This is a genomic window from Anaerotignum sp. (genome assembly GCF_017483025.1).
Lineage (GTDB): Bacteria > Bacillota > Clostridia > Lachnospirales > Anaerotignaceae > Anaerotignum_A.
Genome location: NZ_JAFUMA010000010.1, coordinates 57,672 through 115,342, shown reverse-complemented (window position 1 = coordinate 115,342; position 57,671 = coordinate 57,672). Strand labels below are relative to the sequence as shown.

At 46.7% G+C, this 57,671-nt stretch carries 53 protein-coding genes (2 of these 53 cut by a window edge); 15 read left to right on the top strand and 38 right to left on the bottom strand.

Going from position 1 to position 57,671, the window contains the following annotated elements; translation table 11 throughout:
• Positions 1-166, bottom strand: partial view of a diaminopimelate decarboxylase gene (locus IJ369_RS00975; RefSeq protein ID WP_290714945.1) — the 5' portion only. 1,091 nt of this gene lie to the left of the window's left edge; only the first 166 of its 1,257 coding nucleotides appear in the window; the start codon lies at positions 164-166; the stop codon falls past the left edge of the window.
• A gap of 206 nt (positions 167-372) precedes the next feature.
• On the opposite strand from IJ369_RS00975, the gene IJ369_RS00970 reads away from it, so the two are divergent.
• A complete protein-coding gene (locus tag IJ369_RS00970; protein WP_290714941.1) occupies positions 373-1,929 on the top strand; it encodes a sensor histidine kinase in 1,557 nt (518 codons plus the stop codon).
• A complete protein-coding gene (locus tag IJ369_RS00965) occupies positions 1,922-2,623 on the top strand; it encodes a response regulator (protein WP_290714939.1) in 702 nt (233 codons plus the stop codon). The genes IJ369_RS00970 and IJ369_RS00965 overlap by 8 nt, the downstream gene beginning before the upstream one ends.
• A gap of 60 nt (positions 2,624-2,683) precedes the next feature.
• On the opposite strand, the gene gap (IJ369_RS00960) is transcribed toward IJ369_RS00965, so the two are convergent.
• A complete protein-coding gene (gene gap / locus IJ369_RS00960; RefSeq protein WP_290714937.1) occupies positions 2,684-3,703 on the bottom strand; it encodes a type I glyceraldehyde-3-phosphate dehydrogenase in 1,020 nt (339 codons plus the stop codon).
• A gap of 322 nt (positions 3,704-4,025) precedes the next feature.
• Positions 4,026-5,033 carry a type I glyceraldehyde-3-phosphate dehydrogenase gene (gene gap / locus IJ369_RS00955; RefSeq protein WP_330612873.1) on the bottom strand — a complete coding sequence of 336 codons (1,008 nt, stop codon included), beginning with the start codon at positions 5,031-5,033 and terminating at the stop codon, positions 4,026-4,028.
• 476 nt (positions 5,034-5,509) lie between these two features.
• On the opposite strand from gap (IJ369_RS00955), the gene IJ369_RS00950 reads away from it, so the two are divergent.
• On the top strand, positions 5,510-5,881 hold the full coding sequence (locus IJ369_RS00950) for a zinc ribbon domain-containing protein (RefSeq protein WP_290714935.1): 372 nt from the start codon (positions 5,510-5,512) through the stop codon (positions 5,879-5,881).
• Positions 5,882-5,922: 41 nt separating this feature from the next.
• On the opposite strand, the gene IJ369_RS00945 is transcribed toward IJ369_RS00950, so the two are convergent.
• From IJ369_RS00945 to IJ369_RS00935, 3 genes are read right to left on the bottom strand one after another with little or no spacing between them, the layout of a single operon-like run.
• Complete coding sequence (locus IJ369_RS00945) at positions 5,923-6,636, bottom strand: SigB/SigF/SigG family RNA polymerase sigma factor (RefSeq protein WP_290714932.1); 714 nt, start codon at positions 6,634-6,636, stop codon at positions 5,923-5,925.
• Between the two features lie 4 nt (positions 6,637-6,640).
• Positions 6,641-7,069 carry an anti-sigma F factor gene (spoIIAB, locus tag IJ369_RS00940; RefSeq protein ID WP_290714930.1) on the bottom strand — a complete coding sequence of 143 codons (429 nt, stop codon included), beginning with the start codon at positions 7,067-7,069 and terminating at the stop codon, positions 6,641-6,643.
• A complete protein-coding gene (locus IJ369_RS00935; protein ID WP_290714928.1) occupies positions 7,059-7,418 on the bottom strand; it encodes an STAS domain-containing protein in 360 nt (119 codons plus the stop codon). The genes spoIIAB and IJ369_RS00935 overlap by 11 nt, the downstream gene beginning before the upstream one ends.
• Before the next feature lie 184 nt (positions 7,419-7,602).
• On the opposite strand from IJ369_RS00935, the gene sigK reads away from it, so the two are divergent.
• Positions 7,603-8,283 carry an RNA polymerase sporulation sigma factor SigK gene (gene sigK / locus IJ369_RS00930; protein ID WP_290714925.1) on the top strand — a complete coding sequence of 227 codons (681 nt, stop codon included), beginning with the start codon at positions 7,603-7,605 and terminating at the stop codon, positions 8,281-8,283.
• A gap of 80 nt (positions 8,284-8,363) precedes the next feature.
• On the opposite strand, the gene IJ369_RS00925 is transcribed toward sigK, so the two are convergent.
• The 4 genes from IJ369_RS00925 to mltG all read right to left on the bottom strand — a co-directional run bounded on the left by IJ369_RS00925 (position 8,364) and on the right by mltG (position 12,234).
• The gene (locus IJ369_RS00925; RefSeq protein WP_290714922.1) at positions 8,364-8,789 is read right to left on the bottom strand and encodes a MarR family winged helix-turn-helix transcriptional regulator; all 426 of its coding nucleotides are present in this window, start codon (positions 8,787-8,789) and stop codon (positions 8,364-8,366) included.
• 69 nt (positions 8,790-8,858) lie between these two features.
• Positions 8,859-10,109, bottom strand: a complete 1,251-nt coding sequence (locus IJ369_RS00920; protein WP_290714919.1) for a peptidase U32 family protein — start codon at positions 10,107-10,109, stop codon at positions 8,859-8,861.
• The gene (locus IJ369_RS00915; protein ID WP_290714916.1) at positions 10,099-10,800 is read right to left on the bottom strand and encodes an O-methyltransferase; all 702 of its coding nucleotides are present in this window, start codon (positions 10,798-10,800) and stop codon (positions 10,099-10,101) included. The genes IJ369_RS00920 and IJ369_RS00915 overlap by 11 nt, the downstream gene beginning before the upstream one ends.
• A gap of 18 nt (positions 10,801-10,818) precedes the next feature.
• Entirely contained in the window at positions 10,819-12,234 is a 1,416-nt protein-coding gene (mltG, locus tag IJ369_RS00910) for an endolytic transglycosylase MltG (protein ID WP_290714914.1), read from the bottom strand.
• 200 nt (positions 12,235-12,434) lie between these two features.
• On the opposite strand from mltG, the gene IJ369_RS00905 reads away from it, so the two are divergent.
• From IJ369_RS00905 to IJ369_RS00895, 3 genes are read left to right on the top strand one after another with little or no spacing between them, the layout of a single operon-like run.
• On the top strand, positions 12,435-13,733 hold the full coding sequence (locus IJ369_RS00905; protein WP_290714911.1) for a bifunctional folylpolyglutamate synthase/dihydrofolate synthase: 1,299 nt from the start codon (positions 12,435-12,437) through the stop codon (positions 13,731-13,733).
• A 16-nt stretch (positions 13,734-13,749) separates the two neighbouring features.
• Positions 13,750-13,902: a hypothetical protein gene (locus tag IJ369_RS00900; RefSeq protein ID WP_290714908.1), complete on the top strand. Its 153-nt coding sequence runs from the start codon at positions 13,750-13,752 to the stop codon at positions 13,900-13,902.
• A gap of 18 nt (positions 13,903-13,920) precedes the next feature.
• Positions 13,921-15,318, top strand: coding sequence for a tetratricopeptide repeat protein (locus IJ369_RS00895; RefSeq protein WP_290714906.1), 1,398 nt, complete (start codon positions 13,921-13,923; stop codon positions 15,316-15,318).
• An 82-nt stretch (positions 15,319-15,400) separates the two neighbouring features.
• Here the strand turns inward: IJ369_RS00895 and IJ369_RS00890 are convergent, their stop codons facing one another.
• Positions 15,401-16,141 (bottom strand): peptidylprolyl isomerase, encoded by a 741-nt coding sequence (locus tag IJ369_RS00890; RefSeq protein ID WP_290714904.1) that lies wholly within the window; start codon positions 16,139-16,141, stop codon positions 15,401-15,403.
• A 28-nt stretch (positions 16,142-16,169) separates the two neighbouring features.
• On the bottom strand, positions 16,170-18,881 hold the full coding sequence (locus tag IJ369_RS00885; protein ID WP_290714901.1) for a transglycosylase domain-containing protein: 2,712 nt from the start codon (positions 18,879-18,881) through the stop codon (positions 16,170-16,172).
• Positions 18,882-19,286: 405 nt separating this feature from the next.
• Here IJ369_RS00885 and IJ369_RS00880 point away from each other — a divergent pair, with 405 nt between their 5' ends.
• Together IJ369_RS00880 and IJ369_RS00875 are read left to right on the top strand one after the other, a co-directional pair.
• Positions 19,287-19,805, top strand: coding sequence for a sporulation protein YunB (locus IJ369_RS00880; RefSeq protein WP_290714898.1), 519 nt, complete (start codon positions 19,287-19,289; stop codon positions 19,803-19,805).
• Between the two features lie 57 nt (positions 19,806-19,862).
• Positions 19,863-20,447, top strand: coding sequence for a hypothetical protein (locus IJ369_RS00875; RefSeq protein WP_290714895.1), 585 nt, complete (start codon positions 19,863-19,865; stop codon positions 20,445-20,447).
• A gap of 44 nt (positions 20,448-20,491) precedes the next feature.
• Here the strand turns inward: IJ369_RS00875 and IJ369_RS00870 are convergent, their stop codons facing one another.
• From IJ369_RS00870 to IJ369_RS00825, 10 genes are all read right to left on the bottom strand, one after another.
• Complete coding sequence (locus IJ369_RS00870) at positions 20,492-21,793, bottom strand: acetyl-CoA hydrolase/transferase family protein (protein ID WP_290714892.1); 1,302 nt, start codon at positions 21,791-21,793, stop codon at positions 20,492-20,494.
• Positions 21,794-21,938: 145 nt separating this feature from the next.
• A complete protein-coding gene (locus IJ369_RS00865) occupies positions 21,939-25,403 on the bottom strand; it encodes a pyruvate carboxylase (RefSeq protein WP_290714890.1) in 3,465 nt (1,154 codons plus the stop codon).
• A 195-nt stretch (positions 25,404-25,598) separates the two neighbouring features.
• Positions 25,599-26,984: a DNA repair protein RadA gene (radA, locus tag IJ369_RS00860; RefSeq protein WP_290714888.1), complete on the bottom strand. Its 1,386-nt coding sequence runs from the start codon at positions 26,982-26,984 to the stop codon at positions 25,599-25,601.
• Positions 26,985-27,044: 60 nt separating this feature from the next.
• Positions 27,045-27,458, bottom strand: a complete 414-nt coding sequence (locus tag IJ369_RS00855; RefSeq protein ID WP_290714886.1) for an endosialidase — start codon at positions 27,456-27,458, stop codon at positions 27,045-27,047.
• Positions 27,459-27,647: 189 nt separating this feature from the next.
• Positions 27,648-30,092, bottom strand: a complete 2,445-nt coding sequence (locus IJ369_RS00850) for an ATP-dependent Clp protease ATP-binding subunit (RefSeq protein ID WP_290714884.1) — start codon at positions 30,090-30,092, stop codon at positions 27,648-27,650.
• Between the two features lie 193 nt (positions 30,093-30,285).
• The gene (locus tag IJ369_RS00845; protein WP_290714880.1) at positions 30,286-30,957 is read right to left on the bottom strand and encodes an RluA family pseudouridine synthase; all 672 of its coding nucleotides are present in this window, start codon (positions 30,955-30,957) and stop codon (positions 30,286-30,288) included.
• Between the two features lie 2 nt (positions 30,958-30,959).
• The gene (locus IJ369_RS00840; RefSeq protein ID WP_290714878.1) at positions 30,960-33,008 is read right to left on the bottom strand and encodes an alpha-glycosidase; all 2,049 of its coding nucleotides are present in this window, start codon (positions 33,006-33,008) and stop codon (positions 30,960-30,962) included.
• 345 nt (positions 33,009-33,353) lie between these two features.
• Positions 33,354-33,896, bottom strand: a complete 543-nt coding sequence (locus IJ369_RS00835; RefSeq protein WP_290714876.1) for a BofC C-terminal domain-containing protein — start codon at positions 33,894-33,896, stop codon at positions 33,354-33,356.
• Positions 33,897-33,993: 97 nt separating this feature from the next.
• Positions 33,994-35,217: a 6-phosphofructokinase gene (locus IJ369_RS00830; RefSeq protein WP_290714873.1), complete on the bottom strand. Its 1,224-nt coding sequence runs from the start codon at positions 35,215-35,217 to the stop codon at positions 33,994-33,996.
• Between the two features lie 117 nt (positions 35,218-35,334).
• Entirely contained in the window at positions 35,335-36,624 is a 1,290-nt protein-coding gene (locus tag IJ369_RS00825; RefSeq protein WP_290715036.1) for an NCS2 family permease, read from the bottom strand.
• Positions 36,625-36,970: 346 nt separating this feature from the next.
• On the opposite strand from IJ369_RS00825, the gene guaA reads away from it, so the two are divergent.
• A complete protein-coding gene (guaA, locus tag IJ369_RS00820; protein ID WP_290714872.1) occupies positions 36,971-38,509 on the top strand; it encodes a glutamine-hydrolyzing GMP synthase in 1,539 nt (512 codons plus the stop codon).
• A gap of 134 nt (positions 38,510-38,643) precedes the next feature.
• On the opposite strand, the gene IJ369_RS00815 is transcribed toward guaA, so the two are convergent.
• Positions 38,644-39,837, bottom strand: a complete 1,194-nt coding sequence (locus IJ369_RS00815; RefSeq protein ID WP_290714869.1) for an ATP-grasp domain-containing protein — start codon at positions 39,835-39,837, stop codon at positions 38,644-38,646.
• A gap of 126 nt (positions 39,838-39,963) precedes the next feature.
• Entirely contained in the window at positions 39,964-40,728 is a 765-nt protein-coding gene (locus IJ369_RS00810) for an alpha/beta hydrolase (protein ID WP_290714866.1), read from the bottom strand.
• Between the two features lie 240 nt (positions 40,729-40,968).
• Between IJ369_RS00810 and IJ369_RS00805 the strand changes: the two genes are divergently transcribed.
• Positions 40,969-41,898 carry a sensor domain-containing diguanylate cyclase gene (locus IJ369_RS00805; protein ID WP_290714863.1) on the top strand — a complete coding sequence of 310 codons (930 nt, stop codon included), beginning with the start codon at positions 40,969-40,971 and terminating at the stop codon, positions 41,896-41,898.
• A gap of 37 nt (positions 41,899-41,935) precedes the next feature.
• On the opposite strand, the gene IJ369_RS00800 is transcribed toward IJ369_RS00805, so the two are convergent.
• Positions 41,936-42,178 carry a hypothetical protein gene (locus IJ369_RS00800; protein ID WP_290714860.1) on the bottom strand — a complete coding sequence of 81 codons (243 nt, stop codon included), beginning with the start codon at positions 42,176-42,178 and terminating at the stop codon, positions 41,936-41,938.
• A gap of 375 nt (positions 42,179-42,553) precedes the next feature.
• On the opposite strand from IJ369_RS00800, the gene IJ369_RS00795 reads away from it, so the two are divergent.
• Genes IJ369_RS00795 through IJ369_RS00785 form a run of 3 tightly spaced genes read left to right on the top strand, consistent with a single transcriptional unit; the run spans position 42,554 to position 46,901 of the window.
• Entirely contained in the window at positions 42,554-43,936 is a 1,383-nt protein-coding gene (locus IJ369_RS00795; RefSeq protein WP_442859654.1) for a 2-isopropylmalate synthase, read from the top strand.
• A gap of 30 nt (positions 43,937-43,966) precedes the next feature.
• Positions 43,967-45,901, top strand: a complete 1,935-nt coding sequence (locus IJ369_RS00790) for an aconitate hydratase (protein ID WP_290714855.1) — start codon at positions 43,967-43,969, stop codon at positions 45,899-45,901.
• A gap of 1 nt (position 45,902) precedes the next feature.
• On the top strand, positions 45,903-46,901 hold the full coding sequence (locus IJ369_RS00785) for an isocitrate/isopropylmalate dehydrogenase family protein (RefSeq protein ID WP_290714852.1): 999 nt from the start codon (positions 45,903-45,905) through the stop codon (positions 46,899-46,901).
• Positions 46,902-46,944: 43 nt separating this feature from the next.
• On the opposite strand, the gene IJ369_RS00780 is transcribed toward IJ369_RS00785, so the two are convergent.
• Positions 46,945-48,144 carry a BTAD domain-containing putative transcriptional regulator gene (locus IJ369_RS00780; RefSeq protein ID WP_290714850.1) on the bottom strand — a complete coding sequence of 400 codons (1,200 nt, stop codon included), beginning with the start codon at positions 48,142-48,144 and terminating at the stop codon, positions 46,945-46,947.
• A gap of 196 nt (positions 48,145-48,340) precedes the next feature.
• On the opposite strand from IJ369_RS00780, the gene IJ369_RS00775 reads away from it, so the two are divergent.
• Complete coding sequence (locus IJ369_RS00775; RefSeq protein WP_290714848.1) at positions 48,341-48,775, top strand: hypothetical protein; 435 nt, start codon at positions 48,341-48,343, stop codon at positions 48,773-48,775.
• A gap of 49 nt (positions 48,776-48,824) precedes the next feature.
• Here the strand turns inward: IJ369_RS00775 and srtB are convergent, their stop codons facing one another.
• The 12 genes from srtB to IJ369_RS00715 form a co-directional block, all read right to left on the bottom strand.
• Positions 48,825-49,589: a class B sortase gene (gene srtB, locus IJ369_RS00770; RefSeq protein ID WP_290714845.1), complete on the bottom strand. Its 765-nt coding sequence runs from the start codon at positions 49,587-49,589 to the stop codon at positions 48,825-48,827.
• Positions 49,590-49,593: 4 nt separating this feature from the next.
• Positions 49,594-50,667: a type IV pilus twitching motility protein PilT gene (locus IJ369_RS00765; protein WP_290714842.1), complete on the bottom strand. Its 1,074-nt coding sequence runs from the start codon at positions 50,665-50,667 to the stop codon at positions 49,594-49,596.
• Between the two features lies 1 nt (position 50,668).
• The gene (locus tag IJ369_RS00760) at positions 50,669-51,103 is read right to left on the bottom strand and encodes a hypothetical protein (RefSeq protein WP_290714839.1); all 435 of its coding nucleotides are present in this window, start codon (positions 51,101-51,103) and stop codon (positions 50,669-50,671) included.
• On the bottom strand, positions 51,096-51,473 hold the full coding sequence (locus IJ369_RS00755; protein WP_290714836.1) for a hypothetical protein: 378 nt from the start codon (positions 51,471-51,473) through the stop codon (positions 51,096-51,098). The genes IJ369_RS00760 and IJ369_RS00755 overlap by 8 nt, the downstream gene beginning before the upstream one ends.
• Positions 51,470-51,952 (bottom strand): DUF4860 domain-containing protein, encoded by a 483-nt coding sequence (locus IJ369_RS00750; protein ID WP_290714833.1) that lies wholly within the window; start codon positions 51,950-51,952, stop codon positions 51,470-51,472. The genes IJ369_RS00755 and IJ369_RS00750 overlap by 4 nt, the downstream gene beginning before the upstream one ends.
• A gap of 10 nt (positions 51,953-51,962) precedes the next feature.
• Entirely contained in the window at positions 51,963-52,283 is a 321-nt protein-coding gene (locus IJ369_RS00745) for a hypothetical protein (RefSeq protein WP_290714831.1), read from the bottom strand.
• A gap of 12 nt (positions 52,284-52,295) precedes the next feature.
• Positions 52,296-53,339: a type II secretion system F family protein gene (locus tag IJ369_RS00740; protein ID WP_290714828.1), complete on the bottom strand. Its 1,044-nt coding sequence runs from the start codon at positions 53,337-53,339 to the stop codon at positions 52,296-52,298.
• Between the two features lie 21 nt (positions 53,340-53,360).
• Positions 53,361-54,323: a transglutaminase-like domain-containing protein gene (locus IJ369_RS00735; RefSeq protein WP_290714825.1), complete on the bottom strand. Its 963-nt coding sequence runs from the start codon at positions 54,321-54,323 to the stop codon at positions 53,361-53,363.
• 116 nt (positions 54,324-54,439) lie between these two features.
• Positions 54,440-55,633, bottom strand: coding sequence for a bifunctional phosphopantothenoylcysteine decarboxylase/phosphopantothenate--cysteine ligase CoaBC (gene coaBC / locus IJ369_RS00730; protein WP_290714823.1), 1,194 nt, complete (start codon positions 55,631-55,633; stop codon positions 54,440-54,442).
• A 126-nt stretch (positions 55,634-55,759) separates the two neighbouring features.
• Positions 55,760-56,566, bottom strand: a complete 807-nt coding sequence (locus tag IJ369_RS00725) for a DUF4397 domain-containing protein (RefSeq protein ID WP_290714821.1) — start codon at positions 56,564-56,566, stop codon at positions 55,760-55,762.
• Between the two features lie 119 nt (positions 56,567-56,685).
• A complete protein-coding gene (locus IJ369_RS00720; protein ID WP_290714818.1) occupies positions 56,686-57,201 on the bottom strand; it encodes a ferritin in 516 nt (171 codons plus the stop codon).
• A gap of 16 nt (positions 57,202-57,217) precedes the next feature.
• On the bottom strand, positions 57,218-57,671 hold the 3' portion of the coding sequence (locus IJ369_RS00715) for a hemolysin family protein (protein WP_290714815.1). The gene runs 464 nt beyond the window's last position; only the last 454 of its 918 coding nucleotides appear in the window; its start codon lies off the right edge, out of view; its stop codon occupies positions 57,218-57,220.

Sequence of the window (57,671 nt, the reverse complement as noted above, 5' to 3'; positions counted from 1 at the left end):
TTGCTTTTACTGCAAAATATTCTCTAAAACCCTTGTTCCAGGAAAATGCTTTATTCACTTTTCTTGCATTTTCGCGGATGCCTTTTTCATCATACAGATGGAAAGGTGTGGGATACTGTTCGATAATTTTTTTTGCCTGTTCTAATGTCACGAAAGGTTTTTTCATTTGCGTATATCTCCTTTTCCTAAAAATATCAATATTGCTTCAATTATAACAAAGGGTCTTCACCTTTGCAATGCGGGAATCTGCCTTTTTCGACACTTTTTCCTTAAGAGTCAGGAAGGATTTCTAATCTTTAGAACTTCTTCATTCCTTTTCTCATAAAGATGTTGTATAATATTAAAATAATATTTATATACTGGAGAATGCACATGAAAAAGAAACTGATAAGAACTCTGAATAATTTTAATATATCTACTTTGTTCATGGATCTCATGAGAACGATGATCGTTTATCTCATCGCGACCTGTGCAGCTTTGTGTCTGAATGAAGCCGCCGTAATGAATGATAATATTTTTGGTGTATATATGCTGGCTGTCGCTATTATCTCTTTTATGACAAGCGGCTATCTTTGGGGCGTTCTTGCTTCCATCGGTGGAGTCGTTGGTGTAAACTTTTTTTTCACCTTCCCCTATTTTGCACTGAATTTCTCTATTACCGGCTATCCTGTGACATTTTCCCTGATGCTGCTGATGTCTATTTTGGCCAGCTTTCTGACTGCAAAGGTAAAAAAAGCAGCTATCCTTTCTGTAGCGGCCAAAAAGCGTGCGGAAACACTGACAGAAATGAGCAAAGCCATCCTGACCGCCAGCGATCAGGATACCATTACAAAAATGTCTGCGGAATACTTTGCAGAAACAAATCAATGTAGTGTAGTCGTATATTTAGGTTCTCCTATAGAGATCCAAAAACAGGCGATGAAAGTACTCACCGATGGTGACGAAAATATCTTTAACAGCATTTTGGAAAGACAGGTCGCGCAAAAAGCATACTTGGAAAATCGTCCGGTTGGGGCAGAAATTGAAAATACGACGCAGAATTGTAAAGGTACATACTTTCCTATCTCTACCGGGGATAAAAAATATGGTGTTGTCGGTCTATTGTTTGATGATAAAAAGCTGATCATGGATGATACATTCAGCTTCATCAATGTTATGATCTCTCAGACGATCCTAGCGTTGCAAAGACAGCAGGCGAATGAAAAAGCTCAGGAAGTTCTTTTGGAAACAGAAAAGGAAAAAATGCGAAGCAATCTGCTGCGGGCTGTTTCCCATGATCTTCGCACCCCTTTGACAGGTATTATCGGTTCTGCCACAACATTGTTGGAAAATGGCTCTGAGATTGGCGAAGAGGCAAGCACAAAAATGCTGACAGATATTCAACAGGATGCTGAATGGTTGATCCATATGGTGGAAAATCTGCTTTCTGTTACCAGGATCACCGGCGGTGCAACAAATCTGAAAAAGCAGGATGAGATCGTGGAAGAGGTCGTTGGCGAAGCAGTTGCCCGTATTTGCAAGCGCTTCCCCCATTCTAAGGTAGAAGTGTCGGTGCCTGATGAGTTGCTGATCATTCCCATGGATGCAACGCTGATCGAACAGGTACTGATCAATCTGATGGAAAATGCAATTCGTCATTCCGGAACGCATCTCCCTATCTGGCTGAGAGTTTCTATAAAGAAAAGCGGTGCAGTCTTTACGATTTCCGATCAGGGGAAGGGCCTTGATCCTGCCCGTATTCCTGATATTTTTGATGGGAAACCCAATAAAGGCTCCAGTGATTCCACCAGAGGGATCGGTATTGGACTTTCGATCTGTAAATCTATTATCACTGCCCATGACGGCAGGATTTTTGCAAAAAATAATACGAACGGCGGCGCAAGCTTCACCTTTGTACTGCCCATGAAAGGAGATTCAGACTATGCCTAATAAAATTAAAGTAATGATCATTGAAGACGAAGATGCAATCAGCAACTTTATTGCAACTACATTAAAAGCAAATTCCTATGCGTCCCTGTTGGCAAGAACAGGCAGCGAGGCACTCTCTATGATTCCTTCCCATTGTCCTGATTTGATCCTGCTGGATTTGGGTCTGCCCGATATGGATGGTATTGATATTTTGAAGAAGATCAGAGAATGGTCTTCTATCCCTGTGATCGTTGTTTCTGCCCGCGGGGAAGAATCCGATAAGGTAGAAGCACTAGATCTGGGCGCAGATGATTATATTTCCAAGCCTTTCGGCACCTCTGAACTGCTGGCGCGTATCCGTACAGCTCTGCGCCACAGTGCCAAAAACAGTAATGGTGTTGCTGCCAGTGATGTTTTCTCCACAAAGGGCCTGACCATAGATTTTGGCAAGCGCCAGGTGACTGTGGATGGCAAGGATGTACATCTGACACAGATCGAATTCAAGATCGTTTCCCTGCTGGCAAAAAGCGCTGGCCGTGTGCTGACATATGATTTCATTATTACAGAACTGTGGGGACCTTATGCCGTGAAGGATAATCAGATCCTTCGTGTAAATATGGCAAATATCCGCAGAAAGCTGGAAAAGAACCCCGCTTCCCCCGAGTATATCTTCACGGAAGTCGGCATCGGCTATCGTATGGTAGATGAACCTTAAATAGAGCAAAATAAAAAAGAGTCCGAATTGGACTCTTTTTTGTGTCTTTATATCTAAAAATTATTTGTTGTCTACTTCGTACATGTGAGCAATCAGGTCAACAACTTTGTTGGAATAACCCCATTCGTTGTCGTACCAAGCAATCAGTTTTACGAAGTTGTCATCCAAGATGATACCTGCTGTTGCGTCAAAGATACATGTATGGTAGTCACCCAGCATATCTGAGGATACTACTTCATCATCAATATAGCTTACGATACCTTTCATGTATGTTTCGGAAGCTTCTTTTACTTTTGCACAGATTTCTTCGTATGTAGCGGGTGTTTTCAGTCTTGCTGTCAGGTCAACTACGGATACGTCATTTGTAGGAACACGGAAGGACATACCTGTCATTTTGCCTTTCAGTTCAGGGATAACACGACCTACAGCCTTTGCTGCACCTGTTGTGGAAGGAATAATGTTGTTGAATACGGAACGGCCTGTTCTCCAGTCACGGCCGGCACGAGCGTCAACTGCTTTCTGTTTTGCTGTTGCAGAGTGGATGGTGCTCATCAGCCCCTGTTCGATGCCGAAGTTATCCTGTACGATCTTAACCAGGGGTGCCAGGCAGTTTGTTGTACAGGATGCGTTGGATACGATATCCATATCCTTTGTGTATGTTTCATGATTTACACCCATAACGAATGTAGGCATGATTTCGTCTTTAGAAGGTGCTGTCAGAACAACTTTCTTTGCACCGCCGACTTTATGCAGAGCTGCTTTTTCCATTGTATTGAATGCGCCTGTGGATTCAACGATGTATTCTGCGCCGCATTCTTTCCAGTTGATCAGGGAAGCATCGCTTTCGCTGAATACGTGGATTTTATGACCATTTACGATAATACAGTTTTCGCCGATTTCGATATCGCCATCAAAACGACCGAAGATGGAGTCATATTTCAGCTGATATACCATATAATCCAGTTCTGCATTTCTCAGGTTGATACCACAAAGTTCAAACTGATCCTGACGCTGCATCAGAACTCTGAATACAACTCTGCCGATACGACCAAAACCATTGATGCCAACTTTAATTGCCATTGGATTCTTCCCCTCTCATATATAAAAATAGGAATGACTAGTTACATTTACTGTATTATTCTAACACTTTTATCATGAAAATTCTTGCAAAATTTGTAAATAATTTTTTTTCAGAAGTCTATACAGGAAAAGATTGGTTAGATGTGATAGGATTTATACAAACTGGTCATTTTTGTGGGACACAAAATGTCCCTTTCGTAAATCTGGACAAAAAAGTGGGACATTTTTTGTCCTATTTTTCTTTCTTACTTTTTCTTGACAAAAAGAAAATGCCCTAAACTCAGAGAGTTTAGGGCTATATTTTTCTTAATACCTACTTTACTTAGGCTTCGTCAACCTTTGCAATATGTTTGATCAGATCCAGTACTTTGTTGGAGTAACCCCATTCATTGTCGTACCAGCAAACCAGTTTTACAAAGTGATCGTTCAGAGCGATACCTGCTTTTGCGTCGAAAATAGATGTGTGAGGGTCAGACAGGAAGTCTGTGGATACTACGTCATCTTCTGTGTAGTCCATGATACCCTTCATTTCATTTTCAACTGCTTTTTTGATAACTTCTTTAATTTCATCATAAGTTGCGGGTTTTTCCAGACGGCATGTCAGGTCAACTACAGATACGTCTACTGTAGGAACACGGAAGGACATACCTGTCAGTTTACCAGCCAGTGCGGGAATAACCTTACCTACAGCCTTTGCAGCACCTGTGCTGGAAGGAATGATATTTGTTGCAGCTGCACGGCCGCCTCTCCAGTCTTTTCTGGAAGGACCGTCTACTGTTTTCTGTGTTGCTGTGATGGAGTGTACTGTTGTCATCAGACCTTCAACGATACCGAAATTATCATTGATAACTTTTGCCAGAGGTGCCAGACAGTTTGTTGTACAGGATGCGTTGGATACGATTGTCATATCCTTTGTATATGTTTCGTGGTTAACGCCCATTACAAACATAGGAGCATCAGCAGAAGGAGCAGAGATGATAACTTTCTTTGCACCACCTTCAAAGTGCTGAGATGCTTTTTCCATTGTTGTGAACAGACCTGTAGATTCCAGAACGTAATCTACGCCAGCATCTTTCCAGGGGATTTCCTTGGGATCCATGCAGTTATAAACGATAACTTCATGACCGTTTGCGATCAGCTTACCGTCTTTTTCTTCCAGCTGGCCCTGGAAACGACCGTGTGCAGAGTCATATTTCAGCATGTAGATCATGTAATCTACATCGATGAAAGGATCATTTACTGCAACGATATCCATATCGCCGCGTTCCAGCGCTGCACGGAAAAACAAACGACCAATTCTACCAAAACCATTAATACCAACTTTTGCCATAATAAATTCCTCCTCAATCATTCCTTTTTTATGTGGGACATTTTTTGTAGTTCGGCATCAAAAATGTCCTATCACCCATAGTATACCACAAAAATTTTTTTTCACAACAAAAAAATAGAAAAAACTGTCTATTTTCCGAAAAAATACATAGACAAAAGTTTTGGCGAAAGAAATTAATGCAAAATGCTGCTTTTCCCCCGCCAAATACCTGCTTTTTCCGGAATAACTACCAACAGTTTTTCCTATTTTTCAAATTTTATTCAAAAATTAATATTCATCATTGCGGATCAGATCAATGATGCTCAGAGTCAGCAGTGCTGCAGAAACAGCCAGAGATACTGCGCTTACAACCAAACGAGAAATTTTCATGCTCTCCCCTCCTTTGGAAAATAGTTGCATTTCATCTGGAATTATTTTATCATGTTAACCAGAACTTGTAAAATGAATTCTTTAAAAAAACGACAGGATGTGTTTTTATGATATTTATCGGCGGGATCGCCCAGGGCAGAAAGGATTTTGATTTCTTCAGACAAACCATGATTTGCAAAAAATGCGGACGCTACAGCAGTATTTCTGTTTTTATGGTCTATACCTACTTTAGCTTCTTTTTTATTCCTCTTTTCAAGTGGGGCAAAAAGTATTATGCCGTTTCCAATTGCTGCAATACAGTCTATTCCATCGATCAGGAGCTGGGCAAAGCTATCGAGCATGGTGAAAATGTGACTTTGCGAGAGGAAGATCTGACCATCGTTGGGATGGATACCAGCAGAACAAATAATTGCCCCGATTGTGGCTATCTGCTTACCCCTGAATATGAATACTGCCCGAAATGTGGCAGAAAGCTCTAATATAAAAATTAAGCAGGAACTCTGGAGGGTTCCTGCTTTTTTCATTTCAGACTTTCCTGCATTCGGGATAAGACCCGCTTTTCGATACGAGAGACCTGCACCTGAGAAATGCCGATATACTTCGCCACGTCGGACTGTGTCCTGTCTTGAAAATACCGCATGGTGATGATCTGCCGTTCCTTTGCGTCCAGATGCTCCAGGGCTTCCATTAAAGAAAGCCGCTCCAACATTTTATCATTTTCTGTCGTATCTGCCAGTTTATCTATCAGCTGCAGGGGTGCATTGTTGCCGTTTCCGCCCTGAGATGCATAAAGGCTTTCCACTTCCCTGCCAGATTCCAGAGCTAAAAGCAGTTCTTCCTTTTCTACTTCTAAAAGGGCTGCCATTTCCTGCAGAGTCAATTCTCTGTTTTCCTCCTGCAGGGCTTTTTCCTGCAGCTTCTTTGCACGATAGGAAAGCTCCTTCAGGCTGCGGCTGACCTTCACTGTCCCATCATCTCGCAGGAATCGTTTGATCTCTCCCATAATCATGGGAACGGCATAAGTGGAAAATTTCACATCATAGCTAAAATCGAATTTTTCGATACATTTCAAAAGCCCAATGGCGCCGATCTGATACAGATCCTCTGCTTCACTCCGCCCTTGGAAACGCCGTACAACGCTCCAGATGAGGCCGCTGTTTTCCTGCAGCAATTGATCCTTCGCGGCGGCATCGCCCGCCTGTGCCCTTCTGATGCACGCATAGGTATGCTCCATGGGATCACTCCTTTGCCAGAGTTTTTTCCATAAAGATACGGGTACCTTCGCCCACCCTACTTTCGACGCGGACACGTTCCATGAAGGTTTCCATGATGGTAAAGCCCATGCCGGAACGTTCCATTTCAGGTTTGGAGGTATAGAGAGGTTCCCGTGCCTGTGCTACGTTTTCGATGCCCTTTCCTTTATCCGCTACCTCTATGTAGATGTGCCTGCCCACATAGCCGCAGAAGAGTTCTACCATTCCTTCCCGGGTTTCATATCCATGAATGATGGCATTCGTGACTGCTTCGGAAACGGCGGTTTTGATGTCCGTCATCTCGGAGATGGTCGGGTCAAGCTGTGTTAGGAAGCCTGCGGCAAAGAGACGGGCAAAAGATTCATTTTCCGACTTTGCACTGAAAAAGACCTGTGCTTTGTTATCAAACTGCATCACTTTCCCTCCCTTCCGTATAGGCAATAGCTTCGTTCAGGGATGGGAAGGACGGCAATAAGCGGGACAATCCTGAAAGGTGAATGATTTCTTCGATCTTTTTATTGGGACAGGAAATGGCGATGCGCCCGCCCAAAGACTGTATCTGCTTATATCGTCCGATCATCACCCCGATGCCTGAGCTATCCATAAAAGTGACCTCCTGAAAGCCAACGATAATGTTTTTTCCGCCCATCTGCTCCAGGGCGCTTTCCGTCTGTCGACGAAGCTCCTGAGAGGTATGGTGATCGATCTCCCCTGCGATCAGTATGATAAGTGTTTTGTTTTTCCGTTTGAATTTCAATTCCATAAAAATTCCTCCTTTTCCAAAATGATAGCTGATTCGATGCTCTTTTTTTTCTCTTTTCGCCGCAACTTTCCTTTCCCTTCGACAAGCCCTGCAAAATTGGGACAGGAAAACTTCCATTCAGACACGCACAGACAACACATCTTCCCCATAAGATAAAATATCCCCTGAAACGGAGGTGTGCTTCGTGTTTCTGATTATCTGCATCCCCCTCTTGTGTGCCTTTTCTTCCTCAGGCTCCTTCCCCAGGCCCCTGTCGAAGGAAGAGGAGCAGCGATTGCTTTTGCAGTTCAAAAACAGTATCGACGAAGAAAAAGAAGCCGCCAAGCAGGAGCTGATTATGCATAACCTGCGGCTGGTGGCCCATATTGCAAAAAAATATCATAATCCCCAGCGAGATCCGGAAGAGCTGATTTCCATCGGCATCGTAGGGCTTATCAAGGCGATCCTTTCCTATGACAATGAAAAAAGCATACGTTTAGCCACGTATGCTTCCAGATGTATTGAAAATGAAATTTTGATGTCTCTGCGGTTTTCCAAGAAATTTCAGAATGACATCTCCCTCCATGAGCCCATCGGCACAGACCGGGACGGCAACGAGATTGTCATGTTAGATGTAATAAACAGCAACACGCCTGATTTTGCTGACCAACTGGATTTTTCCATTGAATCCCAAAAAATGCTCCGGGCTGTGCAGGAAAGGCTTTCCGAACGGGAGCGTATCGTCGTCATCCTGCGCTATGGGCTTTGGAATAGAGATGAGCTGACCCAGCAGGAGATCGCGGAACGGTTGGGTATCTCCCGTTCCTATGTTTCCCGCATCGAAAAAAAGGCATTGAAAAAGCTCAATGCCGCATTAAGTGAATAAACAGGGCTTTGCCCTGCTACATATCACCCTTCTTTTTTTCATTAAAAAAGGCCTGGCGATAAACCAGACCCGTTTCTTCTTTATTTAAAATGGCTGCCGTCCGCAATGACGCGCAATGCATTTTTCAGCGATGTAACTTCCTCTTCCGTGAAGCATTTCAAAACTTCCTCATTTACTTCATCAATGATCTTTGTGATAGGTTCCTGCAGCTGCTGGCCTTTTTCTGTAGGCACAACGCGAACTTCTCTTCTATCTTCTCTGTTGATGACACGATCGATGAGCCCTTTTTTCTGCATTCTGTCCAGAACACCGGAGATCGTAGAGGTTTCCAGGCAAAGAATCTCGGAAATCTGCTTCGGTGTTGCAAATTCCCTTTGCCACAGGCAGCTCAGCACGCCATACTGAGAAGGTGTCAGATCATATTCAGAAAGTTTTCCGCTCAAATACTGGAAAACAGTATGTTGTGAAGTTGTCAATAAATAGTTGATACATTGTGTTAATTCCATAAAATCTTACCTTGTCCTTCGTTTAGATACTATTAGAATATCTTTATTTCGACAGAAAATCAAGTTTTTTTATTTTACATCCGTGGGAATTTTGCGGAGCATATCAAACTTTTTAACAGGCTTGTCGAATTTCACTTTCAGAATTTCCTGGGGATGAGGTGCAGACTCCACGTTTTCGCCGTTCATATTTACGATTTCTGTCACTACCATGGCATAGGAATCGCCCTTTGCAGGCATTACCTCGATTTCCTCTCCAACAGAGAATTTATTTCTCTGTTCCACAACGGCAAAACCTGTTGCTTCATCCCAGTCCTCCTGCACCATGCCGATGAAATCATATTCACGAATGTAGGAATTGTTTGTATATACCTGCTGGTTGCCGTCGGGTTTGCCATAGTAGAAGGCTGTTGTGTATTCCCTATGGCTTGCCTTGGAAACCTCTGCCAGATAATAAGGCAGACGTTCTTCGTACAGCTTGGGGTCTGTGTAATAATCGTCAATGGCCTGTCTGTAGGCTTTTACGACCGTACCAACATAGAAAGGAGTTTTGATGCGTCCTTCGATCTTCAGGCTGTAGATACCCGCCTTTTCGATATCGGGAATATGTTCGATCATACAAAGATCTTTGGAATTGTAGATATAGGTGCCCCTTTCGTTTTCTTCGATGGGAATATATACGCCGGGTCTGGTCTCTTCCACTAGATGATATTTCCATCTGCAGGGATGGGCACATTCGCCCTTATTGGAATCTCTGCCTGTCAGGTAATTGCTTAAGAGGCATCTGCCGGAATAGGAAATGCACATAGCACCGTGTACAAAGGCTTCGATTTCCATATCTTCAGGGATATTATCACGCACTTCTCTGATTTCCTGCATGGAAAGCTCGCGGGCAACAACAACACGCTGCGCGCCCAGTTTATGCCACATCTGCGCGGATTTGTAGTTTGTGTTGTTTGCCTGGGTAGAAACGTGGATTTCCATATTGGGAACAGCTTCCTTTGCAATGGAGAACACGCCCAGGTCGGAAATGATCAGCGCATCTACGCCAATGGATTCCACTGCTTTGAAATATTCCGCCATGCCTTCGAAATCGTTATTATGTGCGAAAATATTTGCTGTTACATATACCTTTACACCATGTTCATGGGCAAACTTGACCCCCTCCGCCATGGTGTCGATATCGAAATTCTTCGCTTTGGCGCGCAGACCATAGGCCTCCCCACCGATATATACCGCATCCGCACCATAAAGCACAGCAATCTTCAGCTTTTCCAGATCGCCTGCAGGTGCCAGCAATTCCAGTCTTTTCTTATTCTGCATCGTCAGTATCTCCTTCTGCTTCGGGTTCTTTGAACTCGATTTCTTTCTTTTTATAGCACAGGGCAACGCCATCACCGATAGGGACGATAGAGGTTTCCAGTGCATCGTTGTGGGTAATTTCCCACAGGAAGTTTCTCAGTCTTTTGTGGATAGTGCGCTGTCTGCGGGGCACACTGAAGCGTGTCTGGGCGATGGTTCCGCCCTGCAGAACATCATCCACGATCAAGAGACCGCCAACAGGTAAAAGGCGCAGGCAGTGAGGCAGGAAAGCCTGATACTGGCCCTTCGCCGCATCCATGAAAATCACATCATAGGTGCCTTCCAAGGTAGGCAGGATATCCGCCGCGTCCCCTTCCAGGATTTTGATCTTATCCTCCAGGCCCATGCGCTTAATATTCACACGAGCATCCTTCAGCATCACTTCATAGCGGTCTATAGTGGTCACTGTGCCTTCTTCGGGCAGATAACGGCACATGAGCCCTGCGGAAAAAGCAACGGCTGTGCCAATTTCCAGAATATTTTTGGGCTTCTGCATGGTCAGCAGAACACTCAGCAGGCGGGCCACTTCAGGAGGCACGATAGGCACCTCCGCCGCAATGGCTTCCTTCTGAATTTCACCCAGAACGCCGTCATACATAGGCTGTACCGTACGCAGATAGGCATTCATTGTATCATCAGTTACGTAATTCATTTTCTTCTCTCCTATTTCTTACTGTGCGCTGGCGTTATATGCTGCCTTTGCATTCAGGAATTCATCGTAGGTTTCGCAATAAACGTGGTTATCCTTGCCCACTGCTTCCACGACATAATACAGGTAGTTATGTTCTTCAGGGTAAAGGGCTGCCTTGAAGGAAGATTCCCCGGGGTTAGAAATGGGACCCAGAGGCAGACCGTAGTTTTTGCGGGTATTGTAAGGGGAATCGATATTCAGGTCGTCCTGTGTCAATTCTCCGCTTGTTTTGCCCACTGCGTAAAGCACTGTAGCGTCGATGCCCAGTGTGATACCATCTCTCAGGCGGTTATACATAACACCTGCTGCTGTGGCTCTTTCTTCGGGCAGCTTGATCTCTTTTTCCACCATGGAAGCCACGGTCACGATCTCATCCAGGGTATGGCCGCTCTTTTCCACGGCTTTCTGATATTCGTCTGTATACATCTGGTCGAAACGAGCCAGCATGGCATCGATAATATCATGGGCTGTCATGCTTTCATGCAGGAAATAAGTATCAGGGAAGAGGTAGCCTTCCAATTTATATTCTCTGTCGGGCAGGTCTTTCAGAAAATCATAATCAAAAGTGCCGTTGTTACATTCGCTGATAAATTCCTCAGCGGTGCAAATACCTGTTTCCGCCGCCTTTTCTGCGATTTGTTTTACGGTATAGCCTTCGGGGATGGTGATCTTCAGATCAGCCGCCACCTTGCCACTCTGCAAAAGCTCCATGATCTGGCGCTTCGTCAGGCCTGTATCCACTTCGTAAGTACCCTGTTTATAGGTGCCGTCAAAGCCCTCCAGCTTACTAGTCAGCTTGAAGCCGAATACACTGCCGATCAGTTTGTTTTCTTTCAGAATTTTGGCGATATCCTCTGTGCCTGCGCCTTCAGGGATGGTGATAGTTACAGTCTGTCCGCTCATCTCCAATTCCTCTGTAGGGGGATTCATCAGGTGATTCATAAAGGTAAAGGACAGGATACCAATCACCAAAGCCACCACCAGCACGATCAGACCCTTTGCAAAGCCTGTCAGATGGCGTTTTTTGCGGTGCTTGCCCTTTCCGTGATTTTTTCCATGAGATGCAGAGGCGTGGTTTCTGCTGCTTCTTGTTTCTCTTTCGGGGCGTTCCGCTCTCATGGCACGCTCCGCTCTGCGGGGCTCCTCCCCATAGGGGGTATCCTGGGTAAATTCCGCCCGTCTTGCGGCTGCCCGCTGTTCATATTCCGCAAAGCTGTTCTGCCCCGTTACAAATTCTTCTTTTTTGGGGATGCATGTCTGCTCCTGATGAGAACTGCGCAGAGGACGACGTTCTTCCCTGACGGGATATCTGGTATTCCCATCTATTGAGGAGCTTTCCCTGCGAGGATATCTTGTATCGGAATATTCGTTTTCTCTATCAAATCTATCATCCATAAATGATGCTCCTTTCTTTATTCCATCATATTATTATACAGTTTTCTCCCTTTGCAGACAACCTTTTCTTCTCTCTATCAAAGAATTATGACGAATATTTTTCGAAATCTTTAAGTTTTTTGGAAACAGAGGAAAAGTGAAGTTTTTGTATCTTTTTTATGCTATAATAAAAAAGCATTAAAAACGAGAGGAGAACTTCCGTGAATTATCAAGAGTGTATTCATTATTTAGAGGAAGAAGTTGGCTTTGGTTCTGTACCAGGGCTGGAACGCATAAAATGTCTTTGTGAAAGGCTTGGGAACCCACAACAGAAGCTTTCCGTTATCCATATTGCAGGGACGAATGGGAAAGGTTCTGCTGTTGCCATGCTTTCTTCCATCCTGAAAGAAGCAGGATACCGTGTCGGGACATATACCTCTCCCCATCTGGAAAAATACAACGAGCGTTTCCTTATCAACGGCAAAGAAATTTCTGATGAAGATTTTACGAGGGAAATTACCCTGATGAAGAATATCTGCGAAGAACTGGCGGCGGAAGGCAAGGCGGTGCCTACCCTTTTCGAGATCGTCACAGGAGTCGCCTTCCATTATTTTGCGGAGCAAAAGGTGGATGTACTGATCCTGGAGGTAGGTCTTGGGGGCAGATATGATGCCACGAACATAGTGGCGGAACCCCTCCTTTCCCTCATCATGTCCATCAGCATCGACCATACGGATTTCTTAGGAGATTCCATTGAGAAAATTGCCGCGGAAAAAGCAGGTATCATTAAGAAAAATTGCCCTGTGGTGTTGTATTCCCAGGATGAAATAGTATATAATATGGTGAAGGATGCAGCAGACCGAATGGATGCTCCATTCTATTGTTTGAATGACGCAGAGATCGATGTCGCTTCGCAAACACTGGAAGGGTCTGTTTTCTCTGTCAAAAATAAATCGATGTCTTTGGAAAAAGTGGAACTGCCTTTGTTGGGTTCTTATCAAATCAGCAACTGCGTGACCGTTCTGGAAGCCTGCAGAGTCCTCAAGAAAAGAGGATTGCAGCTTTCTGAGGAAGCTGTCCGCAGAGGTCTGAAAAATGCTCACTGGGCAGGCAGAATGGAGATTTGCAGAAAAGAGCCTCTGGTAATTCTAGATGGCGCCCATAACGAAGATGGTATCCATCAGCTGGCAAAGTCCCTTTCCGTTTATTTCAGGGACAAAAAAGTCACCCTGATCCTTGGCGTTCTGGGAGACAAGGAATATCACAAAATGGCGGAGCATATCCTCCCCCATGCGGATTCTGTCATTCTGACAGAACCCCACAGTGAACGAAAGCTGGATGTATTTACTCTGGCCCGTTCCATTTCCAATCACAACGGCACCATCTATACGGAAAAAGAAATCGAGGATGCTTACGAAAAAGCACTCTCCCTCACCCCTGCAGAGGGCATCATCCTCTGCTGCGGATCTCTTTATATGATCGGCGCCATGCGAACCTATATCACCAACAGAAGCAGATGAAACGGAGGAATGTCCCGTGTTTAATTTTAAAGATGAATTGAGCAGATATCAGCCTATCATGGAGATCGACCAGATCGAAGAATCCCTGCACCCTTCCCAGATGCAGGACTTACTAGATATTTTGCAGCATATTGCGAAAGAGAAAAAACAGACACCCACACAGGATTAAGACAAAGGAGCGAATGTCATGAAATGCCCGAATTGCGGTTTTGAATTTTTTGAGGGCTGCCATTGTCCCGACTGTGGGGTCGATGTATATGTGTTCCGTAAGGCGCGCAACGCGTCCATCCGCCTGTATAATGAGTCTATCAAACTGGCGGAGGAAAGAGACCTTTCCGGTGCAGCGGCGAATCTGGAACAGAGCCTTCTTTTTGATAAAAATAACGTACAGGCAAGAAACCTGCTGGGTCTGATCTATTGCGAAACAGGCCGTATTGGTGATGCCCTGAAACATTGGATCGTCAGCACTTCCATCCTGCCCGAAGGCAACGCTGCCGCAGGCTATATCGATTTTCTGCAGAAAAACGGCAGAGAAATGGAAAAATGTAACGACGCTGTGCGTATGTATAACCAGGCCATCACATACCTGAAACAGGGCAGCGATGACCTTGCCATCATCCAGCTGAAAAAATCTCTTGACAATAATCCAGATTTTCTGGATGCCTATAACCTGATGACCCTTTGCTGCATCGAGGATAAGAATATCAAGCGTGCCCAACACTTCAACGATATCGTGCTGAAACGAGATATTCACAATCCCCTTGCCCTGCATTATGCCCAGCTGATCGGCAATTCCCCTGCCCCTTCTGCCCTGAAGGTACAGGATAAGCCTAAGGCAGCAAAGTCCGCCATCAGCGTGAAGAAGACTGACAGCAATCCCCCTATCCCCCGTTATAAACGAAGAGAAAAGACCAACAGCGTATTGGAAAAACGCGATCTCTTGGCTTTCCTGGCAGGTATTGCGGTGGCGGCTATCGTGATCCTGGTTCTGATCGTTCCTGCCATCAATGAAGGTAAGAATACGAAGATTAAGGAGCTGGAAACGGCTGTGGAAAACTATGCCGGCGAAACGGATATGACACCGGAAGAGGTTCTTGCCATGCGTACAGAACTGACAAAGCTGCAGGAAGAAAACAAGCTGCTGCGCAGCGAAGAAAATAAACAGGCGAACCTGGAGCTGCTGGAAACAGCCGTGGCGCAGATGACAGACGGCGATTATGAAGCCTGCGTAACGACATTAGATTCCATCGATACCGTAAGCTTCAGCGAAGAGGATCTGGCAAAATATAATTCCGTGAAGACGACAGCCTACCCCAAGGCGGCAGATTCCTACTATACAAAAGGCAAGAGCCAATTCTTGAGCAACAATTTTACAGAAGCAAAAACATATCTGGAAACAGCCCTGAATTACACCAGCAATGAAAACTTCGTGGATGATGCCATCTATTACCTGGCGAAGATCGCAGAAGAAGATGGCGATGCAGAAAATGCAAAGAAATATTATAATAAGATCATCAGCGAATTCCCTGATTCCAACCAGATCAGCAATGTAAGAAATGCGCTGGATCAATTGAATAAAGAATAAGAAATTCCCCTCGCAAAGCAGCGAGGGGTTCTTTTTGCAATCAAAAAGGAGCTGATCTATAGGAACAGCTCCTTTCTTTGTTTTATTTCATATATTTTTCGTGCAGTTCTTTATATTTTTCTGTGTAGACCTGATTCTGTTTCTGCTGGAAGAGACTGTTGTGAATATGGTCTTTTACTTCCTCAAAGGGAGCAACAGATGCCTCTTTCTTATCTTCCACCTTGATCAGATGATAACCAAACTGTGTTTTTACAGGGCCCACTACCTGACCAACTTCTGCCGCGAAGGCAGCCTGATCGAATTCGGGAACCATCTGGCCTCTGCCGAATTCACCCAAATCGCCGCCCTGGGCATTGGAGGGACAGGAAGAATACTTCATTGCAGCATCTTCAAAGGAAACACCGCCTTCTGCGATGGCTGCCATGATCTCATTGCATTTTTCTTCATCATCCACCAGGATGTGCTTTGCGTGTACAGTTTCGCCCTTTGTGAAGTGCTGAGGATTTGCTTCATAGAATGCCCTTTCCTCTTCCTCTGTCACATCTACATCCTTCAGGACTTTATTCACCGCCAGCTGGGCAAGAATATCTCTTTTGGCTGTTGCCATCATGGATTTGAATTCTTCTGTTTCATCCATTTTTTCTTCCACTGCCATTTTTGCATACAAGTGCATAGCAAGGATCTGTTTCAGGCAATGTTCTCTGAACTGAGGATTTGCCGCATAGATCTTCTGTTCCTGAGGCAGATTTGCGATATATGCATCAACCTCCGCATCTGTGATATTCACACCATCGATGGTGGCTAAAATATTCTGTTCGCTCATGTTGTTTCTCCTTAAATTCTTTTCTTTCTTACTGGATACCGAAGTCATTGCTGCTCCACATATCGTCATCGGGGATCTGATCGCTGTAGCCAGGATCGGATGCGCCAGAGTCTGTGGGAACAGAAGGATCGAGTATGATTGCTGCGCCTGTATGGGCCGCATCGCAGACCTCGCTCACGTTAATATCCAGCTTGCCTTCTGGAATTTCGGAAGGCTTGCCTTCGATATTGCCGCTAGCATCCACTGCAAGTACCACCTGCTCTGTGCTTTCTGTCGGACAGTTGGGAGAAGCGATTTTGCCGCTTTCCTTACAGATGATATAGGATTTATGCATAGTGCATGTGCCGCTGCTGTCACCCTTGAAATCGGTGGTCACATAGTCGCTGTGGGTGCCATAGCCATAGTAATCGCTGTTACACAGTTCTGTAGGGGTCAAACCGCTTGCAGAGCAATAGGAACGTGTCGTCAAACCGTCAGGTTTTTCGAATTCTTTATTTTTCAGGCCCTGATCGTAATGGATATCCGTCATGACAGATTTCCAGATACGCAAATGGGCATTGCCTGCATTTTTGATCTCTTTCTGGGTATCGTAACCCATCCAGATACCTGCAGTATAATAGGGGGTATAGCCATAGAAGGTCAGGTCGATGGTGTCATTGGTCGTACCTGTCTTACCTGCCACGTTCATGCCGCTGATGCCGGCCTGACCGCCGGTACCCTTGGTGATAACGTCACGCATCATATCTGTCAGCAGGAATGCTGTTGTTTCTTTCAGAACTCTGTGGCTTTCCTGATCTTCGTTATCCAGCAGCACGTTGCCATCATGGTCATATACCACAGTGTAGAACATGGGTTCGTAATAGGTACCGCCATTGGCGATGGATGCATATGCCGCTGTTTCCTCCAGAACGGAAACACCCTGGGTCAGACCGCCCAGTGCTGTTGTGGCTGCCTTATCTCTTTCATCGATAGTGGTGAAGCCGAAGTCCAGCAGATATTCATAGGCTGTATCAGCGCCGACCATAGTGAAGGTCTTGACTGCCAGCACGTTCATGGAGTGCCAGATACCCTGACGGACTGTTGTAGGGCCGATATATTTGCCGTCCCAGTTTTTGGGAGACCAGCTGCCATAGGTAACGGGTTCATCGATGATGATGGAACCGGGCATCAGAAGGCCTGTATCGATGGCAGGTGCATAAGCCGCCAGAGGCTTCATTGTGGAACCCTGCTGACGCAGTGCCTGTGTGGCGCGGTTGAAGACGGAATCGCCGGGCTTTTCGCCGCGGCCGCCTACCAGCGCCTTTACTTCGCCATTAGACTGGTCCATGATGACCATGGCCGCCTGCAGGGATTTGGAAACAGTCAGTTTATCCAGAACCAGTGTATGAGTCTCATCCAGCAGTTCTTTTTTTACGGATTCCACAAAGGCATCTACTTCTTCCTGGCTGGTCACAGTTGTATTCTTTTCATAATGGGACTGATTGCTGCTTTCATCAGGATTTTCCGTGTCCAATACAGAAATCAGATAGGTTACATCCATGGAACCATCCCCTGCAGGGAAGAGATTATCGTTCTTCATGGCTGCTTCCGCCGTTGCCTGCATATCGGTATCCATAGTGGTATGGATCTGCAGACCGCCGCTGTAAATCAGATTGGAAGCCTGGGCTTCTGTCATGTTTTTCTTTTCTACCAAATCCTTTTTGATCTGTTCCACAGCTGCTTCTACGAACCAGTTGTGTTTTGCATTGCCCTCTTCTTCAGATGCTTCCTTGCAGATCAGATGTCCGTAAACATCCTCTGCCACAGCTGCGTCATGCTCTGCCTGCGTGATCATATCCAGATCCAGCATTTTATCCAGAACGGTCAGCATACGCTTGCGGCTTTCTTCTTCGTTTACGTCAGGCGCATATTTACTGGGATGCTTTGTGATACCTGCAATACATGCAGACTCCGCCAGAGTCAGTTCGCTGGCATGTTTTCCAAAATAATACTGGGATGCTGCTTCTACACCATGGAGACCATGATGCAGAGCGATCGTATTCAGATACAGTTCCAGAATGTATTTCTTTGCGTCCTCCTTGGAGCCCAGCTGTTTTTCCAGGGCATTTTCCAGAGAGACTGCCAGATACTGTTCCTTCACTTTTCTGGTGATGCTCTTTTCATTGGTCAGCACTTCATTTTTGATGACCTGCTGGGTGATGGTACTTGCACCCTGAGAGAAGCTCATCGTCTTTACGTTTTCGAGCATAGCACGCATGATGCCTCGCATGTCAATACCATTATGTTCGTAGAAACGCTTGTCCTCGATGGCAACGACTGCATTCTGCATATTCGTGGTGATAGCAGAAAGCTTCACATATTCTCGGTTTTCCGAGCCATGCAGCTTATCTACTGCTTCCCCATCCGCATCATAGATGACAGAGGTGTAGGAATCAGGCATAACATCGGATGTGTTGAGCATATCCGTGCTCTGCAGGATGCCGAAAACAGTGCCCAGAACAGCGCCGGCAACGGCAAAGCCGATCACCACAGCAACGACCAGCAATACTTTCCCGATCTTACCATTTACGGTACGTTTCTTTCTGCGCTTTCTGCGTTTTTTGCTTGATGTATTTGAGGAAGATGTTCGTTTGGTTCGCTGAGAAGTGCTTCTGGAAGAGCCAGAAGAGCGTCTTGCTTCAGCGCCTGTTCTGCTGCCGGAACGATTCGAGGAACTCCTCCTGTGTTGGGATTCACTCATATTTTAAGCCTCCTGTTTGTGTCCATAAGTTAAGCCGAAACGGTCTGGATAAAATCCATATTCCGCCATTTTACAAACATTATACTTTATGATTATAACAAATTTTTTCGGCAAAAGGAAGACATTTTCACAAATTTATCAAGTGTTGTGTTGCTGTGCTTTGTTAATTTTTTCTTCCAGCCGCCGAAAAAAGCCGAAAAGCAGCCTGCCACACCGCTGAAAAAAACATGAGGCCACCTTATTTTTCATATCATAAAAAGGGAGGGCTGACCTATGCGAAAAAAACAACGAAAATGGAAAAATCATCATTTACTGATTCTTTTTTTAGGGGTTTTCCTGCTTTCTTTTCTGCTGTTTTCTTTTCTGGAAAGCCGCTTTCTGCCGCCTTTGCAGGAAATTTCTCATATGCAATGCAGAGCTTTGGCAAATCAGATCATTGATGAAGCCACGACGGAGATCCTTTCAGATGGGGACTTTTCCGCCTCTTCCCTTTTGCTGCGCAGCGAGGATGGGGAAAGCTACACAGCCAATACGGCTCTGGTCAATCGGTTTTGCGCCCTCCTCAGCCGGGATGTAACAAAGGGACTGAATGAATTACCCGACGAAGTGATACAAATTCCCATAGGCGCGGCGACAAAATGGAGTTTTTTTGCCAACAGGGGGCCTGCTGTCTCCTTCACGCTGGTTCCCATGGGGTCAACAAAAGTGGATTATGAAACGGATTTTTCTTCTGTTGGCATCAATCAGATCAACTATAAAATATGGCTGGATGTATCTATAGAGCTGAAGATCGTGAACCCTCTGTATCAGGAAGCCTTGACACTGGAAAGAAAGATCATGCTGGCAGACCTGATCTTCGGCGGAAAGATCCCTGAACATTACTTTCAAATGACACAACCACGCGAATATCTATTGACAGAATGAACAAAATGCTAGTATGATAATAGGTAATGAGTTTGATTTGATATGGAGGTAATAGATATGATCAAAACATTAAGAGAATTCTGGACAGAAGTTGCTGAGATCTGCTATGACAGCAGTGATTACGGTATGATCGCACAGATCCGTTCTCAGTTCAGAACAAACGAGATCAATGGCTTTGCAAACGCTTTCATCCCCGGTACTGAGATTTTGAAGGATGGTAAAAACGGCGCTCCTGTTGCAATGAAAGGTAAGGCAGATGATAATAAGGGCATGACAGGCGATGAAGAAATCGATTTCCACGGCCTGCAGCTGTTCGATTATTCCGATATGAAGGGCGACTGGATGATCGTTACCTTCCCCGACAAGGAATCTCTGGAAAAACATCTGCTGAGCGAAGGCGGCGCGCTGAACATTTACTCTTCTGATATGATCGTATTTGAAGACGGCGTATACAAACCCTTCCAGATCATGTTCAATGGCGACAATGATACAGTAATCCCCATCGACCCCGATGCTTTCGATACACCTCTGGATGTTGCTGCAATGCAGGATCGTATCTGGGTAAGATGGATGGACCCCAAGGAACTGGAACCCCTGACAGACGAAGAAGTGGAAGCATATAGACGCTCTATCGGCAGATAAGTTCTCGAAAAACGAAAAGCACCTCAAATGAGGTGCTTTTTTGTTTACAATTTTTCGTGAAAACGTCTTTCGTATTCCTCTGCCAACCCTTCTCTGAAATCAGGATGGGCGATGGCGATGAGGGCTTTTGCCCTTTCCTTCAGGCTTCTGCCCCAAAGTTGGGCGATGCCATATTCTGTTACTACGTAATTGATCTCCGTACGGGGCGTCGTTACAACAGCGCCATGGTCGATGAAAGGCACGATTTTAGAGATCTTTCCGCCTGCCGCCGTGGAAGGCAGTGCGATGATAGCTCTGCCGCCCTTACTCATGGTGGCGCCACGGATGAAGTCCACCTGACCACCTACACCGCTGAATTGCATGCCCTTTACCACTTCTGCGTTGATCTGCCCCATCAGGTCTACCTGAATGGCGGAATTGATGGATACCATATTATCATTCTGGGCGATCACGTAAGGGTCATTGACGTAATCTACGCCCCGCAGCTCGAAGCAGGGGTTGTTATCCAGAAAATCATACAATTTCTGGGTGCCTGCAGCGAAGGTAGCGATGCTCTTACCCTTATTGATGGTCTTTCGTTTATTGTTGATGACGCCGCTTTCGATCAGGTCAACGATGCCCTCTGCCGCCATTTCTGTATGAAGGCCCAGGTCTTTTTTATCCTTCAGGAAGGTCACCACTGCATCAGGGATACCTCCGATACCCAACTGTAGGGTATCACCGTCCTTTACCAGAGAAGCGCAGTATTCCCCTATTTTCCGTTCCACATCAGTGATTACGGGAGGATTCAGGATAGGCAATGCTGTATCCTCTTCCACGATGATATCGATATCGCGCAAATGAATGAAGGAATCCCCCATGACACGGGGCATGTTTTTATTCATCTGAGCGATGATCAACTTGGCGTTATCCTTTGCCCAGGGCAGATGATCGATGCCAAGGCCCATGGAGCAATAGCCATGCTCGTCCGGCTCGGAAATGGAAAGTAGCAGTACATCCAGCCCACCCCTTTCCGTCAGCATACGGGGATACATATGGAAAAAACAGGGAAGATATTCCCCACGGCCATCGGCTACGGCCCCTCTTGTACTGCCGCCCAGGAAATAACCGAAGAAACGCAGGTGTTTTTCCATCCCCGGCGCCAGAGGAGGCTCTTCCTTCCGTAGGGAAAGCATCAGGTGCATATCCACATTTTCAAAAGCTTCCGCATTTCTGGCCAGGGCATCCACCAGAGCATAGGGCTCGGAGCCCACATGGGCAATGGAGATGGTATCTCCCGATTTGATATGAAGAACTGCTTCATCAGCAGTTAGAATTTTTCCGCTAAATTTTTCTTTCCAATTCATTTGATACATCCTCCTTTTTTAAAGTTCGTCAAATCACGCCTTCAGCATACCATATTTTTTCATGTAGGACAATCAGAGGAAGCGTGTGCACGACAAAAAAAGCACACCCCCATTGGAGTGTGCCTTTGATTTTGAGTTAATATGATTAGCCTTCCTGTACGAAGGAAACCAGCAGGTCGCCCTGGTTTACTTTTTCGCCTTCCTTTGCGTAGATCTTGTCGATCACGCCGTCCTGGTTGGCAACGATGGATGTTTCCATCTTCATTGCTTCTACTGTCAGCAGAGGCTGGTTCTTCTTCACTTCTTCGCCCTCTTTTACCAGTACTTTGGATACTGTACCGGGGATGGAAGAGCCCAGGTGGAAAGGATTGTTCTTATCTGCTTTCAGTTTACCATCGCTCTTAACTTCCAGATGCTTATCCAGAACCTTGATCTCACGCATTACGCCATTGATTTCAAAGGTCAGGGAGCGGAAGCCTTCCGCGTTGGGTTCTGTCATATCAACATATTTGATGATGATCTCTTTACCTTCGCCAATTTCGATGGAAGTTTCTTCGCCCTTCGCCAGACCGAAGAAGTATACATCACTGCTCAGTTTGGATACGTCTGTATAGTATTCCCAGTGATCTGTGTAGTCATCGTATACCTTAGGATACAGGGCATAGGAGATGACATTTCTGGAGTTGGGATTTTTCCATTCGTGATTATTTACCAGATGCTTCGCAATGGCATCCCAGTCTGCAGGAGGCAACAGCGCACCTGCTCTGCCCTCGATGGGTTTCTGACCTTTCAGAACGATCTTCTGCAGGTCTTCGGGGAAGCCGCCTTCGGGCTGACCGATATTACCCAGGAAGTAATCCACTACGGAATCGGGATAAGACAGCTCTGCGCCTTCTGTCAGGATATTATCCTTTGTCAGACCGTTTTTAGACATGAAGATCGCCATATCACCGACTACTTTAGAAGAAGGTGTTACTTTAACGATGTTGCCCAGCAGGTCGTTAGCATCTTTGTACAGATGTTTGATCTCTTCGAACTGGTCAGCGGAGCCCATGGCTTTTACCTGAGCCAGCAGGTTGGAATACTGACCGCCGGGGATCTCATATTTATAGATTTCTGTGTTGGGTGTCTTCATTTCAGATTCGAAGCCTGTGAAGATCTGACGAACGCCCTGGTAATAGTGGCTCAGCTCTGTCAGCTGGTCCACATCCAGGCCTGTGTCTCTGTCTGTGCCCTTCAGTGCTTCCACAACAGCATTCATGGAGGGCTGGCTTGTCAGAGAGGACATGGACTGGATCGCCAGGTCAGCAATATCCACACCTGCTTCCGCAGCCATCAGAACCGTACTTACACCATTGCCTGTTGTATCATGAGTATGCAAGTGCAGAGGAATGTTCAGTTCTTCTTTCAGGGTGCTGAACAGCTTCTTAGCTGCATAGGGCTTCAGCAGACCTGCCATGTCTTTGATAGCAAAAATGTGGCAGCCCAGTTCTTCCAGTTCTTTCGCTTTTCTTACATAGTAGTCCAGTGTGTATTTTGTTTCGTTGGGGTCCATAATATCGCCTGTGTAGCAGATGGCACCTTCAACGATCTTGCCTGTTTTCAGAGCTTCTTCGATGGGCATCTTCATGTTTTCCACCCAGTTCAGGGAGTCGAAGATACGGAACACATCGATGCCGCGTTCTGCAGAAACCTTGATGAATTCGCGAACCACGTTATCGGGATAGTTTGCATAGCCAACGGCATTGGAAGCACGCAGCAACATCTGGATCAGAGTGTTTGGCATTGCTTCGCGCAGCTGCTGCAGACGAACCCAGGGGGATTCCTTCAGGAAACGATAGGCAACGTCAAAGGTTGCGCCGCCCCATGCTTCTACGGAGAAGGCATTGGCCATCGCCATATTGGTTGCGGGAGCTGCAGCCACCAGGTCATTGGTACGCAGTCTTGTTGCCATCAGAGACTGATGGGCGTCACGCATAGTCGTATCTGTTACCAGCAGGCGTTTTTCCTGCAGGATGGACTGGGTGAAGTCCTTTGCGCCCATTGCCAGGAATTTATCTCTTGCGCCGGGTACATTAATCGTTGTACCATTTTCTGCCTTGCCGAAGGAAGGAACAATAATGGGATCGAACTGAGGCTTGTTGCCCTTGGATTCATTTACGATCTGGTTGCCGATGAATTCAGCGATCTTACTTGCTCTGTCCTGACCGGGAACGAAATGGAACAGATCGGGTGTATTTTCAATGAATGTTGTAGTGCATTTGCCCTCTCTCCATGTTTTGCTCTGCAGCACGTTGATGAGGAAAGGAATATTTGTTTTTACGCCACGGATACGAGTTTCCTTGATGGCACGGATGGCTTTATTTGTTACGCCGCGGAAAGTTCTGTCACGGGCGATGATCTTAACCAGCAGGGAATCGTAGTAAGGTGTGATCTCAGCGCCTGCATGGGCAGCAGCGCCGTCCAGACGGATACCGTTGCCTGCGGGGGAACGATATACACTGATCTTGCCTGTATCTGGCATGAAGTTATTGGAAGGGTCTTCTGTTGTGATTCTCAGCTGGATGGAGTATGCGTTGCACTGTACATCTTCCTGAGAAGCCAGACCGATCTGAGGTGCATACAGAGGGTAGCCTTCTTCGATCAGGATCTGCGCCTGTACGATATCAACACCTGTTACTTCTTCTGTAACGGTATGTTCTACCTGGATACGGGGGTTCATTTCGATGAAGTAGTAGTTTTCATCAGCATCTACCAGGAATTCCAGAGTACCTGCGTTTTTATAGCCTACGTGCTTAGACAGGCGAACGGCGTCTGCCAGGATCTTTTCACGAACAGGCTGACTTACTGTGAAAGCGGGCGCAAATTCCACTACTTTCTGGTGACGGCGCTGTACGGAACAGTCACGGTCGAACAGGTGAACAACGTTGCCGTATTTATCGCCCAGCACCTGTACTTCGATGTGTTTGGGGTCACGCAGATATTTTTCCACGAAAATCTTATCATCACCGAAGGCTTTTTTCGCTTCGTTTCTTGCTTCGTCAAATTCCTTGGGCATTTCTTCTGCGGAATTAACGATACGCATACCACGACCGCCGCCGCCGTTGGAGGCTTTCAGCATAACGGGATAGCCGACCTTTTCCGCAACTTCCATCACTTCATCCAGATTACGGATGGCATAGTCAACACCGGGGATGATGGGCACGCCACATTCGATAGCCATTTTCTTGGAGGAGATCTTATCACCCATTTTGTACATAACATCTACATCAGGGCCGATAAAGTCGATGCCTTCCTTTTTGCAGGCTTCTACGAAATCAGGGTTTTCCGACAGGAAGCCATAGCCGGGATGGATGGCGTCTACGCCCTTTGCTTTTGCGATTTTAATGATATTTTTGATATCCAGATAAGCGTCCAAAGGACCTTTTTCTGGATTCAGCATATAAGCTTCGTCAGTTTTTGTACGGAACAGCGCGTATTTATCTTCCTTGGAGAAAATACCGACTGTCTGGATGCCCAGTTCGTTCAGGGCACGGTAAACACGAATGGCGATTTCGCCACGGTTTGCAACCAGAACTTTTTTATATCTTTTGATTTTCACGTTCTGCATTGGGAATACCTCCTTTTCGTTCTTTCCGTTATTTGTACATAACGCTTTATTTTCAAATACCATTTTGGCTAAGTTTACCAAATCATAGTTTCTCCCTATTATAATACAGGATTGCCTATTCGTAAACTAAAATTTCTCAGGAATTCTCATAAGAAATACTTATGTCTATGTGCTGTAGACAAAATTAACATTTTTTCAGTCAATTCCCTTTTTACCAAAGACACCGTTTAGAAGTTGTGACAAAAATTTTGACTCAACCACCTGGATATTCTCCAAATTGATGTCTCTCATGCCGCCTGCAGGAATGAACACCTTTTCGAAGCCCATTCTGTCCAACTCCTTTACGCGAGTCTCCATGGAAGGGACACGCTTCAACTCTCCCGTCAGGCCAACGTCCGCAATGAACGCCCAGCTTGCAGGAATGGGCTTATCGTAAACGGAAGAAGCAATACTCATCAGGACAGCAAGATTCGCCGCTTGTTCCTTCAAATGTAAGCCACCAGTGGTTTTCACTACTACATTTTTGTCATAGAGCTTGATACCGCCCCTCTGTTCCAGAATGGAAATAAGAGTATTCATAGTGTCCTTTTTCATAGTCTCGCTGATGCGAGAGGAATATGGGGTAAAAGATGGAGAAACCAGACTTTCAATTTCTGCAATGACAGGACGGGAGCCTTCCTTCAGCACGGCAATGGCACTGCCGGAAACCGCATCGCCCTTTCCCCTCTTCGTTACAAAATATGCGGAAGGATTATCAATAGAAGCCAGACCTGTTTCTGTCATAGTGAAAAAGCCCATTTCGCCCGTGCTGCCGAAACGATTCTTTGTTGCCACCAGACAGCGCAGCTCATCTGCACCTTCCCCTTCCAGAACCAGAACAGCATCCACCAGATGCTCCAATGCTCTAAGGCCTGCGATCTCATCACTTTTGTTCATCTGCCCGATCATCAGAACAGCACGGGGACGCTTCTTATTTTTTGCCTGAGCCACCAGGGCCGAGGCACACTCCATAGTCTGTGTGGGATTGCCCGCCCGGGAAGGCAGGAATTCCGACAGAGAGAAGGTCTGGATACTATCCAATATAATAAGGTCGGGGTCGATTTCAGAAATTGCTTCCAGTACTCTATCCATGGAAGTATCTGCTAATATCCAGATATTCTGCTCAATATTTTCCAGAATACGGTCGGCGCGGCTTTTGATCTGGCTGTCGCTTTCCTCGCCGGATGCATAAAGCACACGACAGCCCTGCTTCGCCAGAGCGGAAGCCGCCATAAGGGACAAAGTGGATTTGCCGCCGCCGGGGGGAGATGTGATGATGGTGACAGAATCGCGGACGATGCCGCCGCCCATAACACGATCAAATTCCGTGATGCCCGTCAAAAGACGCTGATCATTCCCCGTTTCCACATCAGAAAGGCGAGAGATGGGCTGTTTCGACACAGCTTTCGCCATTTTTGCGCCACTTTTCACTTCTTCCACTTCTTCCATCGTGTTCCATTCTCCACAATCGGGGCATTTTCCTGCCCATTTCGAACTTTTATACCCACAATTGGAGCATTTATATACTGTTTTGACTTTCATAATTCCACCTCAATGAAAAAAGGACTGTAACGTATCAGGTTACAGTCCCGTTGGTGTTTCTCAGCCGATTTTTTCGATTGCAACAGAAGGTGCATTTTTACCCAGCTCTACGCTGAAGTTTACTTTACCTGCCAGGTTTGTTTTCATTTTGCCAACGTTTACATCGTCGATCAAAATCTTGTATTCTGTTTCAGGTTCCAGTTCCATTGTGATCTGAACGTTTTCATCGCCTTCCACTGTGAAGTGTGCGCCTTTTTCGTTCATTTCGAAATTATGTACGGTTGCGCCGGGAACTGCTTCCAGAAGCATTTTGCCGTTTTTTTCCAGTTTTGTGATTTCCTTGAATGTTTTCACTTTATACAGATCGCCGTTTACTTCGAAATCCAGAACTTTTTTCTTTTCATCCATCAGGTGATTGCCGAAGCTGATAGTGCCGTTGTCTTCCTGTCTGATCAATTCTTCGATTACTGCCATGTTCAGTACCTCCAGTTCGCTTCTCTATTGTGTTTCGCCTGGGGCAGATTATGCATCCTGCCCCAAACGCCTTGGCCATTATCGCTCATACAGCCCAAAATCAGCAGGCTATATGATTTATATAATTATACCACAAAACATTTTTTTGGTATAGTCAAAATTTCTTAATTCTTACATAAAATTCTGTTCTTATTTCACAACACGGAAGTTAAAACCATTTGTCTTCAGGCCAACAGAAACTTTATCCCCTGCATGGAACTTGCCCTGCAGATACTCTTCCGCAAAGGCATCCTCGATCTTGGACTGGATGGCCCGTCGAAGGGGTCTTGCACCGTAGGCCTTATCGTAGCCCTCTTCCGCGATTTTTTCTATGGCCTTTTCCGTAAAGGAAACAGTGATGCCCATATTTTCTTTTACCCGTTTTGCCAGAGTATCCGTCATCAGCTTCACGATCTGCACGATATCGCCCTTTTCCAGAGGATGGAAAACAATGATGTCATCGATTCGGTTCAGGAATTCAGGCTTGAAGATATTTTTCACTTCATCCATGACACCTTTTTTCATGTGCTCATAGCTCTGCTCTGCCGTTTCCACGCTGGTAAAGCCCAGACGTTTGGGTGCGGCGATGGTGCGTGCCCCGGCGTTGGAGGTCATGATGATAACGGTATTCTTGAAGTCTACCTTTCTGCCCTGACCATCAGTGATGTGACCGTCATCCAGCACCTGCAACAGGACGTTGAAAACTTCAGGAGAAGCCTTTTCGATTTCATCGAACAGGACAACGGAATAAGGATTGCGGCGCACTTTTTCGCTGAGCTGACCGCCCTCTTCATAGCCCACATAGCCCGGAGGAGAACCTACCATACGGGATACACTGTGCTTTTCCATATATTCAGACATATCGATGCGAACCATGGCGTTTTCATCCCCGAAAAGGGCTTCCGCCAAAGCCTTGGAAAGCTCTGTTTTACCCACGCCCGTAGGCCCCAGGAACAGGAAGGAGCCGATGGGTCTGTTAGGATCTTTCAGGCCGACACGGCCGCGGCGCACCGCTTTGGAAAGGGCTTTGACGGCCTCCTCCTGCCCAACGACACGCTGATGTAGTGTCTCTTCCAGGCGAAGCAACCGCTGGCTTTCTTCCTCCTTCATGCTCTGCACGGGGATACCTGTCCAGCGGGAAACCACTTCTGCCACATCGTCTTTTGTTACGATGGGCTCCGTATCGTTGCCTGTTTCCCATGCCTGCTTTGCTGCTTTCAGGCTAACGCGCAGTGCATCCTGTGCTTTCTTCACTTCTGCCGCTTTTTCGAATTCTTCTGTCTTGATGGCGGATTCCTTTTCTTTTTCCATTTCTGCGATACGCTGTTCCAGTTCCTTGACAGCTGTAGGGGCCGTATAGACGGAAAGGCGCAGACGGGATGCAGCTTCATCGATCAGATCGATGGCCTTATCTGGCAGAAAACGATCGGAAACATAGCGGGAAGACAGCTTCACAGCTGCTTCCAATGCTTCTGCAGAGATCGTTACCTTGTGGTGCATTTCATATTTATCTTTCAGAGCCGTCAGCATCTGGACAGCAACGGCTTCTGTAGGCTCTTCCACGCGAACAGGCTGGAAACGGCGTTCGAAGGCCGCATCTTTTTCAATATGTTTGCGATATTCTTCCAATGTCGTTGCGCCAATGAGCTGGATCTCGCCTCTTGCCATGGCAGGCTTCAGAATATTGGAAGCATCGATGGCGCCCTCCGCTGCACCTGCGCCGATGATGGTGTGAATTTCATCCACAAAAAGGATGATATTGCCTGCGGCACGGACTTCATCCAGTGCCTTTTTCATGCGTTCCTCAAATTCTCCGCGATATTTGGAGCCTGCTACCATAGCAGACAGGTCAAGAGAAACGATTTTCTTCTGTTTCAGGGTATCGGGGATATTTCCTTCCGCTATCTTCTGCGCCAGCCCTTCCACGATGGCAGTTTTGCCCACGCCAGGGTCACCCGTCAGGCAGGGGTTGTTTTTAGTGCGTCTGCTCAGGATTTGAACGATGCGTTCGATTTCATTATCTCTGCCAACAATGGGGTCGAATTTGCCCTGTTTTGCCATAGCAGTCAGATCTCTGCTGAATTTATCCAGTGTTTCTGTGGCGGATTTTTCCTCTTTTTCGGGGTTATGATGCATGCCCATGTCACCTGCGGGCTGGGCTTCGCTTTCCCCCAGCATCAGCATGATGTCTTCATAAAGATGCTGGATATTCACGCCAAGGCCTGTCAGCAGCTTTACAGCCAGGGTGTCTGTTTCCCCGAGAAGGGCGATGAGGATATGCTCTGTGCCCACGTAATTGGTGCCCATACGCAGGGCTTCCTGCAGGCTCAAGTCTACCACACGCTTCGCGCGAGGGGTCAGATCAGAAGGAACATAGAATGTTGTCTTTCCCTTATTCATTTCCGCGATGCGTTCCATCACCTGATGATATGTCACATTCTGGCTTTCCAGGGCCTTTGCGGCAACGCTTTCCTGTACCAGGGTCAGCCCCAGAAGGATATGCTCTGTACCTACATATTCATTGCCCAGCTTGGCAGCGGCGTCCTTTGCCCGTGCCAGAACGTCTTTCGCTTTTTTCGTATATTTGCCTTGCATTTCGTTTCACCTTCCTCACTCAATTTGTTAGCCATCCAAAGTTGTGATTGCTAATTTATGTGAGAAAATAAAAGAACTACTGGAGGTTTCGTTAGAAATCTTCGTGTTCTTTTATTTCCGCTTATTTTTATAGGATATCCCACATTATAATACATCTTACCGTAAAATGCAAAGGATACTTTCTCCTGTTTTCTTACAAATCCCTTAATTCCTCTGCAAAAAGGGAAAAAGGCTCTTTTTCGGGCTTTGCGGTGAAGGTAAAGGGCTCTTTCGTTTTGGGGTGGATGCCTTCTAATTTATAAGACCAGAGGGCGATATCCGTTTTGCCCCGTTTAGGGAAATTTTTATGATATTTTTTATCTCCCCAGATGGGAAAGCCTCCATGGGAGGTCTGTATTCTAATCTGATGATGTCTGCCTGTTTCCAGTTTGATTTCGGCAAGAGTCAGCCAGCCTATATCTGTTTCCTTCTCAGCAATCTTCCTATAATGTAAAATCGCTTTTTTTGCGCCCTTTCTATCTTTGGAAACGACTTCGGAAAGGTTCGTGCGGGCGTTTTTTAGAAGATAATCCTTCAATGTACCTTCTTCTGCAGGAAGTTTGCCACAAAGAACAGTCAGATATCGTTTATTGAGCCTGTTTTCCTGTAGGTCCTTTGACAGAATGGCTTCAGCTTTCTTCTCTTTCGCAAAAAGCATCACCCCGCCCACAGGCCTGTCCAGTCTATGAAGCAAACCCAAAGGTTGTTTTATATGGTTTTCCAGTTCCGATAACAAATCAGGGTCACCCGTTTTATCCGCCTGGGAAGGCATGCCCTGGGGCTTCACTGCCGCCAGAATATATTCATCTTCAAAAAGGATATTCATTCTCACACTTCCTTCAATACCATTGCGCTCTTGGGAGGCATGTTCAATTCCGCCACGCCCTTTTTCACAGGATACCGGAAATGGAAATCAGAGAAACCTTCACAGCTGGTCATCAGGCAGTTTTCCAGAGTACTTTCCTTCGACATGCCGATCTGCCATACGGGAACAGAAATATTCTTGTTCTCTTCCGTATTATTCAGTGCGACAATAAATTTATTATCCTTGTCGAAACGGCCATAAGCGATCACGCCGTATTCTCCAACCAGATGTTTCAGACAGCCGTGTCTCAAAACGGGATTTTCTTTTCTTAAATGAATCGATTTCTTATGGAATGCAATCAGTTCCTTATCTTCCTTGCCCCAGGGATAGGTGCGGCGGTTATCGGGATCTGTCCAGCCTGCAAGGCCTGCTTCGTCCCCATAATAGACCGTGGGTGCGCCGTTCCAGGTCATCTGCAAGAGAACAGCTTCGCGAAGAACTGCCTTGTCCGTGCCTCTTTCCGCCCCTTCGCTGCTGTCTGTCTCCAGTCTACCGACACAACGGTTGGTTCTGGTCAGGAAGCGGGAATGGTCATGGTTGGAAAGCTCATTCATAGCTGTTGCAATAGCCTGAGAAGGCAGCTTACCCATCTGATAGATCATGGTTCTCCAGAAAATATCGGCATCGTTATACATATCGTCCCGTTTTTCCGTGCTGTGCTTGGAAACGCCCGTCAGAAACCAGGTAACAGGCTCCATAAAGGCGTCATAATTCATAATGGAATCCCACTGGTCGCCTTGTAGCCAGCTTGTGGCATCGCCGTAATGCTCCGCCAGAATCAGTTTATCGGGGGAAATCTCTTTGATAGTATCACGGAATTCTGCCCAGAAATGATGGTTGAATTCGGAGGTCTTGCCCAGGTCGGCAGCAACGTCCAGACGCCAGCCATCCACGTTAAAAGGAGCAGACACCCATTTTTTGCCGATTTCCAGGATCTCATTTTTCAGCTCCTGGCAGCCCTCTTCATTCAGCTTGGGGTGGTTTTCATAGCCCCACCAGCCTTCATAGGTGCCGTCTTCCTTCCAATAGAAATAATCACGATAGGGGCTGTCCTTGAACTGGAACGCGCCTTTTCCTTCGCCTTTATAAAAGCCTTCTCTGTCCATCCATTTATGGAAAGCGCCGCAGTGGTTGAATACCCCATCCACCAGCACGCGAATGCCCTTTTCATGGGCTTTTTCCACCAGCTGGGCAAAAAGCTTGTCGGAAGCCGTCAGGTTTTCTTCGCGGGTCGTTCTTGTGGCATATATGCTTGCGCCGATGTTGGTTGTAGCGCAATTGTTCAGCAGTCTGCCGCCATCGCGGACGATTTTGCCCAGATGGGGGTCTATATGGTGATAATCCTGGGCATCATATTTATGGTTACTGGGGGAAACAAAAATGGGGTTGAAATAGATGACCTCTACGCCCAGATCTGCCAAATAATCCAGCTTATTAATGACGCCCTGCAGGTCGCCGCCATAGAAATGGTTCACATCCGTCGCCGCAGGAAGGGCATCCCATTTTTTTACCTGTTCCACCAGGTGGTTCAGGTAAACATACTCGTTGGTTCTCACATCATTGGAGGGGTCGCCGTTACAGAAACGGTCGGGATAGATCTGATACATAACCGCGCCCTTCGCCCAATCTGGGGTCTGGTAATCGCGGATGATTTGGAATTGCCCTTCATTTTTGAATTCATCAAAATATCCATATTTTGTATAATATCCAACTTCTTCGCCATGCTGGAGGCGGAAGTAATAGGTCGTTTTCTTTTCCGTAGGGGGCAAAGTCACCTTATAGTATTCAAAGATTCCGTCTTCCTCCGTTTCCTCCATCAGATATTCCCTTTCATCGGTGCATAGGAAAATGGCGGAAAAAGTTCCCTTACCCACACGAATAGAAATCTCCACCTCGTCTGTTGACAAAGGCTCTGCGGGAGAGCGGAATTGTTTTGTTTCGTCGCTGTATATAGACTGGATGCGGAAATCATCCGCAGTCAGGCTGAAGCCGGATGCGATCTGCTCTGGCATAGTTACACCACCTTAACTTTATATTTATTCACTTTTTCTATTATAATGGGTAAATATTATCTATGTCAATCGATTAGATTCTACTTCATTTTTTAGAAAAAAATAAAAATTACCCCTAAAAAATGAAGAAGAGCGACCTGCCGATGGTCGCTCTTCTTCAAAAGAGAAGGTATTTCTTATTGGGTCGGTACTATTTAAATCATAGTACATAGTGAAAATATTGGGGAGTTTTCACGTAGTTAGTATATCATGTGGGTCAAAAAAAGTCCAGTTAAAGTTAATAAAAATAAAAATTACTTATGGCAACTTAGCATCTTATGTTAATTATTATTTTCTACGCTTATATCAACTCATCAGATCTGCCAATATCTTCGCCAGGTTTTCCTCTCCCGTTACCCTTAGCCCTTCCCGTATCTGCCTTGCTTCCCCCTCCGGCAGAGCGGAAAGGGGCAGTTCCGTCTTCTCCTTCAAATGGATGGCTTTATTCCCATCCTCATAAAATACCGCCAGACAGCCGTCCTGTTCCCCAAGAATATAGGCTTCGCTGCTCATGCCTTCAATGGAGCAGCGGAGGATGACCTTTTCAGGAGAAAAGAAAACGATCTGCCAGCCGTTATAAATGCTTTTCAGTTGTTCCAGATCCAGCCCCTGCAGGAAATCAGGGGCAAGCTCGATCTGCTCCTTCGTTACCCGGTCGCTGGTGTAAAAATACTGATAAATCATTTTCGTCTGGGCGTTGATGAGCTTCTGTGTGCGGATCACTTCCCTGATTTCTGCCCCTGCGGCAATCTGCTTATCTCTTTCTCCCATCCAAAGGGCAACGTAATATCCCGCAAAGAGACAGATCAGAAAGCTGGCTAATGCTGCCACAACGATTGCTTTTCGCATAGTACCACCTCTTGGGAGGAGTATGGACAGAATTTCCTGAATTTATTCCGAACATAAAGAAGAGCTATGCACTTGCATAGCTCTTTCTTTTTATAGATTAATAGAGTCTTAGATGCACAGGAACCCCGTTTTTGTAGGTACAGGGCAATTCTCCCTGGATCAGGGGAAGCAGATAATCGATCATTTCCTGGGTCACATCGTTGCCCGCAGGGTTGATCCATTCATCAGGCACTGTTTTCACCTGATTTGCAATCTGATCAATATCCACGAAGTCGATCTCAAAACGATAAGGCTTTGTAGAGGTTCTCTTGATGCAGGCCATTTTGCCTGTGCCGCCGCTGATGGCATAATCTGCCGCTGCGGAGCCAATCAGCCTGGATTCATAGATATCAGAAGCAGAAGCCACATGGGAAGCGCATCTTTGCATCACATTCAGCTCGATACTTCTTACCTTACAGCCGATTTCAAAACGCAAGATCTCCTCCAGATAACGGGACGCACCCGCTAAAATCTTATGACCAAAGGCATCGACTGCCCTATCCTTCAGAGTATCCGTCACATAATCGCCCTCTTCATTTTTGATGCCTTCGCTGACGGCAATGATGATGGAATGTTTTTCTTCCATTTTCGCCCGCACATCATCCAAAAACTGGTCTACAAAGAAGGGTCTTTCACAAAGATAAATTAAATCAGGGGCGGTATCGCCATTGAGCCTACCCAAGGCGGAAGCTGCTGTCAGCCAGCCTGCATCTCTGCCCATAATCTCCACAATGGTGATGGAGGGCTGGGCATATACATTGCAGTCGCAGGAAATTTCAGACATAGTGGTGGACACATATTTTGCCGCAGAGCCAAAGCCGGGGCAATGATCTGTTTCCATCAGGTCATTGTCGATGGTCTTGGGGGCGCCGATGATCTTGATATCATCGATATGCATGCGTTCACAAAAGCCGGATAGCTTTTTGACTGTATCCATGGAATCGTTGCCGCCGATATAGATGAAATAGCCAATATTATATTTACGGAAGACCTTAATGATCTTATCGTATTCAAAGGTGCTTTCTTCCCAATGGGACAGCTTCATGCGGCAGGAGCCCAAGGCAGAAGAAGGGGTCTGGCAAAGAAGCTGCAGGGTCTCAGGGTCTGCCAGCTTGTCGTTCAATTCGATGAGCTTATCCGTCAGGATGCCCATAATACCGTTTTTCGCGCCATAAATTTTATCGATATTCTGATCAGCAAGACCTTTTTCCACAACGCCCACCAGGGTAGCATTGATCGCTGCAGAAGGACCGCCGGACTGCGCAACCAAAAGATTTTTCATAGTATACTTCCTTCCTATCCCAAAAAGGATATTCTTATGTTTCTGTAAAAAATACAGAGCCGTTTCCTTTCGTTACGCTCATTATATCACTTTTGCCAACGAAAGCAAGTGGCGAAATCAGGCAAGGATCAGCTTCAGGAAGAAGAGGAACGCGATCACAACGATCACAGGATTCAGTTCGCTCTTTCTTCCGCTGAAGAATTTCAGCAATACATAGGAAATAACGCCGAATACCAGACCTTCGGAGATACTGTAGCATACAACCATCATCAGGATGGTCATAAATGCGGGGAAACCTTCTGTATAGTCAGCAAATTCAATATCAGATACATTTTCTACCATCATCAGACCAACGACTACCAAGGCAGGTGTTGTTGCGAAGGAAGGGATGGTCGTCAGCAGAGGGCTGAACAGCAGTGCGATCAGGAACAGGATACCTGCAGTAAATGCTGTCAGGCCGGTTCTGCCGCCATCGGAAACGCCGGAAGCAGATTCTACGAATGTTGTTACTGTAGATGTACCCAGAACAGCGCCCAGAGTTGTAGCCGCCGCATCAGCGAACAGTGCGCCTTTAATCTTGGGCAGTTTGCCATCTTTATCCAGGAAACCTGCTTTTGTGGAGACACCGATCAATGTACCCAGTGTATCAAACAGGTCAACAAACAGGAATGCAAAGATGACTACGATAAAGTCAAAAATAGAAATACCGGAGAAAGTCAGTTTGCCAGCAACAGGCATAATGCTGGGAGGTGCGGAGATGATGCCTGTAGGGATCAGGGAATACGCGCCTGCTTCCACATCAACTACGTACAGTCCTGTCAGCTGACAGATGATACCCAGCAACCATGTAACCAGGATACCAACCAGCAGGGCACCCTTTACTTTTCTAATAACCAATACTAAAGTAATGATAGTACCAATCAGTGCTAAAGCAACGGGGACGGTTCTAACATCACCCAAACCAACACAGGTGGAAGCGTTATTTATAACAACACCTGCATTCTGCAGACCGATAAAAGCGATATACATGCCGATACCAACGCTTACCGCTTTTTTCATATTTGTGGGAATGGCGTTAAAGATGGCTTCACGGACATTTACTGCAGAAAGGACAATAAAAATGATACCTTCCACAAATACTGCAGCCAATGCCACTTCCCAGCCGTAACCATACTGCAGAACTACCGTATAGGCAAAATATGCATTCAGACCCATACCAGGAGCCAATACGAAAGGATAGTTGGCAAAGAGTGCCATAAAGAATGTACCCAGAGCAGAAGCAATACATGTGGCTGTCAGCACTGCGCCATAATCCATGCCTGTAACAGACAGAATACTGGGGTTGACTACCAGGATGTACGCCATGGTCATAAAGGTAGTCAGACCAGCCATGACCTCAGTCTTCATGGTCGTGTTGTTTTCTTTCAATTTGAAGCATTTTTCGATGAAACTCAAAACTTTTCCTCCTCTTTTTTGGTAAAAGAATGATTAGAAACAAAAATCAAATCCAGTATACATTGTTTTACAAAAAACCGCAAGATATCTCATCCGATTTCCCCCTCCCGCAGCCTACAATTTTTTCACGATATTTCTCTGTTTTTTCGGAAAAAATACCATGGGGCTTTTGTTTTCTCTTGTCAGGAAAGAGTACCTGTGCTAATATAAAAAATGAAGATTCAAGACAGACGAACCGTCGGCCTGACCGGCGGTTTTACTATTTTCAAAATCGAAAACTATTGAATGGAGGGATATGATGAATCAAGAAATGATCCTCATTCTGGACTTCGGCGGACAGTATAACCAGCTGATCGCCCGTCGTGTCAGAGAACACCATGTATACTGCGAGATCTTGCCCTGGAAAAAATCTCTGGATGAGATTAAGGCAAAAAACCCCAAGGGCATCATCTTCACCGGCGGCCCCAACAGCGTTTATGAAGAGGGTTCCCCCAAGGTAGACCCTGCCCTGTTTGAGCTGGGCGTGCCTGTGCTGGGCATCTGCTATGGCTGCCAACTGATGGCCTATACCCTGGGCGGTAAAGTTGGCCATGCCGCAGAGCTGAGCGAATACGGCAAGGCAGAAGTGAAATTCGATAACACCAGCAAGCTCCTGAATGGCATCGATGAAAACGAGATCTGCTGGATGAGCCACACAGACTATGTAACAGAATTACCCGAAGGCTTCCGTGTCATCGGCACGACACCTACCTGCCCCGCCGCAGCCATCGAATGTGAAGCAAAGGGCTTCTACGGTGTGCAGTTCCACCCCGAAGTAAACCATACACCCAAGGGCTCCGAAATGATCCGCAACTTCCTTTATGAAGTCTGCGGATGTAAAGGCGACTGGACGATGACAAACTATATCGAAGACCAGATCAAACACATCCGCGAAAAAGTTGGCGACGGCAAGGCTCTTTGCGCCCTTTCCGGCGGCGTCGATTCCTCCGTTGTGGCGGCTCTGGTTTCCAAAGCCATCGGCAAGCAGCTGACCTGCGTTTTCGTTGACCATGGCCTGATGCGCAAAAACGAAGGCGACGAAGTAGAACAGATCTTCGACGGCTATTTCGACTGCCATTTTGTCAGAGCTAATGCTCAGGAACGTTTCCTTGGCAAGTTGAAAGGTGTAACAGACCCCGAACAGAAACGCAAGACCATCGGCGAAGAATTCATCCGCGTATTTGAAGATGAAGCGAAGAAGATCGGCAAGGTAGATTTCCTGGTGCAGGGTACCATCTACCCCGATATCATCGAAAGTGGCCTGGGCGATTCTGCTGTGATCAAATCTCACCATAACGTAGGGGGACTTCCCTCCGTTGTGGATTTCAAGGAGCTGATCGAGCCCCTGCGCCTGTTGTTCAAGGATGAAGTGCGTCAGATGGGCCTGGAACTGGGCCTGCCTGAATCTCTGGTATGGAGACAGCCCTTCCCCGGCCCCGGCCTAGGCGTGCGTGTCATCGGCGAGGTGACAGAAGAAAAGGTCGCTATCCTGCAGGATGCCGATGCCATTTTCAGAGAAGAAATCGCCAAAGCCGGTCTGGACAGAGAAATCAACCAGTATTTCGCTGTCATCACAGACGTGCGCTCCGTAGGCGTTATGGGCGATTTCCGCACATATGATTACACCATCGCCCTTCGCGGCGTAACAACAACAGACTTCATGACAGCCGATTGGGCAAGAATCCCCTACGATGTGCTGGATAAGGTCTCCACTCGTATCGTCAATGAAGTGAAACATGTGAACCGTATTGTATATGATATCACTTCTAAACCACCCGCAACGATTGAATGGGAATGATCGTCAGCGGACTTTCTATAATGAACGTCAAACCCTCGAGCTTTCTCGGGGGTTTTTTCATGGTTTTGCCGCGGAGCAAAAAGTCAACAAAAAAGGACGGTTTCCCGTCCTTTTTTCTTAAATATATGTATCTCTTACTTTTCTCTTGTCACATCAGCGAAGAAAGCATTCATTTCCTCTTCTGTCTGGAAGTTTGCCAGATACATCTGGTTGCCCATGGCGCCGCTCAGCGCATCAGGGATACGGTCTACCATCTTCATCTGTGCGCCGTATTTTGCCATAATGTCATCGTAGTTCATTGCCTTGGGCTTGCCGTCACGCAGGCCCGCAAATGCGCAGTAAGCATGCTCACCCAGAGGCTTTGTGGAAGCGTCGAAGGCAATCATGTCAGCCCAGATCTTATAAACATCTGTGCTGTAGGCAAAGTTCATCATATCGGGGGAGAAGCCGCCGCTGGGGCGCATGTTTACTTCCAGCGCCATGATGTCGCCCTTCTTGCCCAGGCCCTTCTGGTCTTCCATCAGACGGAAAAATTCAAAATGCACGAAACGGCTCTTCACGCCAAAGGCTTTTACCGTATCACGACCTGCTTTTCTTGTTTCTTCAGGCAGTTCCTTCAGGATATAGAAAATGGAATGATCCAGATTATTTACCGTATCCATGATGGAAGCGGGTGTCACATTGCCTGCTTCAAACATAGGCTCGCCGTTAGCATCGATGATGGCATCATAGGAGCATACCTGACCTTTTACGAATTCCTCCATGATATACTGCACGCCTTCATGTCTCTGACCATAGAAGCTTTCCAGCTCTGCATCTGTTGTGATCTTGAAGTTATGGGATGCACCTACGCCATTATCGGGCTTTGCCACCACGGGATAGCCAACTTCCTTTACAAATTTTCTGTAGCCTTCCATGTCATCCACCAGGTGATAGCGGGCAACGGAAAGACCTGCTTTTTTGTAGTATTCCTTCATTTTGGATTTATACTTGATACGAGGGATATCGTCATTCTGGAAGCCAGATGTGATGTTGAAATCCGTACGCAGCTTTGCGTCTCTTTCCAGCCAATATTCGTTGTTAGATTCCAGCCAGTCGATACGGCCATGCTTGAAGATGAAGAAAGCCACCGCGCGATAAACTTCATGGTAATTTTCCAGGCTGCTTACTTTATAATATTCATTCAGGCTGTTTTTCAGTTCCTGGCTCAATTCATCATAGGGCTGATCGCCGATACCCAGCACATTCAGGCCGTTATCCTTCAGTTCCTTGCAGAATTTCCAGTAGTTTGTGGGGAAGTTGGGGGAAATAAATACAAAATTTTTCATAGATGCCTCCGTGTTTCTCTTTTTACTTCTTTGCTGTTTCTTTTCTCTGTTGTTTCTTTTTCTTCTTTTGCTTTTTATTTTTTTGATCTTCTTTTTTATTTCTTTTGCTTTTTGTTTTCTTGTTTTTTATCCCCTGTACAATAAAGTCTTCATAAAAATGGGAATCTGTCTTTCCCAGCTAGCTTCGCAATGCTCCCCATAGGGCACAATGCGGCTGTCCAGCAGTACCCCCTTCTGCATGAGCATAGCGGAAATCTCACCATAGATACGGCGCATGCCTTTATGGTTGCCGAATTCATTGGAGCCATAGTCCATATACAAAATAGTATGAGGGTTAATATTTGCCCGATTGATCATGCTCTTCACCTTTCGCACATCCGTCCAGAGAGAAGGGGACAAGGCCGCCGCCCTGGAATAGATGTGGTTATACTGCAGCAGCGCATACAGGCTCATCAGGCCACCCATGCTGCTGCCTGCGATGAAGGTGTGATCTCTGTCGGGCAGGGTGCGGAAGTTTTCATCAATGGCGGGCTTCAGCTCATAGGCAAACCAGTCCATGGTGGTCTTCCCTCTGCCTGCGATCTCGCCCAGTTCTCCGTCACGGAAGGTGAAGGGAGCATATTCCTTCAGTCTGCCGTTGTCAGGATCGTGGCTGCATTCCACGGCAACAATGATCATCTGGATATGAGCGCGGTTCATAAAGCGTTCCATGCCCCAGCTTTTGCCGTAGGTGGCATCCTCGTCAAAGAATACATTATGCCCGTCGAACATATACAGGACAGGATATCTCCTTTCCGGCTGGCGGAAATAGGATCTTGGCAAATAAATATAAGCGAATCGTTCCTCGCATCCCCCCGGTACCGGAACTGTCACCTCAAAACGTTCTGTCATTTTCATCTCTCCCATCTGTTCTTTCCCTCTATTTGGGAAAGAAGGATACAGTTAAATATAACACAAGGAAAAATAAATAGCAAGGGAACAGCCTTTTTTCGTTTTTTCCGAGAAAAAAGATATTCCTGAAGAGGACGGCTATTATCCCATGTAATACAAAAAAGCACTTTTTCATCTTTACACTGCCCTGATCCGGGGCTATAATAAAAACAGATATATTGCAGGAAAGGCGGGGTGATCATGGATAAAAAGTTAAAATTGCTGCTGGATGATCTCAGAAATTATAAAGATCGTCTTTCCATTGCGCTGAAAATCGCGGATATCTCCATTTTCGAAGTGGATCTGCAACGACAACTTTTTACATTCTTTGAAAATTCCGACAGCATCTTCGAAAAAAGAGGTGATGATATCATCTGGGAAATCAACGCTTTCAGCGAACTTGCCCCGGAAGCCTACTGGAATGCAGTCAGCGGCTATTTTGCCCATCCGGAGGATGCCTATGCCATGGAAAATGCCTTCCGCAGCATACTGGGAGGCCGTTCTATTTCCTTTGAGGCAAGGCTGAAGGCCGGCAATACCTCCGCCAAATGGTGCAAGGTGGATGTAGCGCCTGTCCTGGCGAATGGGGTCCCCCAGAAGATGATTGGCATCGTTTCCGATATTCACCATATGAAAAAACGCATCGATTTCCTGGAAAACTCCGTTTATACCGATCCTTTCACCGGGCTCTATTCCAAGAAACGCTTTGCAGAACTATGCCGCAGCGTGCTGGAAAGCAGAGAGGATTCCAAATGCATCATGATGGTCATCGATCTGGATTATTTCAAGCTGGTCAACGATACCCATGGCCATATGGCCGGGGATGAAGTGCTCCTTTCCTTCTCCCAGCACCTTTCCTCTGCTGTCCGCAAAAAGGACATCGTGGCGCGCTTCGGCGGGGATGAATTTGTTCTGCTCCTCTTGGATGTGACAGGCATCGAGATCGGCAGGCAAAAGGCAGAAGAAATCCTTCGCCTGCAGGATAATGATTACGGCGTGACAAAAAGCATCGGTATCTCTATGTATCCCGATATGGGCAAGACCTATGAGGAGCTGTTCCAGAAGGCGGATAAAGCCCTCTATCAGGCAAAACAAAAACGAAACGCCTATTGTGTTTACGGCGAAGAATAAAAAGGAATCAAAAAAGAGAGTCTTTCGACTCTCTTTTTTATTCTTTAAGTAGTTCCAGCCCTTTTTCCGTCAGCCCCTTGATGATATAGTCTGCCCCGCAGCACATATCAATCTCCACCACTTCCGCCAGGTCTTTCTCCTCCGCCAGGACGATGAAGGCATTGGCCTCCACCGCGGTGATGCCCGCCGCCTTGTAAATATCTGTGACGTCAGCTTCGTTTTTCTTTTCTACGATCTCCAAGGTGATTTTCAAAAGTCGTTTCATCTCTTCTTGTTCCATGTTGCTCTCCTCCTTTTTTTCTTCTTCCCAAAGTATAGCATAAATGTCTCCACTGTACCCTCTCTTTTCTTTCTCTGATTTCAGCAACAGATTTATAGTTACATTTCATCTATCGATTTTAGCTATGGATTCCATTCCATTTTTCTAATAAATTCTTTTTCTGCATCGGTTTCATACAAAAAAAATTTACACAAAATACACAAAAAGATTGATAAATCAACGTTTCTAGTTGATTTTAAAACAAATTTTCATATATTAGATTTTTTTATCATTTCCTATTGACAGATAATACTATTATTGATATATTCTATAAATATAAAAAGCGATCAAAAACAGTTGTTTCTATCAGACAAACAAATTTCAATAGAAGGAGTGATAGCATTGATCACTTATAACGAAAAGACCAACCTGCTGGAACTGAGACGATACAAGTATAACCTGCAGGACGTAGCAGAGCCCAACCTCTACCGCGACAACTACAGCTACGACGAAGTGCCCAAGGTAACCTTCAACTATCGTCAGGTTCCCATGAATGTGCCCGATGAAATCTGGCTGACAGATACTACCTTCCGTGACGGTCAGCAGTCCCGCGCACCCTACACCGTAGAGCAGATCAAAACATTATACGAAATGATCCACCGCCTGGGCGGCCCCAATGGCAAGATCAGACAGTGCGAATTTTTCCTCTACAGCGAAAATGACCGCAGAGCCATCGAAGCCTGCCGTGAAATGGGTTTTGAATTTCCTGAGATCACTGGCTGGATCAGAGCCACAAAGGAAGATTTCAAACTGGTAAAACAAATGGGGATGCCTGAATGTGGTATCCTGGTTTCCTGTTCGGACTATCACATCTTCAATAAATTACATAAAACAAGAAAAGAAGCCATCAAAGGCTATCTGGAAATCGTTGAAGCAGCGCTGGATATGGGCATCACCCCCCGCTGCCACTTCGAAGACGTAACAAGAGCCGACTTCTACGGCTGCGTTGTTCCCTTTGCAACAGAGCTGAAAAAACTGATGGATAAATATCAGGTTCCTGTAAAGATCCGTTTCTGTGATACTATGGGTTATGGCGTTCCTTATCCCGGTGCTACTCTGCCCCGTTCTGTCGGCGGTATCATCTATGGTGTTAACCACTTCGCTCAGATCCCTTCCGAGCTGCTGGAATGGCATGGTCATAACGACTTCTATAAGGCAGTTGTAAATGCTTCTACAGCATGGCTGTATGGCTGTTCTGCCGTTAACTGCTCTCTGCTGGGCATTGGCGAAAGAACAGGTAATACCCCTCTGGAAGCCATGGTCATGGAATACGCTTCCCTGAGAGGCACACTGGACGGTATGGACACAACCGTCATCACTGAGATCGCTGAATACTATGAAAAAGAACTGGGCTACAAAGTGCCCCCTCGCACTCCTTTCGTAGGCCGTGACTTTAATGTAACCCGCGCAGGCATCCACGCTGACGGCGTTGCAAAGGACGAAGAAATCTACAACATCTTCAACACAGGCAAACTGCTGAATCGTCCTCTGAGCGTAGAAGTGAATAAAAACTCCGGCCTGGCGGGTGTTGCTTACTGGCTGAATCAGACCCTGAAACTGAAAGGCAGTGATAAGATCGACAAAAACGACCCCCGCACTGTTGTGTTGAAAGAATGGGTAGACCATCAGTATGACAATGGTCGTATGACCTTCATCTCTGAAGAAGAAATGGAAGGCGCATTAAGAAAACTGCTCCCCGATCTGGCAAAATTACTTTAAGATAAATCTTTTCTCTAGGAGGAACAAACTATGGGAATGAATATTACTGAAAAACTCATCAAAAATCATCTGGTAAGCGGCGAAATGGTGGCCGGTAAGGAAATCGCTATCAAGATCGACCAGACACTGACACAGGACTCCACAGGCACTATGGCATATCTGCAGTTTGAAGCCATTGGCATCCCCCGTGTCAAAACAGAAAAATCCGTTGCATATATCGATCACAACACTCTGCAGACAGGTTTCGAAAATGCAGACGATCATAAATATATTCAGACAGTCACAAGCAAACACGGCATCTACTTCTCCAAACCCGGCAATGGTATCTGCCATCAGGTACATCTGGAACGTTTTGGTAAACCCGGTAAAACTCTGCTGGGCTCCGACAGCCATACTCCCACAGGCGGCGGCATCGGTATGCTGGCCATCGGCGCAGGCGGTCTGGACGTTGCAGTAGCCATGGGCGGTGGTGCGTACTATCTGGCAATGCCCAAGGTTTGCAGAGTCAACCTGACAGGCAAGCTTTCCCCCTGGGTAACAGCAAAAGACGTGATTTTGGAAGTGCTGAGACGTCTCTCCGTTAAAGGCGGTGTAGGCAAAGTTATGGAATATGCTGGTGAAGGTGTGAAATCCCTGAGCGTTCCTCAGCGTGCGACTATTACAAACATGGGCGCAGAACTGGGCGCAACCACATCCGTATTCCCTTCTGATGAAGTAACAAAAGCATTCCTGGATGCCCAGGGCCGAGGCGAAGATTGGATCGAACTGAGCGCTGACGCAGATGCAACTTATGATGAAGAAGTGACAATTGCTCTGGACGAAATCGCTCCTCTGGTGGCTTGCCCTCACTCCCCCGATAATATCAAACAGGTAAAAGATATCCAGGGTCTGAAAGTAGATCAGGTTGCCATCGGCTCCTGCACAAACTCTTCCTATACAGACATGATGACAGTAGCTGCCCTGCTGAAAGGCAAATCCGTACATCCTGATGTCAGCCTGGTTATTGCTCCCGGCTCCAAGCAGGTTATGAACATGCTGGCAGCAAACGGCGCTCTGGCGGATATCATTTCCGCAGGTGCACGTATTCTGGAATGTGGCTGCGGCCCTTGCATCGGTATGGGTCAGGCTCCCGCAACAAACGCAGTTTCCCTGCGTACCATCAACAGAAACTTTGAAGGCAGAAGCGGCACAAAATCTGCACAGGTATATATCGTTTCCCCCGAAACAGCCGTTGCATCTGCACTGGCAGGCGTTGTGACAGATCCTCACGCTTTGGGGGAAGCTCCTTTGGTTTCCATGCCTGAGCATTTCATGGTAAATGATAACCTGATCATTCCTCCCGCTCCCGAATACAAGGACGTAAAAGTGGTAAGAGGCCCCAATATCCAGCCCTTCCCTAAAAACACAAAGGTTCCTAAAGAAATCAAAGGCGGCGCACTGATCAAAGTGGACGACAATATCACCACAGACCACATCATGCCCTCCAATGCGAAGCTGCTGCCTTTCCGTTCCAACGTACCTTATCTGGCAGATTACTGCCTGACACCCTGCGACCCTGAATTCCCCGCAAGAGCAAAAGCAGCAGGCGGCGGTTTCATCATCGCTGGTCAGAACTATGGTCAGGGTTCCAGCCGTGAACATGCGGCACTGGCTCCTCTGCAGCTGGGCGTAAAAGGCGTTATCGCAAAATCTTTTGCCCGTATCCATATGGCAAACCTCATCAATAACGGTATTCTGCCTCTGGTATTTGTCAATGAATGGGATTACGATAGCATCCAGCTGGGCGACGAATTCGTCATCAAATACGCAGCTGACCAGATCAAGGGCGCAGTAAAGGGTCAGGAAGTCATGGTTACATGCGTACGCACAGGCAAGGAATTTGCAACAAGACTGAATATTTCCGCAAGACAGGCTGATATCCTGCTGGCAGGCGGTCTGCTGAACTATACGAAAGAAGGTAAATAATATGGCATATAAAGTAACTTTGATCCCCGGTGATGGCAGCGGCCCCGAAGTCGTTGCTGCAGCAAAAAGAGTCGTAGAAGCCACAGGCGTCGCCATCAAATGGGACGAAATGGAAGCAGGTGCAGCCATGATCGAAAAATATGGCACTCCCCTGCCCGATCATGTCATCGATTCCATCCGTAAAAACGGCGTTGCCCTGAAGGGCCCCATCACTACTCCTGTTGGCACAGGCTTCCGCAGCGTAAATGTTGCCCTGCGTAAAACCTTTGACCTCTATGCAAACGTACGCCCTGCCAAAACATATCCAGGTGTGATCACAAGATTTGAAAATATCGACCTGGTTATCGTAAGAGAAAATACAGAAGACCTGTATGCAGGTATCGAACACATGGTAGGCGAAGATGCAGCAGAAAGCATCAAGCTCATCACAAGAAAAGGCTGTGAACGCATCTGCCGTTACGCTTTCGACTATGCTGTCCGCGAAGGCAGAAAAAAAGTGACTGCTGTACATAAAGCAAACATCATGAAATGCACAGATGGTCTGTTTTTGGACGTTGCCCGTCAGATCGCCAAGGAATATCCTCAGATCGAATTCAACGACAGTATCGTTGACGCTATGTGTATGAGACTGGTGATGCATCCTGAAGATTATGATGTACTGGTTTGCCCTAACCTCTATGGTGATATCGTTTCCGACCTGTGCGCAGGTCTGGTTGGCGGCCTAGGCCTGACCCCCAGCGCAAACATTGGCGTAGACGGTGCCATCTTCGAACCCATCCATGGTTCTGCCCCCGATATCGCTGGGCAGCATAAGATCAACCCTACAGCCTGCATCCTCTCCGCCTCCCTGATGCTGGCCCACCTGGGCGAAGCAAAGGCTGCTGCAGCCATCGAAAAAGCTGTATCCGCAGTCATTTCCGAAGGAAAAACCCTGACACAGGATATGGGCGGCACAGCAAGCACAGAAGAATTTGCTGACGCTGTCATTGCGAAATTATAAGCACAAAAATAACCCCGAGTATCAAAACTCGGGGTTTTCTTTTTTATTTTTCCAATTCCTGGGGCGTTACAGGCAGTGTGCTGTACTGCAGCTTTACGGGAGAACCGGGGAATTCTCTGCGATATGCCTTCTGGATACGCTCCAGAACCATATTGGAGGTCTCAAAAGTCGTTGTTGGCAGCATGATAAGGTATTGATTCAGGCTATAGCGGGTGAAAACATCCCCACGGCGCAAACTGCGGGTAATGACCGTCTTCAGCCCATCCATAGTACGATTCACGATCTTCTGATTGGGCACGCCGTCCCCCGCTTCATTCATTATGCTCATCAGCCCGATATAAACAGACTGCCCTGTTCTGGCAACACTGCGGCTTTCCAGCCGATAGATCATCTTGAAAAATTCAAATTCACAGTAGAAACAGCCAGGGGCAGACTCTTCCACCAGTTTTTCCCGAATGACTTCCAGGTTCAGCTCCGTTGCGGATGTGGTCTTCACCACTTCCTTATACAATGCCGTCAGTTCATCGGAAGGAGTTATGCCGAATTGGCGGAAGAACAGCTCCGATACATGGTGATATTCTTCCAGGGCCAGTATAGTCTGCTTCGTTTCGATAAGACCTTTCAACAGATAGAGATAGAAATTTTCTTCATAGGGTTGGTAGCGGATAACCTCTCTGCAAAGGGATATCAGCTCATCATAACGCCCCAACGCATACAAAATCTCCGCCGCCTCTGTGGCCGCCTGCAGATATTTCACGCTATATTTATGGCTCAGCTCCATGACCCAGGGTTCGGAAGCATTTTTTTGCAGAAATTCCCCTTCATATAGCCCGATGGCTTTCAGGAGATGTTCCAGCTTTTCGCTTTCCTCCGCTGTTTGCTCCGCCTTTTGGCAGGCTTTTTCAAATTCCTCCGTATCCAGGGTACATTTCACATCGGGATTCCAGCCGTAGCCCCCTTTTTTATACAAAATCAGCTGGGCGCCGTCCTCTCCCAGTTCCTTCAAAAAGGTGCGTACGCGGTGCATCAGCACCTTCAGGGTATTGATAGGGTCTTTCGTATCTCCGCCCGCCCAAAGGAGATCTGTCAGCTCCTTCTGAGAGATCACACGGTCTCTGTGGACAAGGATATATTCCAACAATGTCCAGACCTTTTTGGAACGATTCGCCTGGTCTGTAATGGTAAACTCTCCATCGGAAATGGAAAATTCCCCAAAAAGTTTTACGTAATATTTCGATTTCATGGACATCAACCTCTTATTTTCATCTCACCTATCATATGTAACCAAATTTGTAACTATTTATTTTATGGTAACAAAAGTTATAAATTCTGTCAAATTAAAAATGTTAAATCTCTCTATAATAACGATTCTTTTGTTGAATTTGTAACCCTATTGTGTTAAAATAATAAAAAGATATTTACAAAAGAGGAGGTATATTATGTCGATCACTCCCGTTAAATTTGTTCCCTATGAAATGAAGACCACGCTGGTGCGTGTCTATTCCTATGAAAATAAAACACTGCAGGGCACCATCTCCAATCCCTTTTTTGAAACCGATATCGTGTTCGAAAATGTGATGCAGTTTATCACCATCCTGGAATTCCTTTCCGATTCTCTGGTCTATCCCCAAAAGGCAATGGAGTTGCGTCAATTCGATCATGGGAAGGAAGAAAAAAACGGCTTTGGTTTTACCACCTCCGTAGATTTTTCCAAAAAATTCCCCCTCGCTACCTTTGAGGTGGAGATCCTCTTCCGTCAGAATGCCAGCTGGCAGGGAAAGGTAACATACGCAGAACAGGGTTCCTCCGCTGCCTTCCGCAGCGCGCTGGAGCTTCTGATGCTAATGGACAATGCCCTTTCCGAAGCAAATTAAGAAAAAAATAAGACCGAAGCTTTTTTTCAAAGGCTCGGTCTTTTTTATTTTACTCTGTGATATTCGTTTCCTTTGGAATCTCCTCCGCAAGGACTGCATTCACCACGAAGCGATATTTCTTCGCCCCCGCAGGGGTACAGGTGGAAAGGGTCAAAATCTGGTCTTCTGTAGTAGGTATGATATCCGAAGCAATGACACTATTGGCTTTCATATGGTCGATCATCTGTTGGAAAACAGCATCATCAGCAAAGGACATATAGTACGTAGGGGAATCTACATGAGCCGTATAGGCAGAGAAAACATGATAGATCAGCGTTCTGTCGGGCAATATGATCTCAACAGTATCATGGGCATCGACAAAATCCTGCTCCTTATAATCTATCAATGCGCCAAACATAGATTTATTCACCATATTGTGTCCATAAAGCACCACATGGCGGTCGTCCATGCCTGTATTGCGGAATTCCAGGAAAATACTGCCGTAGGAAGACCACTGGCCATCATAGGTGCGGTTCAGATAATATTTGTTGTCCTCCCCGTCCAAAAGGGGATAATCCACCCCTGTTTCAGGAATGGTGATCCAGCCAAACACATCCTCATTCACCGCCTGCAGGCTGGCGAAATCAATAACACGTTCTTCTTTTTCCTCTTCCGCGGTGGTTGCGTCCCCAGCCTCCACCACGAATTCCTTGGCAGTCTCGTAAATCTTGTCGCCCTTTCGGTATTCCATAAAATATTTTACAAAAAAAACTGCGGAAACCAGGAATACGCACACCAGAACGAACATCAGGGCGCGGCGTAATTTATCAGACATACATTCATCGTCCCCTTCCCTGTTTCATACGTTTTTCCAAGATATCGGGGTGCAGAGCATACTGCAGAGCCGTATCCACTGTAATTTTCCCTTGCTGGAAAAGAGCAAGCAGGCTATTATCCATGGTCACCATGCCCTCTGCTGCCGCCATGCCCATGGTGGTCTCGATCTGATGCACCTTAGATTCGCGGATCATATTTCGGATGGCAGGATTCACATGCATGATCTCAAAGGCAGGCACCACACCCCCGTCTACGGAAGGCACCAACTGCTGAGAAACCACCGTTTGCAGGAGCATTGCCAGCTGCACGCGCACCTGCTGCTGCTGATTGGGCGGGAAAATATCAATGATTCGGTCAATGGTATTGGCTGCGCCCACGGTATGCAATGTAGAGAACACCAGATGTCCTGTTTCCGCCCCCGTCATGGCGATGCGGATGGTCTCATGGTCGCGCATTTCCCCCACCAGAATGACATCGGGCGCCTGACGCAGACAGGCACGCAAACCTGTCACGTAATCCGCCGTATCGATACCCACTTCTCTCTGGGTCACAATGGATTGATCGTTGCGGTAGAGATATTCGATGGGATCTTCCAAGGTGATGATATGCCCGCTTCTGGTATGATTGATGCGGTCGATGATGCAGGCCAGGCTGGTAGATTTGCCGCTGCCTGCCGTGCCCGTCACCAAAATCATGCCCTTCTGGGTATCTGCCAGCTGCAGTACTTCTTCGGGAATGCCCAGCTCTTTATAATTGGGAATACCGAAGGAAACCACGCGCAGCACCGCCGCAAAAGAACCCCTCTGCTTGAAGGCGCTCATACGCAGGCGGGCCATATTGGGCACGGAAATGGCGAAGTCGTCATCCCCCTCCTGCTCCAAAATGGTGAGGTCTCTTTTGGCAATGGCGTACGCCTCCTCCACCAATGCACGGGAAGTATTGGGCATCACCTTTTCCTCTTCCATCTTGAAGATATTTTTCCCTTTTTTATAGGACAAGGGCTGACCAGCCACGATAAATACATCTGATGCACCTGCATCGATGGCAATACGCAGCATATCTAAAAATGAAAGCATCCTATTCCTCCTTTTCTTCCAGTTCCCCGTCCCAAAGGGTCAGGCTATCGTCCGGCGTCCATTCTGCCGTGGAGACCACCTGCCAACGGGTCATTTCCCAATCCTCCATCAAGGTCAGCGCCACAGAAAGGGCCTGCCCTTCGTCGATGGGAGATTCATATGTAAAAATCAAGATATTTCCTTCTTCAACGACATCGATATGGTTTTCTTCTGCAAAGGCAACGGCATCCGTCGCTGCCATCAGCCCATTTGCCAATTTGGCGGCGGTACGTTCCGCCGCATAATATTCCTCCGCAGCTTCCGCCCGTTTTTCAGCAAGCTTCCGTTCCGAAAGGGCCGTGGATAGGCTCAAAACGGAAAAGACCGTCAGGCAGAGAACGCATAAGATCACTGCCATGGATGTGATGCCGATGCTAATTTTCGGTGTCTTAGCCATCCGCCGTCACCGCCTCACATTCCAGAGAGAAAATTTCCTCTTCTCCGCTGAAAACGGCGATATCCGCCGCTGTTTCTTCACATACAAACTCCATTCGGAGCCATTCTTCCTCATAAAAAATAGAAAAACTGTTCTCATCGGGCAGAGCACCCATCTGTTCCGCCGTTTCCGCCAAATCGCCATGAGTGGCTTTCCAATATTCCGCCGCCTTCTGGGCTTCCATGCAGGCGAAGTCCAGCCTTTGGCTTTCAGCGGAAATACGTTTCGCCCCTGTGAAAACCTGCAGGCATACCGCCGCAGAAATGGAAAACACCAGCAGCATGATGATAAACTCCATCAGAAACAAAGGTGTTTTGGAACGTGTCTTCATTCCGCCGCCCCCTTTCCACTTTGCAGAGCAACGACTCCTTCCGCAGTCTCTCCCTCTGCTTCACAGGTGAAGGAAAGAATATTTCCTTCTAAATCAAAATCCAGCCCATCCAAAGGCATGATGCTCTGCCCGTCGACGGGCTCGGCCTCCATCTCCGCCCCGCAGAAAAGCTCCATCAGGTCTCCGTCGGCGCAGTAAAGATAGGTCAGGTATTCTTTCCCATTGATTTTCTCTTTTAAGATCAGGCTTTCCACATTCCCAAGCATACCAACAGAAACGGCATCCTCTGTGTCATAATGACGCACTTTCGCCGTCACATATCCCACACAGGTGGTGACACTGAACTGTTCTTCCATCACATCGGAAATAGTACGATATATTTTTGCTCCCGTCAAAAGGACGAGGAACATACAACAGGTGAACAGGAAAAACAGCAAAACATTCGGCAGTATTTCCAGCAAACGGGACTGTTTTCCCATCCTTCTCCCCTCATTTCTCAACAACTGTTACATCGGGCATCATATTGGAGGCAAAAACGGTATAGAACACCATATATTTTTCTTCGTCCACACGGATGCCGTAATTTTCTTTCAAATATTCATAACTGGGCGGATAAAATCCCTCCAGCGCATAGCAGCTGACCGCTCCCCGCAGGATGCTTTCTTCCGCGATGCGCAGGGCTTCTGCCTGCTGTTTTTCTTCTGCATGATTCATACCAACAACGCAGAACACCGCCACCGCCGCAAAAAGCACGATGGAAATGGCATATTCCGCCAGAAACCCAACCAATTTGTTTTCTTTCTTCTTCATCCTGTACCCCCCTTATCCCAGGGAATTCATGATACCCACCAGAGGGAACATCACACTCAAAAGCAGTACGCCAACCACCACAGAAAGCAGGATGACCACCGCAGGCTCCACTTTCGCCGCCAGCTTCGCCAATGCAGAAGATGCTTCTTCTTGGCTTCGACGGCTGATTTCTTCCAGAGCCGCATCCAGCGCGCCTGTTTTGATACCTACGGAAAGCATGCGGCAATACATGGGCTTCAGCAGCCCAGTTTCTCCAATGGCTTCCGCAAAGGGCATGCCTATGTCCGTCTGCTCCATGCAGGCGTTGATTTTTCTTTGGGCTTCCTCTCCTTCGCAAAAGGTTCCTGCCATTTCCAGGGCATAGTCGATGCTCAAACCACCTGATACGCCCATATATAAGGCAGAAGCAAAGTGGGCTTCTTCATAAAGTCTGCCTGCCTTTGTTTTTGCAAAATTTCTGCTCCAGAAAACGTTCCATTTCGCCCTTGTGGGTTCATGAACAAGGATAATGGCCGCGGCGACAAAGATCAAAACGCCGATGACAGCAAAGGCGCCCCTCCCGTGGCGCAATGCGACGCCCAGATTCAAAAAGAAGAGCGCAACAGGAGACAGCGTGCCCCCCAGCTGGGCGAAGACATCCTGAAAGACAGGCAAAACTTCTGTCATCAGAAGCACCACCACCGCCAGCATCATCATCAGTAAAACGATGGGGAAAACCACTGTTTCTTTCAGCGCCTGTTCCGTTCTGCAGCGTTCCTCATAATAGACAGACAAAGAATGGAACACAGACTCCAGATAACCCGTTTCTTCCCCCATTCGCACCATTTTCAGCATATATGCAGGGAAAACGCCCGTTTCTTCCATGGCTTCATACAAAGCACCGCCATAGCTGGTCGTTTCATATAAACCCAGCAAAACATCCTTTTTCGCCCCGTCCTTTTCCTCCTCCGCCAGGATGAAGAAGCATTCCGTACCCGGAAGACCCGCCTGCAAAAGAAGCGAAAATTCCAGACAGAAGGATGAGATTTCTTCTTTTGACCATTCTTTCCCCTTCATGTTTTCCTCCAAAAATCTATCTCAATATAAGTATTTTTCCTTGTAATTTTTCCCGTCGCCGATGTATTCCATGATATCCTCACTGCTTCCGCCGCTGGAAGCAAAGGTGGGGTCCATAAGCTTCCATGTGGTGCCGTCAAAGAAGATAACGCCTTCCACCCAGCCTGTTTCCTCGGAATAGGTAGATATCCAGGCATGGTATGAAGAGCCCGTGTAGCCTGTTACCAGTTTCGTCGGCACACCCTGAGAGCGGAGCATGGCTGTCATCAGGGCAGCATAATCGAAGCAGATGCCTTTTTTCTCCGCCAAAACGGCATCTATATCGGGCAGATAGCCACTCTTCACGTTCCTTGCCTTCTCCGTATCATAGGAGATATTTTTGATAACATAATCATAGATGGCCTGTACCTGTTCCAGTTCGTCCGTTAGGCCTGCGGTCAGTTTCCCAGCCAGCTTCACAGCTTCACTTTCCGCCGTATAATCCACATACTGATTGGGGCAGAGGAACGGCAGGAAAGGGTCCTTCAAGGCGACCTCTATCTCCTGAGAGAACAGGACGGCGTATTTCGCCCCTTCGATATTCTGATAGATGCCCACGGAATAGATGCCATTCCCATCAGAAAGACCGTAGGTCTCATATACCCCCTGCCCATTCAGGTCGTAGGTATATTTTGTTCCATTTGGCCCCTCCAGAATGACCTTCAAAATGGCAGAATCATCCTCGCATTTTACCATCACGTAGCCGTCCGCCGTGTGGGACGCATCGATGGTGACACCATTTTCCCCATAGGTCACTTCGCCGCTGGCTTCAGGCATCGTTACCTGAAACTCTGCACCGGAAGCGGGCATAGCTTCCCCCGCCGCTTCTTCCACAGTATGTTCTTCCGCATAGACATTCTCCGATGCCGTTTCCCCTTGGCATCCTGCAAACAGGAAAAGGGATGCCAACCCTAAGGCAAAGCAGCGTTTCACTCGTTGTTTCATTCCCTTTTTCCCCTTTCCATATGATAGATACATTATCTTTTATCATACAATATTTTACAGAAATCCGCAACGAAAAAAGCCCCGAAACTCGGGGCTTGAAAGGCACTTTATTTCAATTACTTTTTCAATTTCAGGATCTGATCCAGAATCTTATGGGCTACTTCTTCTTTTGTCAAGAGTTCCAGTTCGATTTCTTCTTCTTTGGAGATCATTGTTACCACGTTGGTATCTGTGCCAAAGCCGCTGCCTGCTACTTTCAGGTTGTTTGCAACGACCATGTCGATATTTTTCTTTGTCAGCTTCACACGGGAATTTTCCAGCATGTTCTGGGTTTCCATGGAGAAGCCGCAGTAGAACTGACCTTCTCTTCTATGTTCACCCATATATTTCAGAATGTCCTGAGTTCTGTCCAGTTCGATAGACATATCACCGTCTTTTTTCTTTGTTTTTTCGTCGTTGTAGTTTTTGGGCTTATAATCCGCAACGGCTGCCGCCTTGATGATGATATCGTTATCCAGGAAGCGTTCTTTCATGGCTTCGAACATATCGCCTGCACTTTTCACCTGCACATAATCTACAAACAGGGGTTTTGCCAGAGATGTGACGCCGCTGACCAGTGTAACCTCTGCACCGCGCAGCATTGCCGCCTTCGCCAGTTCATAGCCCATTTTGCCTGTGGAATGGTTTGTGATATAGCGAACAGGGTCAACGCTTTCCTGTGTAGGGCCTGCTGTTACGATGACCTTCATACCTGCCAGATCTTTTTCGTAAGCGATTTCTTTTACGATATGAGCAACCAGAACATCTTCGGAGGGCATTTTACCATCGCCGACGTCTCTGCATGCCAGAACACCCTTATCGGGAGCGATGACCTCAAATCCATAACCTTCCAGTTTTTTCAGATTATCCTGCAGGATGGGTTTATGGTACATATTTGTATTCATAGCAGGAGCAATAATAGTCTTGCATGTGCAGGCCATTGCTGTTGTTGTCAGCATATCATCTGCGATGCCGTTTGCCAGCTTGCCGATCACATTTGCAGATGCGGGAGCGATCAGCAGCACGTCAGCCTTTTTCGCAATGGAAACATGAGCCACATGGAACTGGAAATTACGGTCGAATGTATCTACCATACATTTATTTCCTGTCAGTGTTTCGAAAGTAACAGGTGTAATAAACTGGCATGCATTCTGTGTCATAATAACGTGAACATCTGCATTCATCTTTACCAGCATGCTTGCCACATTTGCCATTTTATAAGCGGCGATACTGCCTGTTACGCCTAAAACAACGGTTTTCCCTTTTAACATGATAATTCTCCTTTTTTCGATCGTACTTTTTTGCCGCCCGGTGCGGCACTCATTGACAGTAGTTTAACATAGATTACAGCTTTCGCAAAGGTTTTTCGGGAAAAAATCCATTTAAATTATCGAATATCAATCACCAAAGTCCAGATAGGTTGTGCCTTCTAAAGGCACCAGAACCTGCAGCCCTGTTCTGTCGTTGATATCCCCTACCACATAGATGGTATAGGCCTTGCCGCCTTCCAGCTGCACATTGGGATGTTCCACCAGGTTTGCCCCGCTGAGGCTATCCCGCATTTTCAGATTATGGCTGCCGGGGGCAGCGGTCATATAGCGGCTGATATCCTGATAATTCAGTTCGGAAACCACCAGAGCATCATCCCAGTAGGCATCCATAGTGGGCGCATTAGGGGAAAGCTGCACAAAGCGGACATATGCTCGATTCCGATTTAGGAAACGGCGGCTATCATTGATGGCAAGCGTAGAAATATCCCCAGAAAGGCCGATGACCGCCAGGGTCGTAATGCTGTTTGCCTGCACCTGCATCCGCATGACTGTCAAAGGGTTGCGGATGGTGCCCGCCCGATAAACAGCAATGCGGTACCAGCCGGGGAAGACCTTCATATATTCCGTAAATTCCCGATAGAGCAGATTAGAAGCCACTTTTCGCCCGTTGGCATAGATATCCACCCGCTGTTCCCCGGGACTGGCGTTCAGGAAACGGATATAGCCATATAGAGTGATGCCGGGGATGATGGGAATAACGGTAATATTGGTATTATTGGGCAAGGTAATGCTTGGAAAACGGCGGCGTGCCATATCATCGGTCATTTCCTCCGTCAGGGTCATCTCATCCACCGTTTCATTGACCTGTTCCATCGTCAAAGGCAGGGGCATCAGCATATCGTCACTTGTTTCGTACCAGTTATTATTGGGCATAGAAATTCCATCCTCTCGTTCTTTTCTCTTTCAAGGTATGGATAGACAAAATCCCCTGTGCCTGTACACAAAAATCTGCAAAGAAAAAGCACGGCATCCGCCGTGCTCTTATGAACAAATCAATCCAGAACCAGAGAAGGTGCTGTGTATACTCTTGCAGCCAGTTCCTGATCCAGCAGATACAGAGATCTGGGGTCGCTGCCGAACAGTTCCATTTTTGTGATCAGGTCGTTGGCGTTCTTTTCTTCTTCGCCCTGTTCTTTTACGAACCAATCCCGGAACTGCATTGTGCGGAAATCATTCACTTCCTTCGCTGCAGCATAGATCGTATGGATCAGATCTGTTACATACTGTTCATGTTTCAAGCCAGCATGCAGGGGATCAGCCAGTTCATTCATTTCCACATCGGGAGCAGCGATGGCGCCCAGTGTTACTTTTTCACTGTTATTGTGCAGGTAATCATAGAACAGCAGCGCATGGTCTCTTTCTTCCTGCGCCTGGATACGATACCAGTTTGCAAAGCCGTCAAGGCCCTTATCTTCATAGAAATTGGAAAAATCCAGATACAGATATGCGGAATAAAATTCTTTATTGATCTGATCATTCAGCAGTGCTACTACTTTTTCATTTAACATAATGAGTTCCTCCTTTTTATACTTCTTCTTCAACAACCTCTTCTGCCGTCTCTTCTTCCGGCAATTTGGTCGCAAGTACCTTTAAAATACGCTTTTCTTCAAATGCTTCCACCTGGAACAGCCAGCCGCACAGGCGCATTTCGATCACTTCATCCTCTTCAGGGATACGGCCCAGCTGACCGATCATATAGCCGCCAAGGGTATCGTAATCTTCGTTTTCTTCAAAGGTGATCTCCAGCTGTTCTTCCACATCCGGCAGGTCTGTGGAACCATCGATGCGGTAAACATTTTCTTCCACAAGGGTGATATCTTCTTCTTCCTCTTCGTCATATTCGTCGAAGATATTGCCGAAGATCTCTTCCATAATATCTTCCATGGTAACGATACCTGCTGTGCCGCCGTATTCATCGATAACGATTGCCATATGCACCTTTTCCAGCTGCATTTCCTGCAGAAGCTCGTCTACCTTT

What these genes read in the sequence shown, in the direction of transcription:
- guaA (WP_290714872.1), top strand. Translation starts at nt 36,971, where the DNA reads ATGAATCAAGAAATGATCCTCATTCTGGACTTCGGCGGACAGTATAAC.
- IJ369_RS00800 (WP_290714860.1), bottom strand. Translation starts at nt 42,178, where the DNA reads ATGGAACAAGAAGAGATGAAACGACTTTTGAAAATCACCTTGGAGATC.
- srtB (WP_290714845.1), bottom strand. Translation starts at nt 49,589, where the DNA reads ATGTCTGATAAATTACGCCGCGCCCTGATGTTCGTTCTGGTGTGCGTA.
- coaBC (WP_290714823.1), bottom strand. Translation starts at nt 55,633, where the DNA reads ATGTTAAAAGGGAAAACCGTTGTTTTAGGCGTAACAGGCAGTATCGCC.
- IJ369_RS00760 (WP_290714839.1), bottom strand. Translation starts at nt 51,103, where the DNA reads ATGGCTAAGACACCGAAAATTAGCATCGGCATCACATCCATGGCAGTG.
- IJ369_RS00790 (WP_290714855.1), top strand. Translation starts at nt 43,967, where the DNA reads ATGGGAATGAATATTACTGAAAAACTCATCAAAAATCATCTGGTAAGC.
- IJ369_RS00780 (WP_290714850.1), bottom strand. Translation starts at nt 48,144, where the DNA reads ATGAAATCGAAATATTACGTAAAACTTTTTGGGGAATTTTCCATTTCC.
- IJ369_RS00870 (WP_290714892.1), bottom strand. Translation starts at nt 21,793, where the DNA reads ATGAATTGGAAAGAAAAATTTAGCGGAAAAATTCTAACTGCTGATGAA.
- IJ369_RS00725 (WP_290714821.1), bottom strand. Translation starts at nt 56,566, where the DNA reads ATGCCCAATAATAACTGGTACGAAACAAGTGACGATATGCTGATGCCC.
- IJ369_RS00915 (WP_290714916.1), bottom strand. Translation starts at nt 10,800, where the DNA reads ATGAATTACGTAACTGATGATACAATGAATGCCTATCTGCGTACGGTA.
- IJ369_RS00840 (WP_290714878.1), bottom strand. Translation starts at nt 33,008, where the DNA reads ATGCCAGAGCAGATCGCATCCGGCTTCAGCCTGACTGCGGATGATTTC.
- IJ369_RS00785 (WP_290714852.1), top strand. Translation starts at nt 45,903, where the DNA reads ATGGCATATAAAGTAACTTTGATCCCCGGTGATGGCAGCGGCCCCGAA.
- IJ369_RS00925 (WP_290714922.1), bottom strand. Translation starts at nt 8,789, where the DNA reads ATGGAATTAACACAATGTATCAACTATTTATTGACAACTTCACAACAT.
- IJ369_RS00850 (WP_290714884.1), bottom strand. Translation starts at nt 30,092, where the DNA reads ATGCAAGGCAAATATACGAAAAAAGCGAAAGACGTTCTGGCACGGGCA.
- IJ369_RS00885 (WP_290714901.1), bottom strand. Translation starts at nt 18,881, where the DNA reads ATGAGTGAATCCCAACACAGGAGGAGTTCCTCGAATCGTTCCGGCAGC.
- IJ369_RS00755 (WP_290714836.1), bottom strand. Translation starts at nt 51,473, where the DNA reads ATGAAGACACGTTCCAAAACACCTTTGTTTCTGATGGAGTTTATCATC.
- IJ369_RS00970 (WP_290714941.1), top strand. Translation starts at nt 373, where the DNA reads ATGAAAAAGAAACTGATAAGAACTCTGAATAATTTTAATATATCTACT.
- radA (WP_290714888.1), bottom strand. Translation starts at nt 26,984, where the DNA reads ATGAAAGTCAAAACAGTATATAAATGCTCCAATTGTGGGTATAAAAGT.
- IJ369_RS00765 (WP_290714842.1), bottom strand. Translation starts at nt 50,667, where the DNA reads ATGCTTTCATTTTTAGATATGCTGCGTATTGCCATCGATGCAGGTGCA.
- IJ369_RS00920 (WP_290714919.1), bottom strand. Translation starts at nt 10,109, where the DNA reads ATGCAGAATAAGAAAAGACTGGAATTGCTGGCACCTGCAGGCGATCTG.
- IJ369_RS00880 (WP_290714898.1), top strand. Translation starts at nt 19,287, where the DNA reads ATGCAATGCAGAGCTTTGGCAAATCAGATCATTGATGAAGCCACGACG.
- IJ369_RS00950 (WP_290714935.1), top strand. Translation starts at nt 5,510, where the DNA reads ATGATATTTATCGGCGGGATCGCCCAGGGCAGAAAGGATTTTGATTTC.
- gap (WP_290714937.1), bottom strand. Translation starts at nt 3,703, where the DNA reads ATGGCAATTAAAGTTGGCATCAATGGTTTTGGTCGTATCGGCAGAGTT.
- IJ369_RS00825 (WP_290715036.1), bottom strand. Translation starts at nt 36,624, where the DNA reads ATGAAGACTGAGGTCATGGCTGGTCTGACTACCTTTATGACCATGGCG.
- IJ369_RS00830 (WP_290714873.1), bottom strand. Translation starts at nt 35,217, where the DNA reads ATGAAAAATCTTTTGGTTGCGCAGTCCGGCGGTCCTTCTGCAGCGATC.
- spoIIAB (WP_290714930.1), bottom strand. Translation starts at nt 7,069, where the DNA reads ATGCAGTTTGATAACAAAGCACAGGTCTTTTTCAGTGCAAAGTCGGAA.
- IJ369_RS00865 (WP_290714890.1), bottom strand. Translation starts at nt 25,403, where the DNA reads ATGCAGAACGTGAAAATCAAAAGATATAAAAAAGTTCTGGTTGCAAAC.
- IJ369_RS00895 (WP_290714906.1), top strand. Translation starts at nt 13,921, where the DNA reads ATGAAATGCCCGAATTGCGGTTTTGAATTTTTTGAGGGCTGCCATTGT.
- IJ369_RS00835 (WP_290714876.1), bottom strand. Translation starts at nt 33,896, where the DNA reads ATGCGAAAAGCAATCGTTGTGGCAGCATTAGCCAGCTTTCTGATCTGT.
- IJ369_RS00965 (WP_290714939.1), top strand. Translation starts at nt 1,922, where the DNA reads ATGCCTAATAAAATTAAAGTAATGATCATTGAAGACGAAGATGCAATC.
- IJ369_RS00775 (WP_290714848.1), top strand. Translation starts at nt 48,341, where the DNA reads ATGTCGATCACTCCCGTTAAATTTGTTCCCTATGAAATGAAGACCACG.
- mltG (WP_290714914.1), bottom strand. Translation starts at nt 12,234, where the DNA reads ATGGATGATAGATTTGATAGAGAAAACGAATATTCCGATACAAGATAT.
- IJ369_RS00745 (WP_290714831.1), bottom strand. Translation starts at nt 52,283, where the DNA reads ATGAAGAAGAAAGAAAACAAATTGGTTGGGTTTCTGGCGGAATATGCC.
- IJ369_RS00855 (WP_290714886.1), bottom strand. Translation starts at nt 27,458, where the DNA reads ATGGCAGTAATCGAAGAATTGATCAGACAGGAAGACAACGGCACTATC.
- IJ369_RS00735 (WP_290714825.1), bottom strand. Translation starts at nt 54,323, where the DNA reads ATGAAACAACGAGTGAAACGCTGCTTTGCCTTAGGGTTGGCATCCCTT.
- IJ369_RS00890 (WP_290714904.1), bottom strand. Translation starts at nt 16,141, where the DNA reads ATGAGCGAACAGAATATTTTAGCCACCATCGATGGTGTGAATATCACA.
- IJ369_RS00935 (WP_290714928.1), bottom strand. Translation starts at nt 7,418, where the DNA reads ATGGAATTGAAATTCAAACGGAAAAACAAAACACTTATCATACTGATC.
- IJ369_RS00805 (WP_290714863.1), top strand. Translation starts at nt 40,969, where the DNA reads ATGGATAAAAAGTTAAAATTGCTGCTGGATGATCTCAGAAATTATAAA.
- IJ369_RS00845 (WP_290714880.1), bottom strand. Translation starts at nt 30,957, where the DNA reads ATGAATATCCTTTTTGAAGATGAATATATTCTGGCGGCAGTGAAGCCC.
- IJ369_RS00810 (WP_290714866.1), bottom strand. Translation starts at nt 40,728, where the DNA reads ATGACAGAACGTTTTGAGGTGACAGTTCCGGTACCGGGGGGATGCGAG.
- gap (WP_330612873.1), bottom strand. Translation starts at nt 5,033, where the DNA reads ATGGCAAAAGTTGGTATTAATGGTTTTGGTAGAATTGGTCGTTTGTTT.
- IJ369_RS00740 (WP_290714828.1), bottom strand. Translation starts at nt 53,339, where the DNA reads ATGAAGGGGAAAGAATGGTCAAAAGAAGAAATCTCATCCTTCTGTCTG.
- IJ369_RS00875 (WP_290714895.1), top strand. Translation starts at nt 19,863, where the DNA reads ATGATCAAAACATTAAGAGAATTCTGGACAGAAGTTGCTGAGATCTGC.
- IJ369_RS00750 (WP_290714833.1), bottom strand. Translation starts at nt 51,952, where the DNA reads ATGGGAAAACAGTCCCGTTTGCTGGAAATACTGCCGAATGTTTTGCTG.
- IJ369_RS00815 (WP_290714869.1), bottom strand. Translation starts at nt 39,837, where the DNA reads ATGAAAAATTTTGTATTTATTTCCCCCAACTTCCCCACAAACTACTGG.
- IJ369_RS00720 (WP_290714818.1), bottom strand. Translation starts at nt 57,201, where the DNA reads ATGTTAAATGAAAAAGTAGTAGCACTGCTGAATGATCAGATCAATAAA.
- IJ369_RS00945 (WP_290714932.1), bottom strand. Translation starts at nt 6,636, where the DNA reads ATGGAGCATACCTATGCGTGCATCAGAAGGGCACAGGCGGGCGATGCC.